The organism is Cupriavidus sp. 8B (genome assembly GCF_054589115.1).
Map to the genome: position 1 here is coordinate 1 of NZ_BAAILO010000036.1, position 56,025 is coordinate 56,025.

Here is a 56,025-nt window from a genome sequence, read left to right on the forward strand (position 1 = left end):
AAAAGAGCGGCAGGGACCCAAACTCACATCGCCTTAGGGCGATGCTCAAACATGGGTCCCTCTTTTCCGCTCTTTTTGCCTGCCGACGAGGCGCCCCATAACGGGAGATGAAAACCTTCACGGCTCGCTTCGCATCGCGCTTTGGTGATTTCCGCCTGGGGGCGGAAATCACGGCTACACCGAGTGATGCTTTTACTCTACCGCCGGTTTGCTCCCCTCTCCCGCTCGCGGGAGAGGGGCCGGGGGAGAGGGCGGGCGCTTGATGTTGCGGCTTCGCCCGCGTACCTGTATCAGCGCTTTGTCTTCCGGGCCGCGCCCTTCGGTGCATTGCCCTTGCCGCCGTCTTCCGGTTCATCGTGCAAGTGCTCGATGATGGCTGCCACGCGGTCGCCGAGGTATTTGTTGGCCGACTGCTCGAGCGCCCGCATCATCTCCGCTTCTACCGCCACCATCGCCAGGGGGCGAATGCGCCAGAGGATATCCACCAGCCGGGGCACGTCCTGCGGCGGTGGCAGCTTGCCTTCGCCGAAGCGGTCCAGCTCGCGCACCACCATCGCCACGATCCGGTCCGATACGGCCTCGAAGTGCCCGCGTGCGTGCTCGATGATGGACAGCACATCTTCCAGCGCAAACCCCGCGCGTGCGATCTCGGCGCCGGCGGCCAGCGTGCGCGGGCTGCGCGCGAGGTAGCCCATGCCGTCCGGCTCCAGCAGGCCGAGCGCGATGGCCTTGGCCAGCGCCGGGCGCGACACCGCGCGGCCGAACAGCTTGGCCAGCGCCAGGTAGGAATAGTGGCGCGGCGCTTCGTCCGTCCACGGACTGCTGATGGCGGACTCCAGCCCGAGGATGGAGCGCAGGTCATGGCCTTCCACGATGGCCTTGAGCAGCTCCTGGATATTGTTCAGCGTATAGCCGCGCGCCAGCAGGTGGTTGATCAGCCGTAGCCGGCCCAGGTGCGCCTGCGTGTAGATGCCCACCCGGCCGCGCCGCTCGGGCGGATCGATCAGGCCGCGGTCCTGGTAGGAGCGCACATTGCGCACCGTGGTGCCCGCCGCGCGCGCAAGCTCGTCGATGGTGTATTCCGGCGGCGTGCCATTGCCATTGCCATTGCCGGAGCCGGAGCCGGCGGCATCGTGGGCGGCGGATGCGGATGAAGACGCGGATGAAGACGCGGAGGTGGGCGCAGGGCTGCGCTTGAAGAGGGCCATGGCAAAAATTCTACCCGAGTCGTGCCGCCGCCGTGTGTCGCATCCCGCGCGCCGGGGCACGTCCAGCTACAGCTACAATATTCGCAGCGCCGCTCCCGAGACGGCGGCATTCACCTTGATCGTCCCCTTTCAACTTCGCAACGCGCCCCGGCGCGAGTCGTTATGCATATCCGCTGGCTTGAGGATTTTGTATGCCTGGCCCAGGCCGGCAGCCTCGCGCGCGCGGCGGAGCTGCGCAACGTCACGCCGCCGGCATTCGGGCGCCGCATGCAGGCGCTGGAAGTCTGGGCGGGCGCACCGCTGATCGATCGCAGCGTGTTCCCGGTGCGCCTCACCGATGAAGGGCGCCAGTTCCTGGAAGCCGCGCAGAGCGCGCTGCGCACGCTGGACGAGACGCGCTTGTCGCTGCGCGCGGCGCATCGGGCCGATGCCAGTACCGTGGTGATTGCCACCGGCAAGACACTCGCGCGTTCGATGGTGCCGGCGTGGCTGGCTGGCCTGCGCCACACGTTGCGCAACGATCCGGTGGCGGCCAACTTTCGCACCCGGCTCTCCACGTTTTCCACGCATGACGCGCTGGCGATGTTCACCGAGGGCGACGCGGACTTCCTGCTCTGCTACAACTCGCCGGAGCAGCCGGTGACGCTCGACAGCGCCCGCTACCAGTACTACCTGGTGGGCGAGGAACGCCTGGTTTGCGTGAGCGCGGCGGCGGACGCCGGCGGGCCGCTGTACAAGCTGCAAGCGCGCGGCCAGCGCGCGCCGGTACCGATGATCGCCTACGCCGAAACGCTCACCCTGGGACGCATGGTCAACGGCGAGATCGCGCGGCGCGGGCTGGCCAGCCGCCTCGACGTGATCGCGGTAAGCGACTTCGCCGAATCCGTGCATGAAATGGTGCGCCAGCGCATGGGCCTGGCGTGGCTGCCCGCCCGGTTGATCGCCGATGACCTGCACGCGGGGCGCCTGGTGCGCGCCGGGCTGGAGGTGGGCGGCGAGACGGACCTCGCGATGCAGATCCTGCTGTATCGCCCGCGCGCGCCGATGCGGCCGCTGGGCGAGGCCTTCTGGCATGCCGCGGTGGCAGGCTAGCCGTCAGCAATCAACGCATCAACGCATCAACGCCACCACCGGCAGGACCACCAGGATCGCCGCCATCGACACATTGATCAGGCGCGCTCACCGGATCCCGCAGGAAGCCGCCCACTCCACCCCCACCCCCCTTGCCAAAACGGCAAGCGCCATTGCCAAAGCCGCACGTTGTTGCAGCCGTACGCTCTCTAACATCGCCGCATACCTGCCTACGGCGCAAATCTAAAAACGGAGAGACCTGCCATGAACAAACTGCTGCGTGCGGCTGCTGCCGCATCCTTCTGCCTGCTTGCCGGCGGCGCCGCCGCCTCGGGCTGGCCGACCAAGCCGATTTCCCTGGTGGTGGGCTACACCGCGGGCGGCAGCGTCGACCTGGTGGCGCGCACCATCGCGCCGGAACTGGGCAGGCGCCTGGGCCAGAGCGTGGTGATCGAGAACCTGGGCGGCGCGGGCGGCACCATCGGCGCGTCCAAGGTGGTCAAGGCCGACGCCGACGGCTACACGCTGCTGATGGGCTCGGGCAGCGAGGTCTCGATCGCGCGCCTGACCAACCCCGCCGTGCGCTACGACGGCGAGCGCGACCTGGCGCCGATCACCTTCGTCGGCACCCAGCCGATGGTGCTGGTGGGCAAGTCCGCGCTGCCGGCCAAGAACGCCGACGAGTTGATCGCGCTGGCCAAGGCGCAGCCGGGCAAGCTGGCCTATGCCTCGTCCGGCGTGGGCACGCCGCTGAACCTGGCCGGCGAGCTCATCAAGCAGCAAGGCAAGGTCAACATCACCCATGTGCCCTATAAGGGTGCGTCCGCCATGTCCACCGACCTGCTCGGCGGCCAGATCGACCTCGCCGTGATGGTGCTGTCGTCGGCGCTGCCGCATATCCAGGCCGGCCGGGTCAAGGCCTACGGCGTGACCGAAGGGCATCGCGCCCAGGTGGCGCCCAACGTGCCCGCGCTGGCGGAAAGCAGCGCGCTCAAGGGCGTGGACATGGGCGTGTGGTTTGGCCTGATGGCACCGGCCAATACGCCGCGCGCCGTGGTCGATCGCCTGAACACCGAGATGCAGGCCGTGCTGGCCATGCCCGACGTGAAGAAGAAGCTGGCCGAGGCCGGCGTGGAAGTGGCGCCGGGCGGCCCGGGCCAGTTCGGCAGCTTTATCAAGCGCGAGACGGTGAAGTACAAGAGCATCGTCCAGACTGCCGGCATTCACGAATAAGGGGAAGGCGGCAGGCGTACCATTTGCTTGTTGTCCGCTTGTTGTTTGCTAGCCGCAAGTGGCGGTGCCGGCATCGGCCGCCCGCCTTTCCTCGCTTCTTCGTTGCTTTCTCGTTGTTAAGTCGAACTCACTGGCAACCTCCCCGACCCAAAAACATGACGACCACTGCCCCCAGCTTCCACGCTTACCCGGTTGAAGTCGAATTTCCCGATATCTCCGCCTACGCCACCGGCAACGCCGGCGTGCCCTACGTCCACACCTTCGACAGTGGCGTGCCCGGCCCGCACGTGATGGTCAACGCGCTGACCCACGGCAACGAGGTGTGCGGCGCCATCACCGTCAAGGCGCTGCTGGACCTCGGCCTGCGCCCGCGCCGCGGCCGCCTGACGCTGGCCTTTGCCAACGTCGACGCGTATCACAGCTTCGATGCGGCCCGCCCGGATGCGTCGCGCTATGTCGACCAGGATTTCAACCGCGTGTGGACGGCAGCCGTGCTGGACGACACCACCCGTGACTCGTCCGAGCTGCGCCGCGCGCGCGCCATGCGCCCGGTCATCGATACCGTGGACCTGCTGCTCGACCTGCACTCCATGCATGAGAAAAGCCTGCCGCTGATCGTTTCCGGCCCGCTCGACAAGGGCATCGCCCTGGCGCGCGCCGTGGGCGCGCCGGCCAACGTGATCGTGGACGAGGGCCATCCGGAAGGCCGCCGCATGCGCGACTACGAAGGCTTTGGCGACCCCGCCAGCGCCAGGAACGCGCTGCTGGTCGAATGCGGCCAGCACTGGGAAACCGCAGCCGTGGGCGTGGCCAAGGACAGCACCGCGCGCTTCCTGCTCAATGCCGGCGTGATCGACGCTGGCGACGTGCCTGCAGGCTGGCTCTTGCCCGTGGCGCCGCAGCGGGTGGTACGCGTGACCGAGCCCGTGGTCGCCAGCAGCATGGATTTCCGCTTCGCCGGCTCTTACACCGGGCTGGAAACCTTCGCCGAAGCCGGCACCGTGATCGGCTGGCGCGACGGCGAGCCGGTGGTCACGCCTTACCCGGATTGCGTGCTGGTGATGCCGTCGTTGCGGCAACTGCGCCCGGGCGTGACCGTGGTGCGGCTGGGTCAGCTGGTGGCTGATCGGGTGATCGGTTGATCGGTTAAGCGATTGATGGATGGGCGCGACGCGCACGGAAGGTGTCCCCTGAAGGTGTCCCCTGAAGGGGCACCACTCGCGCGCGTCTGTGCACTCCACAAGGGAGCTAAGCTGCACTTCTAGCTGTAATGGGGACGCCCTTGTCAAGGCGACCTGCGTCAGGCGGTGGAGGTGTTCAGGCTGGCGTGGCTTGCGAGGTGGGATAAGCCGGCGCGGCGGGCGCGGCCGGTGCGCCGGCCGTGGACGGCTTTGGCCGCATGCCGGGCAGCAATTGCTCGAACAGCTCGTCGATCTTCATCTCGGGCGGGACCAGGTTGCTCAAGTTGAGGCCGCCAGCGCTGCGCAGGGCATCGTAGTTTGCCTTGCCGGCGCGCTCACCATTGATGTAGACGATGATCTCCGCCGTGCTCAGGAAATCGCGCCAGTAGGTCTGGCGCTGCATGTAGACCGTGGCGGTATAGGGGCACGACGCCACCGACGAGCCGGGCGACAGCATCTTGAACTCAAAGCCGCGCTGCTGCACCGAGTCGCGGATGAATTCCGCGTAGGCATTGCCGCTGCCCGCGTTGGCAATCACGCAGAACAGCGTGCCGTCGGCGGGCTGCGTGGCGGCGATATGGTCGCCGCGGTCGACCGGGACGACGGCCTGGTACGTGGCGCAGCCGGTGACCAGCAAGCCTAGGCTGGCGGCTAGCAATGCTTTTTTCATGATGCTCCTGGAAACGCTGCTGCAAGGGTGCCGAACCGTGTTGTCGGCAGGCGCGCCCGCCAACTTTAGGCCATCGCGGCGTGGGCAATCGTTGGAACAGAGCGGGTAAACCGGTCCTGCGCCGGTCCTGCGCCGGTCCTGCGCCGGTTCCGTGCAGCGCGGTGGCCGCCGAGGCAAAAAAACGGCCAGCCGGAGAGGCTGGCCAAGAGGGGGTACTACCCTTGGAGACTACTAGCGTTCGGGTTGGCTGCGCGGGTGAGTCTCAGAGCACAAAAACCTGGCGGCAGCGCAGCGCCATCACCTGCGCCTCGAAGGCGCGGGCGGCGCGCTGCGCGAGCTGGTCGCGGCGGCGCTGGCGGGGTTTGGGGGCCGACGGGCCAGCGGGCTGGTCCTTGCTGGTGCCGTCGCGGCGGCCGCCCGGGCGGCCATGATCCACGGCGAGGGGGCCTAGCCCTGTCACCTGCCACTCGCGGCGCGTAATCGCGAGGATGTTGGCGAGTGCCTGGGCTTGCGGCGCGGTCATACTGCCCGGGAGGAGGACGTTCATCATGATATTCAGCGTGGCCCGGGCTCCTGGGAGCTTGCGGCCTTGTAGCGTCGTTGACGTTTGTTGGTATCGTGATGGAAAGATACACAGCGCCGGAGCGCGCCATTATCGACGGCGCACCGATCTTGCTGTGGGATGTGTCCTACAAGGCGCCGGAGAGGCGATTGGACCACTGGTTTGCTCTGCTCTCCTGCCTGGCTGGAGGGGCCGGCAGGATCTGCGTTGTCGTGCTCCCCTCTCCCCCTGAGGGGAGAGGGAGCAACAGCCGTCGTCATGGCGCGCGGCTTTGGCCCATTCGGCGGCTTTGTCAGGCGCTTCAGGCCTTTGCCGCGCCCCCGCTGGCCATCGTGCCCACCACCATCAGGCAGATCGCGGCAAGGAACACTCCCACCAGCAGGATCTGCAGGCGCCCCACCGGGCGGCCCTTCAGGAAAGCGTTGCTGATGAAGGGCGGTGAGACCAGGCCCACCACGGTAACAATCAGGATGGTCAGGGCGAGTACGGAAAGCAGGGTTTGCATGCTGGATATCGGTGTGGGTAAGTCAGTGCTCGCGCTCAGTTGGCGCCGCCACGCACAAGGCAACCCTCGAGAACTGGCGAGCCTTCCACCTGGCCGGCGCCGGTACATTCCACCGCCACCTTCTGCCCGCGCCGGACCATGGTGCCGCGCGCTTCCACCTCGCAGGTGCGGCCGGCGGGGCCGCAGATCTGGATCGGCAGGAGCTTGGCGCGCACCACCAGGGTCGGGCTATTGGAGCGGATATCCAGGAAGACCGTGTCGCCTCCCTCGCGCCGCACGCCGCTGGCCACGCCCTCCACGATGAAATACTTGCCCAGGTAGCGGTCGTTGGCCGCGCCGCTGTTTTCCTGGTAATCGTCGACGAGGGTGTCCGCCTGGTATTGCGGCAGGATGTCGGTGGAGCGGTTCGGGTCGATGCTGATCGGGTCCAGCGTGCCGTTCTTGGGCACGCCGCGCGCGCCGGCGTTCGGCTCCGGCACCGCCGCGGACGCCGCCGTGACCGGCTCGGCGGCCGGTTCTTCCTGCTGCTCTTCATGGTTGCCGGTGAGCCACAACATGCCAAGGACGGCAAGGGCGACAACGCCGATAAGGATTTGCTGGTTACGGTTCAACATCCGGGGTTTCCTGCGATAGAAATAGGCCATTGCGCTGGCAGGCACCAGCTCTCGCGGTGCGCGCGCCGCACTGCGTGCCGACGCGCTCGGATCGGCTGCCAGCCCGCCTGTGGCAAGGGCTGGCGGTGCCAGTCCAGGCGCTCGGGAGGGACATGCCCAAAAAGTTGCCCACAGCTTTGCCCACAGGGTTGTTCGGTCTTCTCCACAGACTTGTCCACAGCCTGGACGGGGTGTGGTGTGGGGATCCGGGTGGGGTTGCGCATGCACTTCATGGCGAGGGTGTGGCGTAAGGCTGGCTTTGGCGGCGCCGCCAGGATGCCTCGCATCACGCCGCAACCGGCAAGCAGCGATCAGTGAAGGTGCCGCAGCCCGGTTTCGTCGTCTTCGTCTTCGTCTTCGTCCCAGTCCTCGTGCTCGACCGGGGTGTCCGGCGCCATGTCGAACACCATCGAGTGGTGCTGCACGGTGAACCAGTCACGGAACTGCTCCAGCGTCAGCGTTTGTGGCCACAGGCTTTCGTCGAACCACTCCCCCAGCATGAATTCGAACAGGGCGCGCCAGCGCTGCTCCACCCACTGCAGCGCTTCCGGCGTGGTCGCCACATCGTCCGGCACCAGGAACACACTCTGGTCCTCGCGCACATGCTCAAGGGTCAGCGTGGCTACCGGGTCGATATCCACGGCCATGATCCAGTCGAAGAAAGGCTGCTGCGGCACCAATACGACGAGCGAGCGATTGAGGGTAAAGCGGGGATGATCGGTCATGGCAGGGGCTCGTTCGCTGAAACGGCCCATTGTAGCCGTTGGCCGTGCCCGCATGCGATTCATCGGTGGGCCAGCGGCCCGGCACTGCCAGGCTGCCGCCCGCCGTGGACCGGCACGCCTAGATGATGGGCCGTCCCCGCCTGGCAGGGTCGGCCCCGAATGCGTCCCGCGCCGGCAAGGCGGCCGGTGGCGGGGGCGGTGCCGGCGTGGGGACCCGGTTGGGGAACAGCACGTCCTTCAGCCCCAGGAAGCGTTTTTCGATCAGGTGCCAGCTGAGCAGGGCCGCTGCGATGGAGGCGCACAGGCACGCCGCCGAAAAGCCCAGTTGCCACGGGATCTGGCTGCCAAGCAGCAGGCGCGGCTCGCCGAACGCCTTGACCGCCACCACGCGGATGATCGGGTGGAACACGTAAAGCGCGTAACTGTACTTGCCCAGGAACACCAGGTACCGGTTGCTGAACACGGCGTGCCGGTCCGTGGCGCAGGCCGCGTAGATCAGGCCCACCGCCACCACGGCAACCACCGAGAAGCCCACGGTGTAGATCAGCGGGCTGGATTCCAGCCGGGAACCCATGGCCGCGAGTCCGCCCACCAGCACCAGCAGCGCGAACGGCGCCGCCTTCACCAGCCAGGGCTTGAAGTGCAATCCGCGCCGGACCGCCATCGCCAGCAACGCGCCCGCCACCAGGCCATCCAGCCGGGCCGGCGTGAACACCGAAATGGCGTCCGCGCCGAAGCCCTGCATGACCATGCCGACGCGCACCGCCAGCGTACCCGCCAGCAGCACAAAGCACAGCCGGCGCATGGCGGCCAACGACAGCAGCAGTACCAGCAACGGCCACACGGCATAGAACTGCTCCTCGATGGCGAGCGACCACAAATGCCCCGCGCCCGCCCCGAAAAACGTGCCGGTCAGCGCCTGCTTGAGGTTGGACAGATACAGCACGAACCACGGCCAGCTGGCCTGCACCGCCTCCAGCTTGGCCTGCTCGTTGTCGCCGAGCCGGTGCAAGATCAGCGGAAACAGCAGCACGAACAGGACCGCGAGGTAGAAGTAGTACAGCGGAAAGATGCGCAGCACGCGGCGCCCGTAGAACGCGCGCAGGTAGTTAGGCGCGCCCTTGGTGCGCAGCAGGATGCCCGTGATCAGGAATCCCGACAGCGCAAAGAAGATATCCACGCCGATCCATCCCGTCATCGACAGCTGGTAGAACACCCGGTCGAGCGCCAGGTCCGACACCAGGCCCAAGTGGGCAAAGTGATAAAGCATGACGATCAGGACCGCCAGGCCCCGCACACCGTCCAGCGCGGATAAGTGTGTACCGTCTCTGTTCATGTTCACTCCCTGCTTGGGATGGGCACGGCCCGCGCGGGCGTGCCCCCCGGACTGCCGCGGCGCAATGTCACAAGGTACCGCGAGGCCCGGCCTGCGTTGGTGTGGCAGCCAACAGAAACAGAGGCCAGCTCCACTCAACTGCGGCTTACAAGGCTTGTTGCGGCAAGTCCTGGAGCGGTTCGGCCTCGACGCTGCGCGGGTGCGCGCCGCCCTCCTCGCTCCCCGCCTCCAGGGTTGCCGCCTGCGCTCGCTTGCCAAGCCAGCTTCTGAGGCGCAGGAAAGGCGCTTCGACCAGCGCGTAGCTCAGCGCCGCGGCCGCCAGCGCCTCCAGGATGCAAAAGGGGAAGCGCAGCGCCAGCGGCGATGCCGTGCTGGTAAACAACTGCTGCCAGACATACAGGCTGAACGAGATCGTGCCGACGAACACAAAGGCCTTGCTCCTGAGCAGTCGCGATATCCACAGCTCCGGGCGCTCCACCACGGCGAGGATCAGCAGGCCGACTGCCGCCGCCAGCGCCACCGGGCCATAGGTCGCCGTCCAGATGCCGCCGGCCAGGGTGCCGATGACCGGCAGGCCAAGCAGCAGTACCAGGATCAGCGCCGGGAGCACGAACGCACCGGCGAAGCGCGCGTTCATTTGGGCCTTCAGGCGCTCGCGATCCAGCGCGATATAGCATCCCATCAGCACCGGGTCCACGCCCGTGTGCAGCATCAAGCCCAGCTGCCCGCGCAACGAAGGTGTCGCGAAATAGCAGAGCACCCTGAGCAGCGGCATCAGCATGATCGCCAGCACCAGCCAGCGCGGATCCCTGCCGCGCAGCAGCAGCAACAGCACTGGCGGCCACAGCCAGTAGAACTGCTCGTCCAGCGCCAGCGTCCAGAAATGGCCGAGCAGCCACGCGCCGGTGGGATGCGCCATGTTGACGTTGCCCAGCCCGAGCATCTCAGAGTAATTCCAGAGATGCACTGCCGCAAACAGGATCTGCCGCACATCCACGTCGATCTGCCCGGCGATGCCAAACAGGCCCAGCGCGATGAGATAGACATAGAAAGCCGGCCAGATGCGCAGCGCGCGGCGGCCATAGAAGCGCATCAGCTTGATGGAGCCGCAGGCGCGCCACTCAGCCTGCAACAGCTCCGTAATCAGGAAGCCGCTCAGCACGAACGAGATAAACACGCCGACGCCGCCGTTCGCGAAATACCGCAGTGGCGCAAGCAATCCCGTGTACCCCCCCTTGGCCATGTGCTCCGCATGGCTGATGACCACCAGCATGACCGCAACGCAGCGAAGCCCGGTCAGCTCTAGAACGCGACGGCTCATTTTTCTCACCCCTCAAAGTGTCGGGGGGCGCGGTACTCTGCCATGCCTCCCTGCCGCCACGCCACGACGCTCTCCGGCATCGCGGTGGCTCGCGCGCGGCGCGCGTAGCCGGTGGGCATGCGAGATGAAGCTAGCCCGCCCCGCGCCCGCTCACTGTGCGCCGGCATACCAAGTGCGTGCTAACGTGAAAGGATGACAAACGCGCGGCTACCGGTTCGGCAGCAAGGAGGCAGGCGCCATGGGTTTCAAGGTCGGGTTCACGCTAGCGGTGGAGGGCCTGCTCTTTGCGGCCTTGCTGTTTGGCGCCGCAGGCACGCTGGCTTGGCCCGCCGCCTGGGCCTATCTCATCCTGTTTTTTGGTGGCGGCTTCTGGCTTACGGCGCGCCTGGCGCGGCACGATCCGGCGCTGCTCGCCGAGCGCATGAAAATGCCGCTGCAACCCGGCCAGCCGGTCTGGGACAAGATTCTGCTGCCGTTCGTGGCCGCGGCGTGGATCGCCTGGATGGTGCTGATGGGCCTGGATGCGGTGCGCTTTCACTGGTCCGCGATGCCGCTCTGGCTGCAGTGCCTGGGCGCGGTGCTGATGGTGCTGTCATTTTTCGCGATCGACCGCGTGTTTCATGAAAACACCTTCCTCGCGGCCGTGGTCAGGATCCAGGCCGAGCGCGGGCACCGAGTGGTGTCGAGCGGCCCCTACGCCGTGGTCCGCCACCCGCTCTACGCCACCATGCTGGTGTTCCTGCCGGCCAATGCGCTGATGCTCGGCTCCTGGTACGGCGTTGCCGCCTCGCTGGTGCTCATTGGCGCCATCGTGCTGCGCACGGCAATGGAAGACCGCGAGCTGCAGCGCGGCCTTGCGGGCTACGCGGCTTATGCGGCCCGGGTGAGATACCGGCTGGTTCCGTTCGTCTGGTAGGCGCGTCTGGAAGGCAGCCGGTCTTTGCTGGCTATCGCAGGTTATCGCTGGCTATTGCCGGCGATCAGCGCAGCGAAGCCTCAATGGATCTGCATCCCGCGCATGGCGTGGATGCGATCGTGATGCCACTGTATGCCCTCGTACTGGCGCTGCACCACCGCGCGGATCTCGGGCGGCATGTCCTTCATCAGCGCCGACTGGTATTCGCGTTTTGCCGTTTCCTCATCGCGTTCGCAGAGTTGCAACACCGCATCATCGTTGTGCGGCGCGATCACGTGCAGCACCTCCATCCAGCCGCGATGCAGCGTGCCGCCCATGGTGCCGCGATCCCGCGGCTCCGCGCCCAGCGATGTCACCAGTGCCTGCAACTCCATCACGGACGCGCGGCACGATTCCGCCGTGCCCGCCAGGATGGCGCGTATCTCGGGGTTATGCACTTCACGGGCGCCGGTTGAGCAGCTGAGCTCGCCGTCCTTGCCGACCTCGATCAGGTGGTTCAGGGTGCCGACGATTTGTCCTTGCGCGTTGGTCATGACGATCTCCTTGCCGGTCTTGCATGGACAGGAGCCTGTATGAATCCTCATGTGAATCCCCGCGTACATCGGCGCCGCACGCTACACGCCTGGCGTCGATGCCGCTCCGGGATTCAGGCCCCTGCTCCCTGTGCTTGCCTTGATTGCCGCGCGGCACTTATGCGATGGCTCGCACGCTGGCAGCCGCGTGGACCAGCGGCGGGCGAGGGTTTGGGATTTCAGTATAGGAGGGGTGTGCGGACTCGTTGGGGATGCTGGCCGGTTTGTGTGCTACAGGTCACCGGAATCCGATTCTCCACCCAGCGGGTGGGGAATCAACGCGTTTGGAAATCAATGAAAATCATCGGAAATCAACCTCCTATCCGCGCCTGCCGACACCCTGCGCCACCTAACCCACACAAAACCGCAAAATCTGCAAACCGCCTCCCGGTACCTTGCGCTCCATGGAGATCACATGAAACCCGAAACCCGAATCCAGTACGCCCAACGCATGGAACCCGTCCTGCGGTGGCTGGCAAGCCACCCTGACGCCGACCCGGATCTGTACCAACTGGCCGACCTGGCCTGCCTGTCACCGTATCACTTCCATCGCGTCTACCGCGCGATGATGGGAGATGCCGCTGCGCGATACTGACCTACACAGGCCCCTACAACGAGATGAACAAGGCCTATAACTGGATGTTCTCGGAGTGGCTGCCGAACAGCGGGGAGGTGCCGGCGGATTTTCCGATGTTCGAGCAGTACGTGAACGATCCCCGCATCACGCCGCCCGCGCAATTGCAGACGCGGATCTGCATGCCGGTGAAGTAGGTCTGCAAAGGCCTACTTGCCAATACAAAACCGCGTAAAGATCGTCCCCAGCAGATCATCGCTGCTGAACTCGCCGGTGATGCTGTTGAGATGGTCCTGCGCCAGGCGCAGTTCTTCCGCAAACAGGTCCAGCGCCTGCGCTTGCTGCGCCGCGCGCTCTTCGGCAAGGTCCAGGTGCGATTGCGCGCTGCGCAGCGCGGTGAGGTGCCGCTCGCGCGCGAGGAAGGTGCCTTCGTTGCCCGATTGCCAGCCCACCAGCCGCAGCAATTGCCCGCGCAGCAGATCGATGCCGGCACCGGTGCGTGCGGAGATCCATACCTCGGCCGGGTTCGGGCCGATGGCGGCGACCACGTGCGGGCGATCCGCGCTGAAGTGGTGCTCGCCTACCTTGGGCGCCAGGTCGATCTTGTTGACCACGCGCAGGATCGGGGAGCCCGGGGGCAAGTGGCCGGAGAGGCGGTCGTCGATGGCGCCGTCGATCTCCGACAAGCCATGTTCCACGTAGTCGGCCGCGTCCACCAGATGCAGCACCAGGTCGGCGCGGCCCACGGCTTCCCAGGTGCGCGCGATGCCGATGCGCTCGACTTCGTCGGTGGCGTCTTCGCGCAGGCCGGCGGTGTCGATGATATGCAGCGGGATGCCTTCGATCTGGATGGTCTCGCGCACGCGGTCGCGCGTGGTGCCGGGGATCGGCGTGACGATGGCGAGTTCCGCGCCGGCCAGCGCGTTGAGCAGCGACGACTTGCCCACGTTGGGCTGCCCCGCCAGCACCACCGACAAGCCCTCGCGCAGCAGCGCGCCCTGCTTGGCCTGCGCCAGCACGCCGCACAGCGCGTCGCGGATATCGGCAAGCTGGCCGCGCGCGTTGGAGGCTTCGAGGAAGTCGATCTCTTCCTCGGGGAAATCCAGCGTGGCTTCCACCAGCATGCGCAGGTGGATCACCTGCTCCACCAGCGCGCGGATGGCGTCGGAGAACACGCCTTCCATGGAGCGCGCGGCCGAGCGCGCGGCAGCTTCGGTGCTGGCCTCGATCAGGTCGGCCACGGCTTCCGCCTGGGCCAGGTCGAGCTTGTCGTTGAGAAAGGCGCGGCGCGTGAACTCGCCCGGCTCGGCCAGACGCAGGCCAATCTCGCGGCCCGCATCCAGGCAGCGCGCCAGCAGCATCTGCATCACCACCGGGCCGCCATGGCCCTGCAGCTCCAGCACCTCTTCGCCGGTGTAGGAATGCGGCGCGGGGAAGTACAGCGCCAGGCCGTGGTCGATCGCCTTGCCGCGCGCATCGAGGAACGGCAGGTAGGTGGCGTGGCGGGGTTTAAGCGCCTGGCCGCACACGGCCTGTGCAATCGCGCTCACGTCGGGGCCGGACACGCGCACCACGCCGATGCCGCCGCGCCCGGGCGCGGTGGCAATGGCAGCGATGGGAATGGCGGAAGTGGAGCGAGTCTGGAAGGAGTGGGTTGCGGTCATGGCGGTCGTGGCAGTCATGGCGATATTGTCGCAGATCGATCCGGCGCAACCGCCGCACCCGGCACATCCGTCGCATCCGTCGCATCCGTCGCACCCGCCGCACCCGCCGCATCCTTTGCGGGCATGTTCAGGCACTCCATCATCAGCCGGCGTGCCACCACGCCGTCGATCAGGCCGCCCAGGCTGCCTTGGCGCTTTACCAGCTTGCGGTGCAGGCGCTTGGCATAGCGCGCGGGCAGCACCGGCTTCAAGGCCTCGATCACATAGCGCAGCCGCTTGCTGCCAATGCGAAAGCGATGCACGCGGGCCAGGTCTTGCGAGCGCGCGGCACGCGCCAGCGATTTCACGCGCTTGCGCCCGCGGCACACCCGCCGGCTGGCGAACTCCGCCAGGTGATCCTTTGCGGCGGAGCCAGCGCCCTGCACGCCGCCACAGTTCAGGTGCGTGAGATCGCGGTGCAGCACGGGCAGCGGCCAGTGCTGGTATTCGGTGAGCTGCGCCAGCATGGTGGCGCGTGCGTAGTGGCGGCGCGTAATCGCGGTGTCATGCACCGCCAGCAGCACCGGATCCTCCGGCTCCAGGTCCAGCGCCGGGCGCAAGGTCTCGCTGACGAACACGTCCCAGTCGCGCACATCGCTGGCAGCCTGCGCCAGCTTGCGCAGGCAGTCATCCCAGCGCGCGCGGATGGCCTTGGGCAAGGCCGGGGCAAAGGCCCAGCACACGGCGCGCAGATGCCTTACAGCCACGCGCAACGCGTGCACATCATCGGGATGGTCACGCCGGTGCAAGGCATCCAGCTGATCGGCAACCGCCACCAGGCCCGCATCGCCGAGCGCGATGAAGGCATCAATGGCGGGCATGCGGGGGTGCAACTGGATGGGAAGGTTGGCAGCGCGCATGGCATATCGGCGTTGGCGTATGTACCGGCGTACCTACCGGAACAGCCTGATCTACGCAGGCCGGGTTCAGGGCACGATTCAGGGCACGTCTATACAGTGTAGGCCATTGTGCCGGTTGCGCCGCACTCCATTGACAGCCTGCGCGCTTCGGGTTGCAATGGGTGCTGGCAACGCCGGCCGGCCAGCCACCACCCAAGCCGTACCCGACCACCACTAGTGCGAGGAGCAGCGCCATGTCCACCGAACAAGAACGGCTTTTGCTGCGGGACACCATCGAGGCCGGCTTTCGCCAGGCGGCCTTCGTCGCGGACGTGGGCATCCGGCTGGTGGATTGCGGGCCGGGCTGGTGCGAGAGCGAACTGCTGGTCACGCCTCGCCACCTGCAGCACGGCGGCATCGTCCACGCCGGCGTGCAGGCCACCATCGCCGACCAAACCGCGGGCGCGGCCGCCTCCACCATGCTGGATGCCGGGCGCCATGTGGTCACCGCCGAATTCAAGATCAACCTGCTGCGCGCCGCCCGCAGCGATCGCCTTACCTGCCGCGCCGACGTACTGAAATCCGGCCGCGCCATCATCGTGGTGGAGGCCGATGTCTTCGCCAGCGTGCACGGCGAGGCGGTGCTGGTGAGCCGCTTCAACGCCACCATGAGCGTGCTCGACCTGGCCTGAGACGGTGCCTTCGTGCCGGATCCGGACGGCCTGCTCAGGCTCAGAACAACAGCGTCAGCAAATCAAACAACTCCTGATCCGCCGCTGCGGCGGAACGGGCGCGCCGCCTGATCACGGCCAGCAGGCAATCCACGAAGCACTGCGCGGCCGCGCCGCGCATCGCGCTGCGGCGCGCGATGATGCCCAGCTGGCTGGTTTCGAAGCGCTCGGCCACCGGCACCGCCTGCACCCAGCCGCGCAGCGCGTCGGTGAACATCAACGGCCGCGGGCAATAGGTGAGCATGCCCGCGTGCCGCACCATTTCCAGCAGCAACGAGGTCGAATGCGCGCGATGCAGATGGCGCGGCTCGATGTCGGCGCCGTGCTGCCAGAACAGGTTCTGCATCATCGCTGGGTAGGTGGCGGGCGTGTAGTTCACCACCCAGTCCTGGTCCAGCAGCTGGTGCAGCGAGGTCTTGCCGGCGCAAGGATGGTCGCGGCTGGCTACCACGCGGGAGTCGTAGGCCAGCAGGAGCTCGCAGTCGAACTCCTGGCCCGACATGGTCCGCGTGAACGGACCCACGACAAAATCCAGCAGGCCCTCGCGCAGGCGCGGCAACGCCACCGCGGTCAGGCCCTCGAACACCTCAAGCTGCACGCCCGGCATGCGCTCCCGAAAACGCAGCATTGTCTCGGACAGGAACGTCAGCATGACCCAGGGCGTGATACCGATCGACAGCCGCCCGCCCACCTCGCCACGTAGCTCCGCCAGTTCTGCGTTGGCGCGCTCCAGTTGGCCAACCACCAGGCGTGCATGGCCCAGCAGCCGTAGCCCCGTCTCCGTGAAGCCAACGCCGCCCGCGGTGCGCAGCAGCAGCGGCAGCCGCTGCTCCGCTTCCAGTTCGCGCAGCGCCTTGGTCACCGCCGCCTGCGAATGGCCCAGCAGGCGCGCGGCGGCACGGATGCTGCCGGCGTCGGCAACGGCAACCAGAGCCTGGAGTTGATGGAGTTTCATTGTGGGGCTGAGGGGAAGGGGGAAAAACGGAAAAGGGGGACAACCAACGGTTGTCAGGATAACAAGATTGCGGCTTCCCGCGGCGGGTGGGCGCTGCCTATGATCGGTTCCCTGTTCCACGGGGGCGCCGCCGGCATGGCGTCTGCCACCCGGCACCCACAAGGAGACCCGTCATGCTGCAAGCCACCCAACCCGCAGAATCCCCTGTTTTGCCCGGCATCCGCGCCATCGAAGCCGAGATGGTGGCCTTGCGCCACCGCATCCACTCGCATCCCGAACTCGGCTTCGAGGAGTTCGTTACCAGCGACCTGGTGGCTGAATGCCTGCAAGCCTGTGGCTATGCGGTGCATCGCGGGCTGGGCGGCACCGGCGTGGTCGGCACGCTGCACCACGGAGAGGGCCGCGCGCTGGGCCTGCGCGCCGACATGGACGCGCTGCCCATCCAGGAATCCACCGGCCTGCCCTACGCCAGCAAGCTCGACGGCAAGATGCACGCTTGCGGGCACGACGGCCACACCGCCACTTTGCTCGCCGCCGCCAAATACCTGGCCGAGCACAAGCCCTTCAAAGGCACGCTGCACCTGATCTTCCAGCCCGCCGAGGAAGGCATGGGCGGGGCCCGTGAAATGATCAACGACGGGCTGTTCACGCTGTTCCCCTGCGATGCCGTGTTCGCCCTGCACAACATGCCCGACCATCCGGTCGGCAAGTTCGGCTTCCTGCCCGGGCCCTTCATGGCCTCGTCCGATACCGTCACCATCCGCGTGAGCGGGCGCGGCGGCCACGGCGCGGTGCCGCACAAGGCGATCGATCCGGTGGTGGTCTGCGCCTCCATGGTGATGGCGCTGCAAAGCGTGGTGGCCCGCAACGTTAACCCGCTCGACATGGCCATCGTCACCGTCGGCGCCATCCAGGCCGGCAAGGCGCCCAACGTGATTCCCGACAGCGCCGAGATGCGGCTGTCCGTGCGCGCGCTCAAGGCCGAGGTACGCGACCTGCTCCAGGCCCGCATCACCGCGCTGGCGCACGCCCAGGCCGAGAGCTTCGGCGCGTGTGCCGAGGTCCACTACGACCGCCGCTATCCGGTACTCGTCAACCATCCCGCCGAGACGGAGCTGGCCCGCGACGTGGCGCGCGAATGGCTGGGCGACGAAGGACTGATCGACAACATGGTGCCCCTCACCGGCAGCGAGGACTTCGCCTTCCTGCTGGAGCAGCGCCCCGGCTGCTACCTGATCATCGGCAACGGCGATGGCGATGGCGAGGGCGGCTGCATGGTGCACAACCCCGGCTACGACTTCAACGACGCCTGCCTGCCGCTCGGCGCCACCTACTGGGTCAAGCTGGCCGAGCGCTTCCTGGCCTGAGCCCGCGCGCGCACGGCCGGTTTGCTCCCCTCTCCCGCGCGCGGGAGAGGGGAGCGCGACAACGCAGATCGAGCTTTGTCAGCAAGCTGACCGGGTGCATGCCCGGCAATAACGATTCAAGGAGACCGGACCATGTCCACCACCACCACCGCCGCCGCCCCGGCGCAGGCGCCAGCCGCCGCGCCCGCCCTGCCCGCGCCCACCCGGCGCGCCATTGCCGCCATCACCATCGGCAACGGGCTCGAATTCTACGACTTCACCGTCTACAGCTTCTTCGCCGTGATGATCGGGCGGCTGTACTTCCCGGTGCAAGGCGCGCTCGGGCAGTTGATGCTGTCGCTGGCCACCTTTGGCGTGGGCTTCGTGGCGCGGCCGCTGGGTGGCGTGCTGATCGGCCTGTACGCCGACCGCGTCGGCCGCAAGCCGGCCATGACGCTGACGCTGTGGATGATGGGACTGGGCTCCGCGTTGTTCGTGGTGGCGCCCACCTATGCCCAGATCGGCCTCGCCGCGCCGGCGCTGATCGTGCTGGCGCGGCTGGTGCAGGGCTTTGCCATTGGCGGCGAGATGGGCGCATCCACGGCGCTGCTCATGGAGTACGCCGACGACAACTCGCGCGGCTACTTCGGCAGCTTGCAGTTGTTCAGCCAGGGGGTGAGCGTGCTGCTGGGCTCGCTGGTGGGCCTGCTGCTGACCAATGTGCTGCCCCCTGCGGCGCTGGAAAGCTGGGGCTGGCGCCTGCCCTTCCTGCTCGGCATCCTGGTGATTCCGGTCGGCCTGTATATCCGACGGCATCTCGACGAAACCGGCGAGTCCGCCACGGGCACCCACGGCGCCACCAGCGAGCGCGCGGGCCTGTCCGAGGTATTCCTCGGCCATGGCCGCGCGGTGGTGGCTGGCGTGCTGATCACCATTGGCGGCACCTCCGCCAACTACATCGTGCTGCACTACATGGCCAGCTATGCGGTGACGGTGCTCAAGCTACCGCTGTCGGTCGGCATGGGCGCCGGTTGCCTGGCCGCGCTGGTGCAGGTGGCGCTGTGCGCCTATGCCGGCCGCCTGTCGGACCGCATCGGGCGCAAGCCCGCCATCCTGTGGTCGCGCGTGACGATGTTGGTGCTGATCTATCCGGCCTTCCTGCTGATCAATGCGCACCCGTCGCTTGCGGTGCTGCTGGCTGCGGTGGCGTTGCTGGCGCTGACGCTGGTCTTCAACACGGTGCCGTCGGTGGTGCTGCTGACGGAACTCTTTCCCCGCCGGATTCGCGCCACCGGCCTGTCGGTGGTCTATTGCATCGGCGTGCTGGTGTTCGGCGGGTTTGCGCAGTTCCTGGCGACGTGGCTGATCGACCTGACCGGCAACCGCAACGCGCCGGCTTTGTACGTGATCGGCTGCGGGATTGCCTCGCTGGTGGGTTTGGTGATAGTGCGGGAGACGGCGGGCAAGCGGCTGGATTGAGAAGGAGAGGCCGCCGGTTTTCTCCCCTCTCCCACTTGTGGGAGAGGGGCCGGGGGAGAGGGCGGGCGCTCGCTGTGGCTCGATGCCGGAAACAACCATTGGCTTCGCTTTAAGTGGCTCCTAGCCGAACCACCCCTACCCAGGAACCTCTGCTAACAGGGGAGAGGGACCGACTGCCATCGTCATTCCAGACAGTTTTGGCCATTTCAGTCGGCTTCGTTCAAGGCAAAAAAAAGCCCGGTGCATCGCACCGGGCTTTTTTGTCGCCAGCGGGTTTGCCACTCGCCAGCCTCTGTTCACTGCAACTTCAACCTCAGCTCTTCACCACCGCAGCGGTCTTCACCTTGTTCTTGCCAAGCATCCGGTTGATCTGCCATTGCTGCGCGATCGACAAGACGTTGTTGGTGACCCAGTACATCACCAGGCCGGCCGGGAAGAAGAAGAACATGAACGAGAACACCAGCGGCATGATCATCATGACCTTGGCCTGCACGGGGTCCGGCGGGGTCGGGTTCAGCTTGGTCTGCACGAACATCGACACGGCCATCAGCACCGGCAGGATGTAGAACGGATCCGGCACCGACAGGTCATGGATCCAGCCCAGCCAAGGCGCACCGCGCATCTCAACCGACGACAGCAGCACCCAGTACAGCGCAATGAACACCGGGATCTGGATCACGATGGGCAGGCAGCCGCCCAGGGGATTGACCTTCTCGGTGCGGTACAGCGCCATCATCTCCTGGTTCATCTTCTGCGGATCGCCCTTGAGGCGTTCGCGCATCGCGGTCATGCGGGGCTGCAGGTCCTTCATCTTGCCCATGGACTTGTAGCTAGCCGCCGACAGCGGGAAGAACACCAGCTTGATCAGCACCGTCAGCAGGATGATCGACCAGCCCCAGTTGCCCAGGAAGCCGTGCAGCTTTTCCAGCAGCCAGAAGATCGGCTTGGCCAGGATGGTCAGCCAGCCATAGTCCTTCACCAGTTCCAGGCCCGGGGTGATCTTCTCGAGTATGCGCTCTTCCTGCGGGCCGGCGAACAGGCGCGCATCGGTGGTCACCGTGGCGCCCGGGGCGATGGCGCCCAGCGGCTGCTGCACGCCCACGCGGAACAGGTTGTTGTCGATCTTCTCGACGTAGAAGCTGTGCTCCTTGCCCGACTGCGGAATCCACGCCGAGGCAAAGTAATGCTGCACCATCGCCACCCAGCCGCTGGTACCGGCGGAGGGGACCGAGGCCTTGCCCTTGCCGATGTCGTCGAAGGTGATCTTGTGGTACTTGTCGGCGTCGGTGTAGATGGCCGGGCCGGTGAAGGTGCTATAGAACTGCGACTGCTCGACCTTGCTGCCGTCGCGCGTCAGTTCCATGTACAGCGTCGGCGAGACCGGCTTGCCGCTGTCGTTGGTCACGGCAAATTGCGTGTCCACGACATAGCTGCCCTTGTGGAAGGTATAGGTCTTGGCCAGCTTGACCCCGTCCTTCTCCGCCGTCAGCGTGATCGCCACCTTGTCCGAGCCGGCCAAATCGCGCGGGCCCGCCGAAGCGGTAAACACCGTGGTGTGGTTCGGCAGGTCGCCACCGATCAGGCCGGAACGGGCCATATAGGTGCGGGTCTGGTCACGCTCGAACAGCACGACCGGCTTGCCGTCATGCTCTTTGTGGTTCAGCAGTTCCAGGCGCGTCAGGATGCCACCGGCGGTATCGATCTGGGCACGCATCACGTCGGTGCTGACCACGATCTTCTCGCCGCTCGGCTGGGCCGCGGCTACCGGGACGGACGCCGGGGCGCCTGCGTCGGTGCCGGCAGTGGCATTGGCCTTGGGCACGTCGCCTTGCGGGGCCGAAGCGCCGCCAGCGGTTGCCGGAGCCTGCTGCGTCGCGCTCGGGAAGAACATCGACTGGTGACCGTTGGCGCGCTGCCAGTTGTCGTAGAGCAGCACGAGGGCCATCGAGAAGATGACCCAGAGTATGGTGCGTTTGATATCCATGTCTCGCTGTGGTCGGGGGAAATCAGGGGCGGGGTAGCCGGATCGTGACTGGATGGCCAGTCGCGGGGCGAGCCCGGTCTTGCTTTGTTGCCGATGCCGGTGGCACCGGATCATACCCGCCATCCGTGAACGGATGGCATCGGCATAGCCGGCAAGCGGCCAGCCAGCTGCCGCGCCCTGCGCCATGGCACAGGATCGCTTCGCGGGCGTAATCGGAACAGGTAGGCAGGAAGCGGCACTGCGAGCCAAAAAACGGGCTCAGGGCGATCTTGTAGATACGCAGCAGGGCAAGCAGGATTCGCTTCATGGCAGCGGGCTGGGGGCGGTCAACAAGCGGGGGCGCCCGAGGGCGGGACTTCAGCGGGCGCAGCCTCGGCGGACGTTGGCGGCGACACCCCGGAAGGGGCAGCAGGGCGCGGGGCCAGCGGACGCACCGCTACCTCGAACAAGCCAGTCAACTCAGCCAGGCACGCCCGGCGTATCGCGGTGCGGCTGGCAAACTCCGCACGCGGGAACTTGGCCTGCAGGCGCAGTAATACATCGCGGCCCGCGAGTTTGTCCTGCCGCGCGCGGAACAGTTCCCGCACCATGCGCTTGACCAGGTTGCGCTCGGCGGCGCGCGCCGCGAACTTCTTGCCAACCACCACGCCCAGGCGGGCTTGCGGCAGGCCGTTCTCGCCCACATACAGCACGAAATGCTGGCTGCGCCTGCGCGGGCGCAATGCAAAAACGGATGAAAACTCATCCGTTTTTGTGAGCCTCGCGGCTTTAGGGTAGGCAAAGGTAGTCACGCTAGGCAAAGCGAGCGGAAAAGCTGTGCTTGGCTGCTGGCTACCGGCCGTCCAAAAGGCGAGGCGAGTGGCCAAGGCGGCGCAAACTGCAGCACCGCCAAAGCCGGTCGCCAGGCCCTTAGACTGCCAGGCGCTTGCGGCCCTTGGAACGACGCGCGTTGATGACGGCACGGCCGCCGCGGGTCTTCATGCGCACGCGGAAACCATGGGTACGCTTGCGGCGGGTAACGGAAGGTTGGTATGTACGTTTCATGTTGCACTCTCTGGTTGATCTGGGCTCGCCCGGCTTCCGGCGTTAAGCCGGGCGCCGCCGCGTATGGTTCGCATGGGGCTGCCGCGGTTTGCGGTGTTGCCGACTGCTGTGGTGATCTTGCTGCCGGCCGCGTGTATCTCCATCTCGCGAATCGATGGCACCGACGAATCGGTACGCGACGCTCGCGAGGCAGCGAAGCAGTTGAGGGAGGGAATCTTGCCGGAGCGGATCGTAAATCAACCCATCCGTTCCAACCCCATCAGCCTGCCCGGCCCGCTGCCTGTTCCGGCCAATCCAGCTATTTCCGGCACGCTTTGGCTCGGTGAAAAGCCAGCTTAGTGAAAAGCCAAACGCACCAGTCTTGCACGGAACAGGTCAGACCCGGCGATGCGCATACGTGATCCCCTGCGGCATCGCAGAACCCGCCATTTAACTGAGTTTCGCGCGACGTGTCAAGACTGCAGATGGATTAGAGCCTTCTTCTGCACCCCTGCCTGAAAAATACGCAACAGCCCGTTGTATTTCATTGTCCACAATCGCCAGTGGGTAAGTTTTTTTTCTTCAGGGGTGCTGCCCGGGGTCGGTGGGGGTGAGCGAAGTCTCTGTTTCCACTAGCTTTTCCTGCGTTTTGCCTACCCGGAAACCCGCGCCAGAACTAGGGTTGTGCACAACAATTCACTGCTTTTTCACAACTTATCCACAGACTTATCCTTTGTGGATAACTTGGGGCGGGGGGTACAATCCGGGTCCAAACACCACACGGGCTGCGTGGCGCAAGCGCAACCCGGGCAACACCCTGGCATGCCGGACAACGGACGCGCAACGGGCAGCGACGATTTCGTCGCCTCGCTCGTCAGCGACTCCCGCTTGTCGCGTCGATCACCATGGGGGCCCGGGCTGCGGGGTCATTGCGGATCGCTTTGCGATCGTTTTCAGGTTGAACGTACCTCTGGCAAGGATGCCTCACCGATCCTTGCCTGTTGTCCATTCGGCCGGACTGTCCATGCACCGTGGCGAACACCGAACAACAAAACAATGCAAGATTTCTGGCAGGCAGCAGCCGCGCAACTCGAGCGCGAACTGACGCCGCAACAGTTCAAGACCTGGATCAAGCCGTTGGCGCCTGTCGCCTTCGACGAGGAAGCGCATGCGCTGCGTATCGCCGCGCCCAACCGCTTCAAGCTCGATTGGGTAAAAAGCCAGTTCTCCGGCCGCATCACCGCGCTCGCCTGCGAATACTGGGAAGCCAACGTTAGCGTTCACTTTGTCCTGGACCCCGCCGCCTCGGGCCGGGCGGCTGCCGGCTATCCGCAACAACCCGGTCAGGCCGGCCAGCCCGGCATGGCGCCCGCGCACGCCGGCCCCGGCTATCCGTCCGGCCAGCCGCTGTCGCAACACTTTGGCCAGCCCGGCATGCAGCCGGGCCAGGGCGGCCAGGGCTACGGCCCCATGAACCAGTCCGGCCAGCGCGGCGGGCAAGCGCCCTACCCCGGCAATTCTGGTGGCGGCGGCAACTATCCCGGCAATGCCAGCCAAGGCAACATGGGCGGCATGGGTGGCGAGATCGTCGATATCGACGTGCCGCAACTCGACCCGGCCGAAGCCAGCGCCCGCTCCTACCGCGTGCAGCCGTCCCAGCAGCCCATGCAGGGCGGCCACCCGGGTAACCAAGGCGGCAATCAAGGTCACCCAGGCCACCAGGGGCACCCGGGCCAACAAGGTCACCAAGGTCACCAAGGTCACCAAGGCCACCCCGGCAACCAGCTCGGCGGCCAGCAGCAGAACGACTCGGTGCACGAGCGCTCGCGCCTGAACCACATTCTTACCTTCGACAACTTCGTCACCGGTAAGGCCAACCAGCTCGCGCGCGCCGCGGCCATCCAGGTGGCCAACAACCCAGGTAAATCTTACAACCCGCTGTATCTATACGGCGGCGTAGGCCTGGGCAAGACCCACTTGATCCACGCCATCGGCAACTTCATGTTGCTGGAGAACCCGCGCGCCCGCATCCGCTACATCCACGCCGAGCAATACGTCTCCGACGTGGTCAAGGCCTACCAGCGCAAAGCGTTCGACGAGTTCAAGCGTTACTACCACTCGCTCGACCTGCTGCTGATCGACGATATTCAATTCTTCTCCGGCAAGAACCGCACGCAGGAAGAGTTCTTCTACGCCTTCGAAGCCCTGATCGCCAACCGGGCGCAGGTGATCATCACCAGCGATACCTACCCCAAGGAAATCAGCGGCATCGACGATCGCCTGATCTCGCGCTTCGATTCCGGCCTCACGGTGGCCATCGAGCCGCCCGAGCTGGAGATGCGCGTGGCCATTCTGATGAAGAAAGCCGCCGCCGAGAATGTGAGCGTGCCCGAGGAAGTCGCCTTCTTCGTCGCCAAGCATTTGCGATCGAACGTGCGCGAGCTGGAAGGCGCGCTGCGCAAGATCCTCGCCTTCTCCAACTTCCACGGCAAGGACATCACCATCGATGTCACCCGTGAAGCGCTGAAGGACCTGCTGACGGTGCAGAACCGCCAGATCTCTGTCGAGAACATCCAGAAGACCTGCGCGGATTTCTACAACATCAAGGTCGCGGACATGTACAGCAAGAAGCGGCCCGCCAATATCGCGCGGCCCCGCCAGATTGCCATGTACCTGGCCAAGGAACTCACGCAGAAAAGCCTGCCGGAAATCGGCGAGCTGTTCGGCGGGCGCGATCACACCACCGTGCTGCACGCGGTGCGCAAGATCGCCGATGAGCGCAGTAAAGATGCGCAGCTCAACCACGAGCTGCACGTGCTGGAACAGACGCTCAAGGGCTGACCTGGCGCGTGAAATCGCAGTGAAGCAGCATTTGCCAGCCCGGTCACGCGGGGCTGGCATACTGTAGGGTACGCGCCGGGCAGGATCCGGCGCATGAATCAATCGGAAAGCAACACCGGGGCATTGCGGAACATTGCCATGAAAACGGCCTGGGCTAAGGCTTTGCGGTGAGTCGGGACGAGCGGGCGGAGGGGGCGGCCAGCGACAAAAGTCGCCAGCAGCCGAAGAAGTCTGAATTTGTGTCGCTTTGCGCACAAATTCACCCTCCGATCGCGCTTCTCCCGCTTCACCGCAGCGGCTTATCCTTGGTACAATGGCAAATTAACTTGTTGATTCCAAAGTCATTTTGGAAATACACGCAGCGAGTTAGTGCCAGTCAGTGCGCACCCGCGGTCGCTTACTACAAACGACGAAGGATAAATTCAATGCAATTGGTCAAAACCTCGCGAGACAATCTGCTGCGTCCGCTGCAAATCGTGAGCGGCATCGTGGAGCGCCGCCACACACTCCCGATCCTGGCCAACCTGCTGATTCGCAAGTCCGGGTCCAACGTCTCCTTCCTCTCGACCGACATCGAGATCCAGATCACCACGCACGCCGAATGCGGTGTGGGCAACGACACCGTGGCCACCACCGTGGCCGCCCGCAAGCTGCTCGACATCCTGCGCGCCATGCCCGACGGCGAAGTCGCCCTGTCGCTCAACGACAAGCGCATGACCGTGCAGTCCGGCAAGAGCCGCTTCGCGCTGCAGACCCTGGCCGCTGAAGAATTCCCCACGGTAGCCGAAGCCAGCGAGTTCGGCGCCTCCGTCAGCCTGCCGCAAAAGACCTTCAAGCACCTGCTCGCCATGGTTCACTTCGCCATGGCCCAGCAAGACATCCGCTACTACCTCAACGGCATGCTGCTGGTGGTAGACGGCAAGAAGGTCATGGCAGTCGCAACCGACGGCCACCGCCTGGCGTACTGCGGCGTTGAGCTCGATACCGAAGCCACCAGCGGCGAAGGCGCCCCGTCGCGCCAGGAAGTCATCATCCCGCGCAAGACCATCCTCGAGCTGCAACGCCTCTTGGAAGACAACGACGATCCCGTGAAAGTGCAACTGGCTGCCAACCAGGTCAAGTTCACCTTCGCCAACATCGAGCTGATCTCCAAGCTGGTCGAAGGCAAGTTCCCGGACTTCCAGCGCGTGATCCCCAAGGGCTACAAGAACGCCTTCGCCATCGATCGCGTCAAGCTGCAGCAAGCCCTGCAACGCACCGCCATCCTGACCACCGACAAGTTCAAGGGCGTGCGCTGCATCCTGGATACGCATGTGCTCAAGATCAGCTCCACCAACGCCGACCAGGAAGAGGCGCAAGAAGAGCTCGAACTTGATTATTCGGGGGACGCCCTCGATATAGGTTTTAACGTGACCTACCTGCTGGACGTGCTCGCCAACCTCAAGAGCGAGCAAGTCCAGGTCAGCCTCGGCGACTCCAATTCGAGCGCGCTGATCACCGTGCCGGAAGACGACAACTTCAAGTACGTCGTCATGCCGATGCGCATTTGATGAGCCGGTAACAGGGACCACAAGATACGCAAAACCGGAGCATCTAACGGCACACCACGGCTTGCGCAGGCGCCCCAGGGGGCCCGCGCAAGACCCGCCGCACCAGGGGCCGGATCGTTAAGATCCGCCCCTTTTGCCGTTTTTATGTAACCCGCTATGCGGCCCGATCCGGGCGCGCCCATCCGGGCGTGACGAGAGATCGCCGCATTCGCCGTGAGTAAGAGAACATGACCGAAGAGCAACAACCGCAATCGCAACCGCAACAGCAAGACAGCTACGGCGCAGGCTCGATCCAGATCCTGGAAGGCCTGGAGGCGGTGCGCAAGCGTCCGGGCATGTACATCGGCGACACGTCCGACGGCACCGGCCTGCACCACCTCGTATTTGAAGTGCTGGACAACTCCATCGACGAAGCCCTGGCCGGCTGGTGCACGGAAATCACCGTCACCATCCACAGCGACAACTCGATCTCCATCACCGATAACGGCCGCGGCATTCCCCCGCTCGTCAAGTTCGACGACAAGCACGAACCCAAGCGCAGCGCGGCAGAAATCGCCATGACCGAGCTGCACGCCGGCGGCAAGTTCAACCAGAACAGCTACAAGGTCTCCGGCGGCCTGCACGGCGTGGGTGTCTCCTGCGTGAACGCCCTCTCCAAGTGGCTGCGCCTGACTGTGCGCCGCGACGGCCAGGCCCACCTGCTCGAGTTCGCCCAAGGCGCCGTGCAGAACCGCGTAGTGGAAACCGTGCCCGGCCCCGACGGCGTGCCCGTGGAAGTCTCGCCGATGAAGGTCATCGGCCCCACCGACAAGCGCGGCACCGAAGTCCACTTCCTCGCTGATGAAGAAATTTTCACCAACGTCGAGTTCCACTACGAGATCCTCTCCAAGCGCATCCGCGAGCTCTCGTTCCTGAACAACGGCGTGCACATCCGCCTGACCGACCAGCGCACCGGCAAGGAAGAAGACTTCGCCTTCTCCGGCGGCGTCAAAGGCTTCGTCGAGTACATCAACCGCGGCAAGAGCGTCCTGCACCCCAACATCTTCTACGCCAACACCGAAAAAGACGGTATCGCCGTAGAAGTGTCCATGCAGTGGAACGACGGCTACAACGAACAAGTACTCTGCTTCACCAACAACATCCCGCAGCGTGACGGCGGCACCCACCTGACCGGGTTGCGCGCCGCCATGACGCGCGTGATGAACAAGTACATCGAAGAAAACGAGATCGCCAAAAAGGCCAAGGTGGAAACCACCGGCGACGATATGCGTGAAGGCTTGGCCTGCGTGCTGTCCGTGAAGGTACCCGAGCCCAAGTTCAGCTCGCAGACCAAGGACAAGCTCGTCTCGTCCGAAGTGCGCCTGCCCGTGGAAGAACTCGTCGCCAAGGCCCTGGGTGACTTCCTGCTGGAAACCCCGGTCGACGCCAAGATCATCTGCGGCAAGATCGTAGACGCCGCCCGCGCCCGCGAAGCCGCCCGCAAGGCCCGCGAAATGACCCGCCGCAAGGGCGTGCTCGACGGCATGGGCCTGCCCGGCAAGCTGGCAGACTGCCAGGAGAAGGATCCGGCCCAGTCCGAACTCTTCCTGGTGGAGGGTGACTCCGCAGGCGGCTCCGCCAAGCAAGGCCGCGACCGTAAGTTCCAGGCCATCCTGCCCCTCAAGGGCAAGATCCTGAACGTGGAACGCGCCCGCTTCGACAAGATGCTCTCCAGCCAGGAAGTGCTCACGCTGATCACCGCGCTAGGCACCGGCATCGGCAAGGACGACTACAACCTCGACAAGCTGCGCTACCACCGCATCATCATCATGACCGACGCGGACGTGGACGGCTCCCACATTCGCACGCTGCTGCTCACGTTCTTCTACCGCCAGATGCCCGACATCATCGAGCGCGGCCACGTGTATATCGCCCAGCCGCCGCTATACAAGATCAAGCACGGCAAGGAAGAGCGGTATATCAAGGATGACACCGAGCTGAATGCCTACCTGCTGCGTCTGGCGATGGAAAAGGCTGCGCTGGTCAACCCGGACGGCAGCGAAGTCTCCGGTGATGCGCTGACTGAGCTGGCTCGCCAGTACCAACTGGCCGAAGCCGTGATCGGCCGCCTGTCCCGCATCGTGGATAGCGATGCGCTGCGCGCTATTGCTGATGGCATCGAGCTGGACCTGGACAGTGCTGCCGCTGCTGAAGCCTCAGCTACCGCGCTGAAGGCCAAGTTGTCGGAGATGCACTCGAAGACTTTGCTGGGCGCTGCCGTCAATGACGACGGTACGGCGGATGTCTATGCGCAGTTTGATGAGAAGACGGACAAGCATCGTCTGATGATTGCTCGCCGGCATCATGGCAATGTGCGGTTGTCGCATCTGGATGCGGACTTTGTGCATGGCGCTGATTACGCTGCGCTGTCGCTGGCTGCCAAGACCTTCCAGGGGTTGATTGCGGAAGGCACCAAGGTGCGCCGTGGTGAGGGTGAGAAGCTGCGGGATCAGACGGTGAATGACTTCCATGCTGCTATGCAGTGGTTGTTGTCTGAGGCCGAGCGTGGGGTTTCTCGTCAGCGGTATAAGGGGCTGGGGGAGATGAATCCTGAGCAGTTGTTTGAAACCACCCTTGATGTCACTCAACGCCGTTTGCTTAAGGTGCAGATTGAGGATGCTATTGCGGCGGATCAGATTTTTACTACGCTGATGGGGGATGAGGTTGAGCCGCGTCGGAACTTCATTGAGTCGAATGCGTTGGTGGCTCGGAATATTGATGTCTAAAGCCGACGTACAGGAATTGAGGAGAAATGCGTGATACCCTCCAACTGTACGCGCATTGCATGACCACGAAGCCAGCCTTAGGGTTGGCTTTTTTTCGCCTGAGCTTTGTTGAAGCCACTGACGATGCAACCGCGCTCAGGAAGCGTTCTAGCGATTGATCGGATGGTATAGCCATGTCCTTGCCGCGGTACTCGAATACTCAATCAGCTGAAGCGGAGATCCGCCAGCTAAAGTCTGATCTGTACGTGGCTCGGCGAGCGATCATCGGCCTGATGCCCTATGAGGTTGACCAGCTCCTTCATGGCTACTACTCCTGCGAGTCCCGCGAAGCAACCCGGGTATGGATGAACGATGTTGTCGAGACACTGATCGAACGAGTCGACAAGCCCACGTTGTTGGAAGACAGATTGGGCGAGCGCAGGGCCCGGTGCCCACTATGCAATGAAGGTAGCAGCTCCCTGTATGTGGAGGGCTATTCATTGCCAGAGGGATTGCGGCGGCACCTGGTCGGTTGGGGGAATGCCCGTCAATGTGTCGTAGTGGACGCTGCTTTCAGGCTCGCTCGCGATCATTGGAACGAGAAGTTCGCGGCGGCCGAGCAGGAAGCCTGGGACGCCGAACGGGCGACGAAGGCACAGAGGCGCAAGACAGAGACCCTGTACCGCACGTCACCGGACAACGAACCCCGATTGCTCGATGAGGGTTCGCACTCGTGGGCGCCGTCGCGTACGCGGGAGCAGCTCAAATGGGCAGAAGACAGACTCAGGTCGCTTGGTTTTCAGTGTGTGACCGACGGAAACATACTGAGCTGGACGGATGAGCGAGAGGACTGCGTGGTGTACGCAGACCCGCGATTGGCCGGTCGGATTGACTTCGAGGTATGGCGGACGCCGTTGCCGAAGCGTCCCCGGACCAGCTCTCGGTTGCGCCGTCTACCCGGGCGATTTCATTTGCTGGATTCCTGGAAAAAAGATCTGCCTGCCAAGTACGCACAGCGCGTAGCAAGCGGCATGACGGAGTAACTCGATTGCATATGACTCGGATGCTTCCTCGACAGGAATCTTTGACTGTCGAATTCAAGAGTGATGTCGCGAGGCTGAGCTATGTGCGCCAGCACGGTCGGATCAGGCGCTCGGAAGTGATGGGCCTTTGCCGGCTTAGCGAAGGCCAAGCTAAAGAGTTGCTCAAACGGCTGAAAGAGCGGGGAGACCTGCTGCAGCGCGGTGAACGGCGCGGCACATATTACACACTTGGTGAGGTGGCCCCAGATCTGGACCCCGGCCGGTAGGAGCTCAGGGTATGGGCGGTTATGGGTGGGTTATGGATGCCTTTTGGCCACAAAATGTGCCTATTAGATAACGTTGATATGGTCGTAAAGCGGCCCCAAGAGGCGCTTACCAAAAGCCCCCAAGTCGATTTTGGGAGCGGTCAGCACTGGGGGATGATATTGGACTACGTACTGAAATTGCCATCAGAAGCTTAGATAGCAGGCAACAATGCCCGTATTCGGGGCACTTATGGTGAAGGCGCGAAACTCGATTTGATCGATGCTCACGCCGATTCGCTGTCGGTGCACACAGGTGCCCTTGGCGAAGGCTGTAAGGGTTACATGATCCGCTCGATTCACATATTCGTAGACATGACGACTCCTGGTTCGATCGTCGCAGCAATGGGTGGTGCATAGCAGCTTCGGCGAGTTGGCCACTTGCCATGACGTCGCATGGATTGCTAACGACGGCTAGAGAAGAAGGAAAAGAGAAATGTCGTCAAGCTTGAAATTTCTGGTCCGATCTCGCGGCCAGGTGGTTGCAAAAACTCCTCGCCCTGTGTTCGTGCTGACCACGGACAAGTGGAACGATTTCGGAAATGTGGTGCAATTCCACTTGGCGTTTATCGATGCACAAGGCAGCGAAACAAGCGTTGGCCCCGTCAAGATTCTGCAGAGAACCGGCGATGTTAAGGAGCCGATGGAGGTTGCATCGAAGACAATGCTCCCGGCTTCCTTCGATGAACTGGGTGACGAGTTCATTTCTCTCGGCCAGGAGGAGGATTACTACGAGAGACTTCACCAACTGCGCGGTCGGCAAGTCGGCGACGTGCTCATTGCTTTGCGCGACATTGCCTGGCAACCAGCGCTCGCAGCAGATTTTGAACCCACCTCCGCGTTCCGGAACGCGATGATGAGGGAGAATGGTGCGCATCGTTCCCGGCGCTTCGGCCGGGTTTGGGCTGAAGGCGAAAAGGCGACGGAGAAACTGTCGTTCAACTACTCCGGCGTCATCGATGGTGCCGAGGAACCGATCGATGTGAAGATTGCGTTCAACGGCAAAGATCGCGTACCCGGGAGGGTTGTCGGAATCATTGGCCGCAACGCAGTTGGTAAGACTAGGTTCCTGGCCAAACTGGGAGAGGATCTTGCCCAGATATCACGTACATCTGCAGAGCGTTTGGCCGAGCGCGAAGCACGATTTCCCGGTGGGCGGCCGCTGTTCACCCGGATCATCGCCATCTCATACAGCGCGTTCGATCGCTTCAAACGGCCGCCGGCCGATGCATCCAGCAGCTATGTCTATTGTGGCATTCGCAATGACAAGGGCGGACTGTCGCGCAATTCATTGATCGAGGCTTACAGGAAGAATCAGAGCCGCATTCGCGAGAGGGGTTTGCAGGCCGACTGGACTTGGCATATGAAGACAATCCTGGGCGATCTGAGCGAGAACCTCACGGCTAGTCTTAAGGAGGAGATTTCGGGGTCGACTCAAGATGATCGGGCGCTGTCGCTGCTCAGTTCCGGGCAGTCCATTCTCTGCCATTTTGTCACGGCATTGTTGGCATGGATCCAGCCCAATACGCTGGTGCTGTTCGATGAACCGGAAACGCACTTGCACCCCAATGCGGTGGCAAGTCTTTTCCTGGTGCTGGCGGACATCCTAGAGAGTTTCGATTCATATGCCATCGTCGCCACCCATTCTCCGGTCGTCATTCAGGAGATCCCGGCGAAGCGCGTCCTGGTATTCCAGCGCACAGGAGATGTAACGGTCGCCGAACCGCTCACACTGGAGAGCTTCGGCGAAAGTGTCACCGAACTCACGCGCCACGTGTTCGAAACTATCGAGGTAGAAAGTCTTTATCGGCGCACTCTCAAGGAATTGTCTGCAGACGAGTCCCCTGCAGAGGTGATGGCGCGATTTGATCGCGGTTTAAGCCTGAGTGCCCAAGCCTACCTCTTGGCGCAGTACGGGAAGTCCGAAGGCAAAAAGAAATGAAGCGGCTGACGCCTCTTGGTGACGATCCTGCCTATGTTGATCGATACGTTGCTATCCGGAATCGAAAGCATTTGGCTGTACGCAACCAACTGATTGCAGCGCATACCTTCGTTGAGGAACGGTACGACGAATTGAATGAGGCGATTGCGGACGATACGCTGCGCCTGATGGCCGTTGACGGGAGAGCTACCCCCATCAAGGTCGCCTTGCGCGCGTGCTACGAGGGTGCAACGCAGCCCTTGAGGGACCTGAAGAAGGCGATCATTGCGGCACAGCCTAAGCGGCTGCTGAAGTATTGTCCAATGTGTGGGACAACAATCCATTCGACCTTTGATCATTACTTGCCTGCGGTGCGCTTTCCCGAATTTGCGGTACATCCTCTGAACCTGGTTCCTTGCTGCTCGAAGTGCAACTCCACGAAGGACGACGATTGGCTTACACCGGCCGGACGGCGTCAGTATCTTCATGCCTTTTCGGATGAAATACCGGATGAGACCTTCGTGAGGGTCACGCTGCATGAAGAGGACGCAATGTTGGGAGTCGGCGCCAGGTTTTCGCTCGTGCGACCGAATGGAATCGAAGCATCGACTTGGGCGCTGATCAACTCTCACTTTGACAGGCTGCACCTGCTAGAGCGTTATGCCGAACTCAGCAATGATGAAATCGCCGAGGTCCTGTCCGATTGCCGGATTTTTATTGATGCTGGCGGTCTAGACGTTCGGCAGTTTCTAGGCCATCGCGCTAAGGAGCGCTTTGGCATCCACGGGCGTAACCACTGGCGCGCGGTGTTGATGCAGGCGTTGGCAGCGCACGAGAATCTCGACTCGTGGCTTGAGGGCACATGATCATTTCAGATAAGTTCTGCGTAGACGTGACCGCCAGACTTGGCGTCCGCTGATAAGACGTGAACGATCGATTTGTCTGTTGAGCGAGCACAGAAGCATGCCGCACTTTTGCGAGCCAGCTTTCCGGTCGAGATTCGGCCTATGGCACCTGCGTCTTTGTGGGCAAGCCGCACAACTCCCGCGAGGGCGCAGATTCACCAGCATGGCACATGCCCTGGTGAACATGAGAAGTACCCATAGGCCGGGAGAAATGGTGCCGCCCACGTCTCTTGGACCTTCGCAAATTCCAGGGGCTAGTATTTTGAGCGTTGACAAATGCGTTGGTCTCCTGCTGTGATGCCGCTAAGTCCTTGCTGGAGACAGCTGGCCATCACTGCTTAGTCGTGGTGCCACCAGCGCCCAAAGCGAAGCTAATATTTCCGGAGCTAGACCCGGCGCCGATGATTGCAAAATTCGACACCTCTTCAGTTGATTTGGATTCCACTTGTTCGCCTTCTGGGTTCAAATTATCATGCTCGGATATCCATTTCCGGGGAGCAATTTTATATTCCCGTCTTGTGATATTTTTACCGAAAGCCCGTTTTGGGAAAGTAAGGCGGATACCGATTCTCCCGTGCCTTTGACGCCCTTAATAGCAATCTTTGACGTATCTATTACCGAGCCGTATGAGATCACCGAGCCATCGACGCCGATAATAGAGACCCCGTCACTAGCCAGTAGGCGTAGCAGAGTTCGCGTATGTTTTTCATCGAGTATGGAAAAGGGTTTCTCGGTCAGCTCATTTTTTGATAATAGAACGCTGTCTATCGCTGCCAGGTCCTTCGGAACCCAGAGGATTGCGCTTAATCTGCGACGTGCCAGATAGAATATAAAGTAGAGGAAGCATTGAACGAATTTTTCGTCCACACCAAGTGACGATTTGACAATTTCGGAGATTGATTTCAGATTCCTCACTCGCCATTGCCCTTCTTTGAAATTAAATTCCATTCCACCTGAGCCCGCAATTGAGAATTCAGATCGGCTGGTGACGCGGAACAGGGCGTCCCCTCCCTTCACTGTTTTGCCTAGCGAATAGTCGTCTACAAATGATTGAAGCTTTTGCTCGGGATTTGTAAGAAGAAATAGATCCAAAATTCGGAGATGCTTGTCGCAGACAAAGAACGAGGTTTGGCCATCCGCCAAGTACCATAGGCGCTTATCAAAACCGTTGCCAGGGGAGATATACGCATTTTTCTTGAGAGGGTGCCGCTGCCCTTCGCGAGACTTGGGTCCCGATTGTGAGAAGGCATGAAAAGATCTCGTTAGAATCAATCCGGTTGTGAAATTTCTGCCTTCAAAAGTTGTGTTTGATAGTTTGTGAAAAGTTTTGATTAAATAAAGGAATTGACGGTAGTCGTAATATCCTTTGCTGAAATACTTCGCGATCGATAGTTCGACCAAATCCTCTCCAAATTGCTGTGGTCTATCTTCGAATTTGAAGCGATTGCTGCGACTAAGGCTAAGTGCTAGGGCCGCCTCAAATATGTTGGCGAAATTCGATAATCCAATCGCGGAAGACTTTGAGATTTGTAGAGAAAAGACGGCAGTGAGGTGCCTGTTCTCAAGTACTCGGCCAAGAATAATCGCCGAATTCGGGCCTAATTGATAAACGCCTCGTCCGGGATTTAAGGTTAAATCAATTTCGTGCTCCCTTAACATCATTGCCATAGGCGTCGAGCAGTATGAAATCGCCCCCCCAAAGAATTGGCCTGTTGCCGCAATTAAATGAGGTAAGGCGAGGGTCTCGAACGTCCGGGAGTACGGTAAATTTCTGAATTCGCTAATTGGAGGGCGGCTTTCCATTGGTAATGAAATTCTCTAGAATGTAGGGGGTGCTAACGGTGGCCGCGAGTCATTCAAAATAAATAAGGGATCGACGTCAGTGGATAGGGGCTTTTGATCTTCCGTTTCTCGATCTATTGATGGACTCTGTGCTATCTTGAGTGTAAGCCGACTATGTTAAGCTGGGGCAAGATACGGGGTGAATATCTTTGTGATTGATAGCATGTCCGTAATAAAGAGTATCTCTGACAAAAGCATAAGAGTTGGGATGGTATATGGGGTTATAGAAAGCACTGTGCCTTTGAGGTACAAATATAGCCGCGTGATACCTGTGTATCTGTAATCCTCCTTCATCTCTAGCGTCGCGAAAAGAAAGTCGACGCGCGCGTGATTTTCTGCATCGGTGCTGACATTATCGTAGCTTTGGTTGTATTTTGTGAGGTCAACTGTTACCCCTGACTTTGAGCTTTCAGCCAGTTCTCGTCGTAAATTTCGTATCAAGTCCTTGATTTTGTCCCCGCACTCGTTGAGCGCTTCTGCTCGGGTTTCGTATCTGGCGGTCGCGTTGATCACGGAATATACAAGGACTGCTACTGCCAAAAAAATCTGCAGCATATTTAGAACCTTGGATTGAAATGCTAGCTTTATGTCGGAATTTTGCAATAGCGGAACTAAAATGAGGCCGAGGGATAATATGGTTGTCGCAAAAAAGGAAAACTGACTCTGTCGTCTGATGCGAATTGAGGCGTTATATCTACATTTCGAGGTCACTCGCATCCCATTCAGAAGCTTTTGGGTGGGGTCGATTACTTGCTTTTCGACGGGATAAAGGCTGAATAGCCAGGAGAGGAAGCAGATAAATTTTTGTGCCATATTGCGTCAGTAGCTCTGTATTTGGTTCTTGTGGGGCCGGCAGTCGCAACCCACTCCTTTTCTTGTCCAGTAGTATGTCAATAGGAATCGTCCTATGCAACATTCAGGCGGGGGGGTAGCGATTGCTCTGCATGGCTCCCTTCTTGAGTAGGGAGCGATTGCAACAGATGACTCGGAAGAGTCTGCGCACAAAAGGGAAAGGCTCGCGGCCTCCAGATGAGAGTCCGTCTCCGAAATTCCTGGCTCATTTCCGCTCACTAAGCGACATTTTTTCGCATCCTTGCAGATCTTTCTCAACCCCGATTAGGCGCTCCGCAGGCACCTTGGCAAGGAGTCCGACCACGTTGAGTGTCGGCGACCTGACAATGGAGGAAGGCATGCGCGATAACGGTCGCGGCAAGTTTCGCTGGATGGTCGAACGCACTCATGCATGCATGGCTCCACAATTTCCGTCGTCTTCGCATTCGCTTCGAGCGCCGCGCTGACATCCACGAAGCATTCCTAAAACTTGGCTGTTCTCTCGTCTGCTGAAACATCTTCAAGCGTGCTGAGCAGTCTTTTTTAAATGGTCTCTAAGTATTTCCGCACCGTTGCTGCAGCGGCTGCAATCTTTGTGCAGCCTGCTCTGGCTTGCAGCTTCGACATTTCCTTCACAGCGCTTTCGAGCCCGGCGCGGATCGCTTAGCTCGCACCCGCTGCCCGTCCATTAAAAAGCAACCTTCTCTTTCGCGGGTCAGACTCGACAGATAGAGTCGATGAATGAGAAGCTCGGTGGCACCGCATACTCGGATGCTTGACGCTTGTTCGCGAGCCGTACAATCTTGAATCCCGCTCCTCAAGAGAGGAATCTCTTGACTGGCTGCCGGAAAAACCCTGATCGAGAGGTCGATGGCCATGGAAACTATCTGCTTCGGCGAATATAGCTCCCCACCCTCAGAGATCGTATACAGCTGCGATTTCTTGCAATCCCATCCCCTCCAACTCCTGGTCGCTCGGAGTTCCCGATCGAACTCCTTCTGGTTTGGACGCTCTTCGAGATACTTGGCAAGATCAAACGTCATTGGTAGCGGTGGGTTGAAGTCGCGAACTAGTATTATCGGCATCCGAGCCCACGTCTTAAGGTATATTAAAGCCGTGGCGCTTAGCTCGCAACCGAGTCTAGCGATTCGGCTGGAATATCAGCGTCTCAGTGCGCTTGTTCCGGACAGTCCTTTTCAGCCATAAACTTTCGACCAAAAAGCCATGATTCGGAACTTGACCTTAACGAAGGGGGCCGGCTTAGCCGCGATTCAGTACATCGGAAGAGCGGGCATTTCTGCCAGCTGTCTCGATGCCGTTATGCGACTCGTACAATTCGATGAACGAATCGGGCTGGCTCAAATACTTACCGCCGACAATTGCCATTGCCTGCTTCTGACGCTGGATGGAGGAGAGCTTGTAGCGGTCAAGTCGGGATTTAGTTCCGGGTATGGCGGGGAAGGCCCGCGAACGCTCGCAAAGGTACTTTGCATTCTTCGGGCCTATCGAGTCGAGATTGATGAGTGCGCGGTCCCAGCCGCGCTGCTGGATCGCATTGATGCATCGGCATTAACCGTAAAGGATCTGGATCTTATTCAGTCAAGCGATGCGGTTCGACCGATGCGTTGGTATGACTATATATACGACGTCGGATATCGCGGGGTTGAAAATGGCGATGTGTGGAAGCTGTTTCGGCCTATTATGCCATGGGCAATAATTGATTCACGTATAAGCGATTTGGCGGTGGAATTTTTTGATGACCCGGATCGGAGTATTTTGAATGCCTTCCGCCGCCTAGAAGACATAATAAGAAAAAGGCTAAATACCGATGCGAGTAGTACACGGTTGTTTTCCATGGCGTTTAACGGAGACGACTCCCAGTTGATTTGGCCTGATATTGACTCTGGCGAGCAAAAGGGCCGCGGCCAAATCTTCACTGGTGCCTATTTGGCTTACCGTAATCCCAGAGCACATAAAGAAGTGTCCCAGAATCGAGGTGCCGCGCTGACCGAGTTTCTCTTGTTGAACCAGCTCTATTTGCTCGAGAACACGGCGATCCCGCGGCCGTCAGCGACAACCCCTTGAGGGGCCCGTTCCGGTGCTCGACAGGTACATGCCACGCATCGAGGGTATCCGTCACCTCACATTGAAGGTACGCTCTCATTCGTTGAGTTGGTACCTGTCACATCCGCTTGCGGCTGTCACTATCCGCGCAGGATATCCAGGCCAACATTCGTTGAGTAAACAGCATCTAAGGAGTGAGGTGGCATGAGCCGGTACTGCGGAGACGACGATTCAAAGGCCATCCTAAAGGCCGCCGCCCATTGGCGCGACTCCGCGCTGCTCGGTGGTGGCTCGGTTCTTACCAGCAATAAGCTCTGGACATCGCCTTTGCTTGATGTTCTCGACGAGTACTTCGTTCGGCGACCGGATGTCGGCGATGGCAAGTTCCTGCAGAAGCTAGAGCAGCAACTTGCGCCGACAGACGCCGCTGCCAAGCAGCTCGTGGCAGAGATGATGTGGGTTATGTATCTCTGTCCAAGTAGCCTGACTCCCGCACATAAACGGAAGACCGTGCAAACCGTATGGGCATGGTCGGGTGAAGAGGCCCCAACGAATTCCCGCTGGCTAGATGATGACGCCCTCGCGGGGGCCGGAAGTGCCGGCCCTGGATTCAACCAGAATCAATGGCGTGAACTCGTTTTCCTCATCAACTTCATGCGTCGCTTCCGTGAGCTAGATACCGGTGAGCAGCGGCAACTGATGGAAGACGGTTGGAAGTTCGACGAATGGCTCAAGGAGGTGCCCGATTGGGAAGCGAGGCAGCTCCGCCACATGCTGCTGTTCCTTCTCTTCCCAGACGACTTCGAGCGCATCTTCGGCCAGAACGATCGCAAGACCATTGTTCGACACTACTCAAAGCGGGATCGCCGGGAAGTGAATCGAATGGATGCGGTGCAGCTGGATCGTGAGCTTCAATCGATACGCAAGCGTCTGGAGATGGAGCGGGGAACCACACAACTGGACTACTACGTGCCGCCACTCAAGGGCGAGTGGCGGAGCGAGACCTTTGCCGCAGCCACGGAGAGCGTGACGGCAGCGCAAGTCCGCCAGGCCATCGAGGAAATCCAGCAAGACGGCGTGCCTCCGGATGCTGAATCAACGGGCTACGATCTCGTGGATGACGGTAATCGGTACCCACCGAAATTGGTGCTATCGCTTGCCGTAAAACATGCAACCGGGGAGCCTTTGGACCGTGCCAGTTTCTCCGGCGGTGAGGAGTCGTCAGCCTTCCGCCTCTTGCGTCGGCTTGGCTTTGAAATTAAGCCCAAGGACGAGGACGAGGCCGAGAGCGGCATTGCAGAACTGATTCAGCGCTTCCTAGAGCAAGCCGAGTCCGGTAAGGAGCTAAGCGCGCAAGGTTACCTCCGTGAATACCAAGGGCTGAAAGTACGTGTGAGTTTTGGAAAAGGAAACTTCGCGCGGATCCCATGGATTGCCTTCCTTGGAGAGGGGCAATCCGTGTCCGAGGGTGTTTACCCCGTGCTACTCCTGTTCCGGGAAAAGCGGCAACTTCTGCTTTGCTATGGCGTGAGTGAAGAGGGTTCGGCTCGGCTGAGCTGGGGCGACCTAAACGGAGCTCAAACAGTAAAAGAGTGGTTCAAGGATCGCTATGGGCATGCCCCAGACCGATACGGCGCCTCCTTCGTTCGAGCTGAATATGACATCTCTCAACCACTACCAATTCCCGAACTGCAGCAGGAGCTGGATGATCTGATCGATGTCTATGCTGGGGTACTGTCAGCCGGGAGAGCCGAGATGCCGATCGAGACGATTGAGCCCGTGGAGCCGGACACGCCTCTGCCAGTTAAGGCCGATCTACGGGAGGCGGTGCTCGCATTCGGCGAAGCGTTACAAGCCTCCGGCGTCAAATTCGGCGATCAGCATGACACGCTTGTCTCCGCCTTCATCTCAAGCATCGTCACAAAGCCGCTAGTCATCCTGACTGGACTATCTGGTTCTGGCAAGACGCAGATTGCCATCCGATTCGGTGAGTGGCTTGGCAACGATCGCCTCCACGTTGCTGCGGTGCGTCCTGATTGGACAGGCGCTGAGACCTTGTTTGGCTATGAAGATGCACTAAAGCGGGAGCTCGATGGACGCCCAGCCTGGGCGGTTCCTGCGCCTCTCGAATTCATCTTGAAGGCAGCCGCGGACCCGCAGCATCCCTACGTGCTGCTGTTAGACGAAATGAATCTTGCGCACGTAGAGCGGTACTTCGCAGACGTGCTGTCCGGTATGGAGTCTGGCAAACCTTGCCTACCCAATCTTCAACGAGGTACGGATGGATGCTGGCGCGTGCGTGCCGGCGAGGACGCGCGAGTGCCAATCCCGTGCAATCTGTGGATAGTTGGCACGGTCAACGTTGATGAGACCACCTACATGTTCTCGCCGAAGGTACTGGATCGCGCCAACACCTTTGAGTTTCGTGTGCAGGCGAGCGACCTATCCATTGAGGCGCGGAAGCCTACACCATGCGCCCCTGGCGATCCCGAGCTAGTAAGGGGCTTGTTGACCATCGCGCGCGACGATGATTGGCATCTGGCTCACCAAAGCGGTTCGACCAATGAGCTCACACCTCACCTGAAGCAGCTTCACGAACTACTAAGTCGCTATAACCTCGAGTTCGGTCATCGAGTGTTCTATGAAGCGATTCGGTTTGCATCGCTGGCAGAGGAAGCCGGTATCGCGGGCCTGACGGCAGTCCTGGATCGGATCGTTATGCAGAAGGTTTTGCCAAGACTGCACGGATCGCGACGGCGGCTCGAACTCCCACTGCTGGCTCTCGCCCAGTACTGTCGCGATTTCCCCGCGTCGATCACGAGCGACGACAAGCTGCAAACTGCAGGTGTTGAAGAGATACCTGTGCAAGGTGCAGAGTTACCAACTTCATACGCAAAGATTATTCGCATGCTCCGCAGCCTACGTGCAAACCAATTCGCTAGCTTCACAGAGTAAGTCGTGCGTACTGTTACTGAAGCATCGACTTCATTGCTTGCGCCGTCTGGCGCTGCCGTTGCAGTACTGCATGTAGCTGTGTTGCCTCGCAGAGGTAGCTCATCGCCCCCGACGCTCTGGTCAGCAGCCGGTTTCCAAGACGGCGATGAGGCTGTCGGCTCCATGGAGCTGCTGGAGGGAATGGAGTACCGATACACATGGGAGAAGCTGGCGCCCGGGATAGGTAGCATCACCGCAGACCCTGAGGAGATCTTTCAGCCGGACACTCTCGAAGGGCTGTCAGGTCGCCTCCGACCTGGATTATCGACCGGTACTGTTCGCGTGGTGCTCCGCGACGGTCCTGTCGTGCTGGGGCAGCAGGAGATCGAGGTACGATCCCGAAAGCTCACTTACCTCTCTGAGTACCGTTGGATGCTTCGCGACATCGCTGAGCGTATGACGGAGCTAGTGATGGACCGCTTTGCGGTCAGCGACGCTCGCTTCGAGCAGGATGATACGCGCGACGCGGTAACTCTCTATCAGCGCTTCACGTTCTTGCGAGCACTGTTTGAGAGCGAGAGCTTTCAAGGGGCTATCCGAGAGGTTCTTCGTCGGCCTCACACGGCTTGGGAAGTGACCAGCGATATTGTTCGGCCCGGCATTGGAATGCGCGGGGACTCGTACGTCCTACGTCAGCTCGCCAAGGGCGGGCAGCGATCCGCATGGCTGGACGGCGCCATTCCCTCTGTGCCTTCACGGCTTGAGCGCCGGCTAACCGAGGCGACACACGACACAACGCCCAATCGCTTCGTGAAGTTTGCCCTTGAGCATTGGTCTCAGATTCTTGGCGACATCGATCGAGGTCTCGCGAAGGGGCAGCCGACGCCGGCAACCACTCGCGGCCGCCGCGAGATTGCCGCTGTTATGACACAGCTGGAAGAGGTCTTGCACCATGATCTGTTTGCTGAGGTAGGCAAGATGGTGCGATTTCCAGCTGATGATCAGGTCCTGCAAAAGCGCGAGGGTTATAGGGACATCTTTAAGGCCTATGTCGAGCTTGAGTTTGCGTCCCGCCTATCCTGGCATGATTCGTCCGAGGACTATGGCGCGGGGTTACGAGATGTCGCCACGCTTTACGAATATTGGGCATTCATTCAGTTAGCGCAGGTCGTCGCCGATTTGGTCGGACAGACATTTGACATGACGCCATTGGTGCAGTCGCGTAAAGATGGTCTTACCGTGGGGATTCAGTCGGGTGTTGAAACCGTTCTCAAGGGAGAGGTAGAGCGCTTTGGGCGACGCATGGTGGTGGAGCTCTGCTTTAATCGAACCTATCGCGCCGGCTCAGGACGTGTAGCCTCGTGGACAAGGCCAATGCGCCCTGACTACTCCCTGGTGATTAGCCCGGCAGAAGGTGAGCCAGCCACTTTCGAGCCGATCGCTCTTCATTTCGACGCTAAGTATCGGGTCGAGTTTCTCAAAGAGATCTTTGGCGCCGGGGACGACGTGGAAGAGGATGCGAGCCTGCAACAGGGGCCCGTCAGTCTAGTGCGCGGGGGGGCTTTGCGCGCGGACCTCCTCAAGATGCACGCTTATCGCGATGCTATCCGACGGACCGCAGGGGCCTATGTGCTCTATCCGGGCGGCGAGGGCGAGGAGAATAGCAGTCAGTATCTCGAATACCATGAGCTCCTGCCAGGGCTCGGTGCTTTTGTGCTTCGGCCAGCTGATATTGGAATTGCCAGTGGTGCACCGGCATTGCGACGGTTTATTAGTGAAGTGCTCGATCACGTGGCAACCCGTCTGACCATGCATGAGCGGGGGCGATACTGGCTCGAGGAGGCTTATGGTGAGCCGCTATCCAGCCAATCTACCGCCTTGCTCGCCACGCCGCCACCCGAGACCAGTGTGCTTTTAGGATTTGTGAAGAGCCGCGAGCATTGGCGCTGGATCCAACAACGTAAGGCCTACAATGTTCGGGCGGAAGGCAGAAGTGGTGGAGTCCAGGCTGGTGCAGATCTACTCCACAGCCAACTTCTGCTTCTCTATTGTCCCTCCACGCAGCAGATTGGACTCGCTCGGATCGTGTCTGGTGCAGAAGAAATATCGTTGGCCGGCATGATTGCAATGGGCTACCCGGAGCCGCGTGGAGAGTATTGGTGTGTACACCTCCGCTGGCTAGGCGAGCCTCAGTGGCTTGGTGACTTCTCTCCATCCAGGATTGAGCAATACGCTACAAGCCAAGGGCTGTTGTATGGGGCGCCTACTAGAACTTCTTGGGGTGTCATCGAGTCGGCCTGCCGTGGTGGGTGATTGATGAAAACGCCCATCTGCCATGGCGTGATTTAGCCTCCCTCTTTGGGGGGCTCCAGCGAGATACGCCGAGTTCGGCATCGGCAAGGACGACTACAACCTGGAAAAGCTGCGCTACCACCGCATCATCATCAGGACCGACGCGGACGTGGACGGCTCCCACATTCGCACGCTACTGCTCACGCTCTTCTGTAGCCAGATGCCCGATATCATCGAGCGCGGCCACCTGTATATCGCCCGGCCGCCGCTATACAAGATCAAGCACGGGTCTTATGGCGAGCACATTTTGTCATTTTGTCGACGAATTGTGTCTCGCCGCTCCCGGTGCGCTCTCTCCAGCGGGCAACGCTGCTCTCACTAAGGTGGGGTATGACAAGATCTAATACACGCGTACACTGCAGCCGGCCGTCAGCCGAGAGCTGGCTTATTTGGTTATGAGTGCTGTATAAGTTACAAAAAATGACGCAGACTCCTCCTTTCCCTGCCGCCGTGGATGCGGTTCCGCACCAAAGTGGTGCGCTTTCGGCCCAGTCGACGCTGCCTCTGGCCGCGAATAACGTAACGGGCCATCCGCTGATGCAACCATTGCGCTATGCGAAAGAGATCCAAGAGATTGCGATTTGTCCGCCGATGGCCGTGCAGCCGTTGAGTACAGTTGGATATCGCTTTGTCTTCCAAGATTTAAGCAATAAGAGAAATTTTCTACCCGTCGCGCTCCTGCAACCAGACCGCATACTTAACGATAAGCAGCCAATCACTCAATGCTGCTCCGGGTATGCATTGTCGATGTTTACGTCCGAAGAAAATCTAGCCGGCAAGGTGCGCGCGGCAAAAAAGTCGGCCCCCATGCTGCTCAAGCGCCTCGGCGATCATTTCGTGGAGCTGGCGATAACCGCGGCCGACGGGTTGTGCGGGGAGCCCAGCAATACTGGCCATTTCGATTTCTTCGAGCGGGTGACTTTTAACGCTACAGCAGCAGTCAGGAATCATAGGAGGATCGACTTGTGATGAAGCTGACTGCCTCTCGGGCGAATATTTCTATAATTGATCACCATAGCTATATCTGCGATCTTCTTTATCTTGAGGGGCCAATTCTTTCGCTGTTTCGCGATGCGAAGCAGAATTGGTTGTATTTGTGGTGCGATACGGATGGCGAAACCTCCGAACGCTGGCTAGTGTTTTCGGTCACTCGAGCTGCGCTAATCGGTTACTTCGAAAAACGAGAGGCGCTGATTGACGTACTTCGGTGCTCTTCGAATATCTTGATTCTGGATAAGACTGCGAAAGAGAATTTTGACGAAAATGGAGATAGTCAGGGATTTAGCGTCTACCGCACCTTGAAGACGGTTGATGATCTGCATCCGCTCACAGCGTATTTGCCAGAGCCTGATTCCTTCTTCGATGAGAGCCTCGCACCTGATATTTCTCTAGCGCGGGAACTAAATCCGACACCATTTGATGTGCCGATTGATGGTCGTTGGTTTGTATCCGATCTAGACAAATTCTCTAAGGTCTATTCGCAGCTTTATGCTTTTTTTTACTGCACTAAACCTCGCTTTGTGACGAATATCGGTGAGCGTATTAAGCGATATTTGTCCGCTCCTTGGCGTGGGGGTTATAGTAGGGTCAATTTATTTGAGGCGCTTCAAGGGTCGGTGCCGTCGCTGCACGATTTGGAGATCAAGCATATTAAGTATGCGTCTCCTGGGGAAATCCGAATAGAGGCGCTTCGTTCTGTTGGGGACAGTATTGCTGGAGTTATTAAAAACTACTTGTCCTCGCAGGCGACTATCTTGCTAGCGGAAAAAAAGATAAATACTCTTCTTGGCTCAAATCAGCTTAAAAAGAGTAATCTCTCCTCGCTTCCAAATGAAAAACTTCCACTAAAAGTGGAAGATATTAATTTCTTGGAGGAGCAGCGCCGACTCATTGCTCAGCTGCTTAAGATTGAGGAGGAGTTGGACCGTCTTAGCTCATATTCACCGAATATTGTGGTTTCCACGAAAGTTCTGATTGCCTTGGTCGCGCGAGTGCGGCGAGCCTCCGAATTTGAAGATTCAGGTTTGTTGGATCTATCAAGGCCAGATCGCCCGGTGGCAAACTCGGTACCTCTCACGCACTAGTGCGGTCAATTGGAATCAAGGGGGCATGAAGAGTTCTGCCGCGCAGCGGTCTGGCAACAACGGCATATTTGATGAAGTTTGGGATCCGACCCAGGGTGCACCTGAACCGCAGTCTAGGAGCTATACCGGGTCGGATTAACTGATGCTGTGACGGTCCTACTGCGTGTTTCCCAGCGAATTGAGGGCGATAGGACCGACAATCGCCCAAATACGTCGGCACGCTCAGTTCTGACTTCTCCCCATCTACGTGTCGTACCACGTAGAGATCGCTACAACGAGGGGTCGGGCCTGGCGATGGTTTCACTCGCGGGGCTACGCGAGTGGGAATGCGCATGCCCGTGCTATCCAGCTTTCACGGTAACGAGATTGGTTGGAGGGGGACGGATAGTTCAGGGACTAGCCCAACGGCCGGGCCTGGCAGTGGGCAGGCGGCATAGGCCGGCCAGAAGCGGCCAGCGGGCGGAATCCCCTGCACGGATTTGTCGGTCACCTGCAACGGCACCAGAAACGACTTCTTCGGCTTAATCGGGTTGCCAAAACGATCGGGTCCAACTGCGCGGCGGCGAACGGCCGATGGAAGATGTGCTCCATCCTATTTCGTTTGATATTGTGAAGTGATCCCGTGACGGCCATTTTCTGGCCGCATGCAGCACACGTTGCATGAACACCAAACCGCTATCCGAGCCAGCATCAGTGAATACGCGCGCCTTCGCCGGCATAGCGCCGCGTCACGAAATCCCACACCTGGCCGACCTTTGCGTTCCACAGCGTATCCGGATAGGGTTCCTGCGGCAATTCGTTTAGCCGGAGCCGGATTTCCGACCACACCGCGCCGCGCGTTTCCTGACCGCGCAACCAATCCACCCCGTCCACTAGCTCGTGGAGCTTGGCTAACAGCGCCTTCGCCACGCGTTTTACCTGAGTCTCCTCGGCCTTGGTCAGCTTTGGCTTCGGGGTGGTAAGCAGGTCGAAAATCGCCAGCTCCTCCTCAGTCAGCCCTTCGCGGGTGGCTCGCTGCTCTTCCTCGGAGAGACCGGCGACGAACTCCTTCAGCGCCTCGAAGAATTTTTCCGCGTCGATAGAGCCGGCGTTGTATTCGGCGACCAGCTTTTCCAGCTTCCCGACTAGATCGACGCGAGTGGGGTTGGTCTCGGCCATTTTCCTTGAATCGGAGATCGAAGCCCGACGAAGGTCCTTAGTGGACCCCTATCCCTCCTCCGCTCTAACCTTCTCCAAATCCCGCGCAATTCGATCCCGGATCGGCGAAGTATGCCCATGCTCCTCATCCGTCTTCCCAGTGACGAGCCAGTACCCATACTGCGGCCAAACCTTCCCGATGGCCTCGATCATTTCCTGAACGACACGCTGATCCTGGTGGTAGGTGTTCTTCCAACTGGCGGCCTTGATGCCAGTCAGGTCTTCCATGTGCTTGAACCTACGATGGCTATCCGTCACAAAATCTATCAACTCGACGACGCGATGACGTATATCTATTGGCATAAATTATTCTCGTCGTCTAAATTCATGTTTGTGATCGGTTCCTTAGGCGAGGCCCGTAGGCCGCGCCTAGCTTGGGCTCTTCCGTACAAGTCCTTGGCACCGAGAGCAGTTGCCGAGGACCTGTTTGTTTCTCTAGTACCCGGCTACCGCGAGCGGGACTCGCGTAGCCAAACTGAAAACTCGACAAAAAACTTGTCGAGGTGAGGGCCTTTTGCGTTCTCAAATAGCAATCGAGCCCGCCGGCGCGAGCGTTCGCGGGCGGGTGTCAGAGGCACAGCCATTCGCATTATGGCCTATGCGGCAACGCTATTTGCCTTGCGCGCGCCGGTTGCCGTCTGACGACGTACTGCATTTCCGGACGCTTTCGATGACTTAAGGCAACCAGGAGCCACCCATGACCGCACGCCAACGCCGCCCACGCACCGCCGCCGAAGCAAGGGAAGCCACCATGGAAGACAAGCCGATCGCCGAGCCCGCATTGCTTGAAATCGAACCCACCCCGGACGCCGAACGGAGCCACGAAGCCATCCAGCAAAGCTGCGACGAACTGCTGCGCATCAGCGCAGGCCTGGAGTCTCTCCTGATTCTGCTGGAACTGCAGGCCGGTGACCACGCAGGCAATAGTGGCTTGCATGCCTTGCTTGCTCCGCTAAAACAGCAACTGGACCAGGCAGTGAACCGCGTGCAGGCGCAGTACTGAAGCTCGCGAGAGTTCGCCCGCTATCCACACCGGCGTCGCGGCCCCTGGGCCATGGCCGGTGGGAGTCCGCCTGTGCAATTGAAGCGCAACGCCGCGCAAAGGAGACGATGCAATGTCACGCAAGACCACCCTTGACCTGAATGCCGACATGGGCGCTGGCTTCAGCGCGTTGACCATTGGCGCTGGCGTCGACGCGCAGATCATGCCCTTGATTAGCTTGGCCGACGTCGCCACCAGCTTTCACGCGGGGAATCCCAACATCCTTGATGCTCAGAGCTTCGCAACCGCCATCAACTCCGCAACCGTAACCTCAAGCGCAGTCGCAATCCTCAAGAGATGCATCACCCCCAGGTTCTGCCCTCCCCGCTCAACCGAACTCATGTATGAGCGGTCGATGCCAGCCCGATGGGCAAGCTCTTCCTGGGACAGGTCTTGCCTGAGTCGGACTTCGCGGATCGCGTTGCCCAGTTGAACAAGAGGGATGGCACCACCGTGCCTTGGGGAAGCTATTGGCATCTCGCCATGCTCGGTCTATGATGACGATAAGACCACGGACGATATTACCCAAGTGAGCCACGCTTTCACGTGAACAAGGCCTCTGAACACGCTCGTCAGATTTCGCGATATCGCTACCCGTGCGCATCGCTCCGGATGCCTCCGACACGCTGCCACTGATGGAGTCGCTGATGCTACAGCACGCACCTGAGACGGACCCCGCAGCCGCCATCCACCAAAGCTGCCACGAACTGTTGCGCGTCAGCGCAGGCCTTGAGTCTCTCCTGGTCCTGCTAGAGCTGCAGGCCGGCGAGCACGCCGGCAATTGCGGCCTGCATGCCTTGCTGGCTCTGCTGAAGCAGCAGTTGGACCACGTAGTGGACCGGGTGCAAGCGCAGTACTGAGGTTCATCTGTTCTCCACACCTGCGTCGCGGCCCGCGAGGCCTGGGCCGGTGGGGATACACACACCGATCGAGGCAAAACTCGCTGTTGCCCCATGCTGGAGACGATGGTTGTTGAATCTGCCCATCGAAATTCTGGCGCCGGCATCCTTGCCGGCGCCGAACCGGAGCACACTCTCACCATGAGCGGCATGTTTGTCCTCTGGCAAACGGCACGCCACGCCGGCGATCTCGCCCGGACGGCCGCGCCGTACCACGCCCTAGGCGCCACCCTGGCGCAGCGGCCGTTTCGCCTTCCGGCTCCCCAGCAGGCTGCCGCGCTGCAACTGCAGGGGCTGGTGGCGGCCTACCTGCAATACCAGGAGGGCCAGCTGGCCCACTACCAGGCAGCCGTACAGTGCGTGGCCGCCTGTACCGCCTACTGGCAGGGTAGAGGCGCGCTGCCGTGCCATTGGCGCCGGATCCGCAACCAGGTGCTGCGCTTTGAATTCAGCCTGGCACCTCCACTGTTTCTGTCGAGCCGCGTCCACGCGGTCAGGCAGGAGTTATATCCCTATATCTCACACTGTAGTCTGGGAGCATCGCTATGACGATCGGCCTAGCCGTTTTGGCCGTGGGCGTGCCCATCGCGGCCTTCTTCATCTGGGTTGCCCGGAACAGTCTTCGCGCACAGGAGGCGGAACGGGCGGAGCGCCGTGGGTGCAGCTGCCACTGCGGGCGCCGGCAGACCGGCGCCGGCCGTGGCCGCAACAAGGAACTCGCTTCGCAACTCCGCTCGGACATCCTGAAAATCTGACCTCATGGCCTTCTCCAAACCGGCAACCGCCGACGGCTACAAGGCAGAACACACCCTTGCGTGCGAACGGGCACTGATCACCCTGTCTCGGTAAGTTGCTGAATCCCGAGCAACGCCAACGTGCGGCGACACGCCGCAGCAGCGGTCGATGTACCCCTTCAGGACTTGAATCGGCCATCTATTTGCGTTCAGCCAGAAGCTTGCGGATGGCGGCTTCCGTTTCGGCGTAGCGCCCTTCCCCAAAGTGCTGGTAGACGATGCGGCCCTCGGCATCGATCAAGTAGGTGGCAGGCCAATACTGGTTGTGAAACGCCGACCACGTGGCGTAGCTGTTGTCCTGCGCGACCGGATAGCGGATATCGAAGCGCTTGAGCGCCGCCTGTACGTTGGCGGTGGACTTCTCGAGCGGGTATTCGGGAGTGTGCACGCCCACGACGACAAGCCCCTGGTCCTTGTACTTCTCATGCCACTGCTTCACATAGGGCAACGTGTGGATGCAGTTGATGCAGGAGTACGTCCAGAAATCGACCAGCACCACCTTGCCGCGCAGCGCCTTCATCGAAAGCGGCGGCGAGTTCAGCCATTGGTCGATGCCAGCGAACTCGGGCGCTGCGCTGCCATCCGCAACGGGCGCGCTGAAGGCGGGCGCGCCCGTTCCGACGACATAGATGGCGGCAATGCCAGCGGCAACCAGGGCGGACAGTAGAAGTTTGCGCATGATTTCAAATGCTTCAAATGCAAATGCAAATGCGTAAGGAGTGGGAAGCCGTGCCAACGGCGCTGGCACGCTTGCGATCCGCCCGACGGCATCGGGCGGATCGCGGCACGGGTCAGACCAGATGCAGTTCGACGTGGATGTTGCCGCGGGTGGCTTTCGAATACGGGCAGAGCTGATGCGCCGCTTCAACCACCGCCTGCGCCACTTCCCGGTCGAGACCCGGCAGGCTGACGTTCAGGCGGGCCTGCAGGAAAAAGGCGCCGTCGGTGGTGCCGAGGTCCACCTCGGTATCCACTGCAAGGTCCGCTGGCAGCTTGATCTTCATCTGGTTGGCGGCGCGGCCCATTGCCCCGATAAAGCAAGCCGACCACCCTGCGGCAAACAGCTGCTCGGGGTTGGTGCCGGCGCCGCTGCTGCCCGGTGAGGCCAGCTTCAGATCCAGCCGGCCATCGTTGCTATGGGCTTGGCCTTCGCGGCCGCCGGTGACGTGGACCTTGCCGGTGTACAGGACGTTCTCGATGCGGGTCATGATGTTTTCCTTGAGATGGGTTTGCGCTGAGAATTGCGCGGCCGGAGATCGCTTCGCTTGTGCTCGGCATCGGGCCACGGAACGTATTAAAGGCGGTCGATGTATCAGGCACGTAGCACGTCGCGGCCTGTTCTGTCTGGCTACGTATCCCGATTGCCGCGTGATACAGACGCATACAAAGATCCCACGGCAAGTGGCGCAGACGCGGCGCAGGACAGCGCTGTGGGATGCGGTTTTGTATCGCTCTGTATCCGGCTGCCTGCCGGATACGCAACGTTTCAAATCAGAGGGTTCGGGAAACAGGCGCTATACGTCGGTCGCCAATACTTCCCATCGGCATCATTCCCAATGGAGAGAACCATGTCCGAACCGATCAATCAAAAACGGCGCCGCCTGTTTGGCACGGCCGCGCTCACGCTGGCCGCAGCGCCACTTGGCCTGTATGACCTGGCGCACGCGGAATCCGGCAAGACGGCAGCGCGCCTGCCGACCGCAAAGCCGGGTACGCATACCCAATTCACGACGATCAAGCAGGTGACTGCCGGCGAACTCAATATCGGCTATGCCGAGGCAGGTCCTGCCGATGGGCCCCCCGTCATCCTCCTGCATGGCTGGCCGTATGACATTCACAGCTTTGTCGACGTCGCGCCGGCGCTGGCGGCGGCGGGGTACCGCGTGATCGTGCCGTATGCACGTGGCTATGGCAGTACACGCTTCGTTTCCGACGCGACGGTTCGCAATGGCGAGCAGGCGGCGCTTGCGCTCGACACCCTCGCCCTGATGGACGCGCTGGGCATCGGCAAGGCGATCCTCGCCGGCTACGATTGGGGCGCGCGCACGGCATGCATCGTGGCGGCGCTCTGGCCGGAGCGCTGCAAGGCGCTGGTTTCCGTCAGCGGCTATCTGATCGGCAGTGTCGAGGGCAACCGAAAGCCGCTTGCGCCGCAGGCCGAACTCCAATGGTGGTATCAGTTCTATTTCGCCACCGAGCGCGGGCGGGTCGGCTATGAGCAGCACCGGCACGCGTTCACGAAGCTGATCTGGCAACTCGCCTCGCCGAGATGGCACTTCGACGACCGCACGTTCGACCGCAGCGCCGTGGCGTTCGACAACCCGGACCACGTGAGCATCGTGATCCACAACTACCGCTGGCGGCTCGGCCTTGCCGAGGGCGAATCCCGATACGCCGATCTGGAACAGCGGCTTGCTGCGTTTCCGAGCATCGGTGTGCCAACCATCACGATGGAAGGTGACGCCAATGGCGCGCCGCACCTGGAACCGAGTGCCTATGCCAGCAAATTTTCAGGCAAGTATCAGCATCGGCTCATCACAGGCGGCATTGGCCACAACTTGCCGCAGGAAGCGCCGCAGGACTTTGTCAGAGCCGTGATTGACGCAGACCACCTCTGAGCGCAGGTTGCCTGGTCAGGCTTGTTGCCGGAGCGTGGCCAGGCTGCTTCGAGGTGGACAGCGACGCATTGAAACCGTGGCCCCGCCGAGCAACCGGGGAGGCCTCTACCCCTCCCCCTTTGGTCAGCCTAGCCTGACGATCGCTGCCAGCCCGCCCCCTTCGCGGTTGCGCAGCTTGAGCGATCCGCCGATGGCCACTGCAAGCTGATGTGCAATCGCCAGTCCCAGGCCGGAGCCGCCGGTCTCGCGGCTGCGCGAGCTTTCGAGCCGGACGAACGGCTGCAGCACGGCTTCGAGCTTGTCTTGCGGGATGCCCGTGCCGCGATCGAGCACCTCGATGATCACGGTGTCGTGCTCGCGGTCCACGCGCAGTTCCGCCGCGCCGCCGAACTTGATCGCGTTGTCGATCAAGTTGGTCAGGATCCGGCGCAGCGCATGGGGGCGCGTCACGATGGCGCCGCCGATGTTCTGCTGGATGGTCACTGCCTTGCCGATGTCCTGATAGTCGTAGGCCAGGCTCTCGATGAACGATCCGAGGTCGATTCTCGATGGCTTCTCGCCATCGCCGTGCGTGGATCGCGCGTACGCCAGCCCTTCCTGCACGAGCCTTTCGATCTCGGCCAGGTCCTGCACCATCTTGCGCTTCTCTTCGGAGTCCTCTGCCAGCTCGGCGCGCAGTTTCATGCGCGTGATCGGCGTCTGCAGATCGTGCGAGATGGCCGCCAGGATCTGCACGCGCTCCTCGATGAACTGGGCGATGCGCTCGCGCATGGCATTGAATGCCCGCGCGGCGCGGGTCAGCTCGGCGGGGCCTGTTTCGGCCAGCGGCGGCGTCTTTATGTTGGGATTGAGCGTATCAGCGGCATCGGCCAGTGCCACCAGCGGCCGGATCGACACGCGTACGGCGAACCAGCAGCACCCGACCAGCAACAACAGTTGGATCACCAGCACATAGGGCAGCCACTGGGCGATCGGGATCATGCGCGGATGCACGTCGATGGTCAGGGGGCTGCCGTCGCTCAGCGTCAGGTGCGCCTGCAACTGCTTGCCGTCGCCCGGGATCGACTCCACCGTGACGGGAAAGCGGCCCTCGCTGGCTTGGGTGATCCGCGCGGCAATATCCTTGCCGCGTTGCGTCATCTCGGGCACGCCCGGCGAGCCCGGCCCCAATATGTATTGATAGTTGCCGCGATTCACGCGCGGCAGCCATTGCGCACGCTCGGCGGCGGGAACGCGGTCGAGGATGGCAATCGAGGTGGCCACGTCGGTTTCCAGCGTGCCCAGCATGACTTCGTGCGCTGTCATGTATCTCTCGGAGAACAGCACGCCAAACGACAAACCATGCGCGATCACCAGCCCGGCAAGCAAGATCAGGAACAGGCGCGAACCCAGCGAGCGCGGCCAGGGCCAGAGGCGCGTGCTCATTGTGCTCGTTGTGCTCGTTGCGTTCAATGTGCTCATTGGCGGGCCTCCTTGATCTCCACCGGCATCGCAAGCACGTAGCCCTCGCTGCGCACGGTCTTGATGTAGCTGGGTTCGCGTGCGTCGTCTCCCAGGCGCTGGCGCAGGCGGCTGACCAGCAGGTCGATGGAGCGCTCGAACATGTCCGCCTCGCGGCCCTGCGTGAGGTTGAGGAGTTGATCGCGGTTGAGCACGCGCTGCGGATGGTCGACGAACACGCGCAGCAGCCGGTACTCCGCGCCGCTGAGCGTGACGATGGTGCCGTCGCTGTCGATCAGGTGGCGCGCGGTGGTATCCAATTGCCAGTGACCGAACGCGAGCATCTGCCCTGCTTCGGTGATCTGCAGATTGGGCGGCAGCATCCTGGTGCGGCGGAGCACGGCCTTGATGCGCGCCAGCAGCTCGCGCGCGGCAAAGGGCTTGGCGACGTAATCATCCGCGCCCATTTCGAGGCCGATGATGCGATCCGTTTCATCGTCGCGCGCGGTCAGCATCAGCACGGGCGTGGCCTTGTGCTTTCCGGCACGCAATTCGCGGCACAGCACCAGGCCGTCATCGCCCGGCAGCATCAGATCGAGCACGATCAGGTCGACGGTATTGGCCTCCAGGAACGAGCGCATGTGGCGGCCATCCGGCGCCACCGTCACGCGCAAGCCGTTCTTGGTGAGATAGGTCGAAACGAGTTCACGGATTTCCCGGTCGTCATCGACGATCAGGATATGGTCGACGTGCGATTCCATCGGGTTCACCTCGGCAGGATTGGGAATGTTCGGCCAGTCAGTTTCGTCGCCATTGTATGGGGGCCTTCGGCCCCGCGTGTATCGCAATGTATCCGGGCGCCGCGCTGCCACAAAGAGGTACAAACTCGCTTGTTTGCGACGCTTGTTTGCGACGCATGTTTGCGACACACCCAGGCGACGTCCGCGGTGCCTGATCAAGGGCAACCCAGCCACGCCAACAGACCCGATCATACCTCTGCTGCTACTTGCTTGCCTGGGTGGCGCACCGACCATCCTGAGCCCGTGCATCCTGCCCGTCCTGCCCGTCGTGCCATTTGTGCTCAGCGGCGACGCGCCCACTGGGCCAGTCCGGCGCAGGCGACCAGCAACCCACCCGTGACAAAGAACACCGAATGCAGGCCGAGGCTCACGCCGATCTGACCGCCGATCACCGGCCCGATCACCTGGCCGCTGAACTGCGCCGATTGCAGATACCCCAGCATCTGCCCCGTCGCGTGTTCGTCAACCGATTGTCTCGTGAGCTTGCCGATCGCAGGCAGCAGGCCAGCGAGCGTCATGCCCATCAGCATGCGCAGCGCGGCCAGTTGCCACCAGTGCGTGACAAACGCTTGCGGCAGCATCGCAAGCCCCGTCAGAACCAGGCAGCCGATGATCACGTTCCAGCTACCGATGCGGTCGGCCAATGCGCCGAGCCGCGCCGCCGTCAGCACGCTGCCGAGCGCCGAACACGCCATCACCACGCCCGCGATGCGGGTCAGGTGATCCGCGCCCACGCCCAGGCTGCCGATATAGACCGTGATGATTGGCTCGATCGACATGTTGGCGAGCAACACCATCATTGCCGTCACCAGCAGCGCGGCCACGACAGCGTAGTTCGTGCGGCGCACCGCGCCCGCAGCCGGATTGGCCGTGCGGCCCCTAGCGTCGCTGGCCGGATGAAAGTCCTCCTTGACGACAAAGATCGTCAGCAGCGCGGTGACCGCGATCATCGCCCCGCCCGCGAAGAACGTGCCCCGGATGCCGATCCATTCCGGCAGCAGCCCGCCGACCAGCGGCCCGACGAGGTTGCCGGCGAGCGCGCCGGTCGACAGGATGCCCAGCGCCCAACCCGCGCGCTCGCGCGGCGCCTGGGTGCCGACCATCACCGTAGACGCCGACGCAAAGCCGCCCACGAGGCCGGCGATCAGCCGCAGCGCGACAAGCTCGTAGACATTGTGGGCGACGCCGATCAGCGACATCACCACGGCCATCCCGACCGCCGCCCGAATGAGCAT

At 61.6% G+C, this 56,025-nt stretch carries 51 protein-coding genes and 4 pseudogenes (1 of these 55 only partly in view); 30 read left to right on the forward strand and 25 right to left on the reverse strand.

The annotated features are described in order from the left end of the window. Positions 1 to 290: 290 nt before the first annotated feature. Positions 291 to 1,208: a MerR family transcriptional regulator gene (locus tag ACYP5B_RS03195; protein ID WP_459568513.1), complete on the reverse strand. Its 918-nt coding sequence runs from the start codon at positions 1,206 to 1,208 to the stop codon at positions 291 to 293. Positions 1,209 to 1,370: 162 nt separating this feature from the next. Here ACYP5B_RS03195 and ACYP5B_RS03200 point away from each other — a divergent pair, with 162 nt between their 5' ends. The 3 genes from ACYP5B_RS03200 (at position 1,371) to ACYP5B_RS03210 (ending at position 4,654) form a co-directional block, all read left to right on the forward strand. Next, a complete protein-coding gene (locus ACYP5B_RS03200) occupies positions 1,371 to 2,300 on the forward strand; it encodes a LysR family transcriptional regulator (RefSeq protein ID WP_459568514.1) in 930 nt (309 codons plus the stop codon). A gap of 243 nt (positions 2,301 to 2,543) precedes the next feature. Continuing rightward, complete coding sequence (locus tag ACYP5B_RS03205; RefSeq protein WP_318234603.1) at positions 2,544 to 3,512, forward strand: Bug family tripartite tricarboxylate transporter substrate binding protein; 969 nt, start codon at positions 2,544 to 2,546, stop codon at positions 3,510 to 3,512. A gap of 155 nt (positions 3,513 to 3,667) precedes the next feature. After that, positions 3,668 to 4,654: a M14 family metallopeptidase gene (locus ACYP5B_RS03210; RefSeq protein ID WP_459568515.1), complete on the forward strand. Its 987-nt coding sequence runs from the start codon at positions 3,668 to 3,670 to the stop codon at positions 4,652 to 4,654. Between the two features lie 175 nt (positions 4,655 to 4,829). Here ACYP5B_RS03210 and ACYP5B_RS03215 read toward each other — a convergent pair whose 3' ends face one another. The 7 genes from ACYP5B_RS03215 to ACYP5B_RS03245 all read right to left on the reverse strand — a co-directional run bounded on the left by ACYP5B_RS03215 (position 4,830) and on the right by ACYP5B_RS03245 (position 10,465). Beyond that, positions 4,830 to 5,363: an Sbal_3080 family lipoprotein gene (locus ACYP5B_RS03215; protein ID WP_459568516.1), complete on the reverse strand. Its 534-nt coding sequence runs from the start codon at positions 5,361 to 5,363 to the stop codon at positions 4,830 to 4,832. A 262-nt stretch (positions 5,364 to 5,625) separates the two neighbouring features. Continuing rightward, positions 5,626 to 5,913, reverse strand: coding sequence for a hypothetical protein (locus ACYP5B_RS03220; protein ID WP_459568517.1), 288 nt, complete (start codon positions 5,911 to 5,913; stop codon positions 5,626 to 5,628). A gap of 313 nt (positions 5,914 to 6,226) precedes the next feature. Next, entirely contained in the window at positions 6,227 to 6,430 is a 204-nt protein-coding gene (locus ACYP5B_RS03225; RefSeq protein ID WP_174424410.1) for a hypothetical protein, read from the reverse strand. Positions 6,431 to 6,465: 35 nt separating this feature from the next. Continuing rightward, positions 6,466 to 7,044: an OB-fold protein gene (locus ACYP5B_RS03230; RefSeq protein WP_459568518.1), complete on the reverse strand. Its 579-nt coding sequence runs from the start codon at positions 7,042 to 7,044 to the stop codon at positions 6,466 to 6,468. A gap of 350 nt (positions 7,045 to 7,394) precedes the next feature. Beyond that, a complete protein-coding gene (locus ACYP5B_RS03235) occupies positions 7,395 to 7,808 on the reverse strand; it encodes a hypothetical protein (RefSeq protein WP_459568519.1) in 414 nt (137 codons plus the stop codon). A gap of 118 nt (positions 7,809 to 7,926) precedes the next feature. Next, positions 7,927 to 9,144: an acyltransferase family protein gene (locus ACYP5B_RS03240; RefSeq protein ID WP_459568520.1), complete on the reverse strand. Its 1,218-nt coding sequence runs from the start codon at positions 9,142 to 9,144 to the stop codon at positions 7,927 to 7,929. A 145-nt stretch (positions 9,145 to 9,289) separates the two neighbouring features. Further along, the gene (locus ACYP5B_RS03245; protein WP_459568521.1) at positions 9,290 to 10,465 is read right to left on the reverse strand and encodes an acyltransferase family protein; all 1,176 of its coding nucleotides are present in this window, start codon (positions 10,463 to 10,465) and stop codon (positions 9,290 to 9,292) included. Between the two features lie 238 nt (positions 10,466 to 10,703). On the opposite strand from ACYP5B_RS03245, the gene ACYP5B_RS03250 reads away from it, so the two are divergent. After that, complete coding sequence (locus ACYP5B_RS03250; protein ID WP_400099308.1) at positions 10,704 to 11,381, forward strand: methyltransferase family protein; 678 nt, start codon at positions 10,704 to 10,706, stop codon at positions 11,379 to 11,381. An 80-nt stretch (positions 11,382 to 11,461) separates the two neighbouring features. Here the strand turns inward: ACYP5B_RS03250 and ACYP5B_RS03255 are convergent, their stop codons facing one another. Next, entirely contained in the window at positions 11,462 to 11,914 is a 453-nt protein-coding gene (locus tag ACYP5B_RS03255; protein ID WP_267604899.1) for a PA2169 family four-helix-bundle protein, read from the reverse strand. 454 nt (positions 11,915 to 12,368) lie between these two features. Here ACYP5B_RS03255 and ACYP5B_RS03260 point away from each other — a divergent pair. Next, positions 12,369 to 12,724 (forward strand): annotated as a pseudogene (locus ACYP5B_RS03260) (AraC family transcriptional regulator). A gap of 12 nt (positions 12,725 to 12,736) precedes the next feature. Here ACYP5B_RS03260 and mnmE read toward each other — a convergent pair. Together mnmE and ACYP5B_RS03270 are read right to left on the reverse strand one after the other, a co-directional pair. After that, on the reverse strand, positions 12,737 to 14,191 hold the full coding sequence (mnmE, locus tag ACYP5B_RS03265; RefSeq protein ID WP_459568595.1) for a tRNA uridine-5-carboxymethylaminomethyl(34) synthesis GTPase MnmE: 1,455 nt from the start codon (positions 14,189 to 14,191) through the stop codon (positions 12,737 to 12,739). A 14-nt stretch (positions 14,192 to 14,205) separates the two neighbouring features. After that, positions 14,206 to 15,090 (reverse strand): CHAD domain-containing protein, encoded by an 885-nt coding sequence (locus tag ACYP5B_RS03270; protein WP_459568522.1) that lies wholly within the window; start codon positions 15,088 to 15,090, stop codon positions 14,206 to 14,208. Between the two features lie 233 nt (positions 15,091 to 15,323). On the opposite strand from ACYP5B_RS03270, the gene ACYP5B_RS03275 reads away from it, so the two are divergent. Further along, positions 15,324 to 15,761 (forward strand): PaaI family thioesterase, encoded by a 438-nt coding sequence (locus tag ACYP5B_RS03275; RefSeq protein WP_267604902.1) that lies wholly within the window; start codon positions 15,324 to 15,326, stop codon positions 15,759 to 15,761. Between the two features lie 40 nt (positions 15,762 to 15,801). Here the strand turns inward: ACYP5B_RS03275 and ACYP5B_RS03280 are convergent, their stop codons facing one another. Next, a complete protein-coding gene (locus ACYP5B_RS03280) occupies positions 15,802 to 16,755 on the reverse strand; it encodes a LysR family transcriptional regulator (RefSeq protein ID WP_459568523.1) in 954 nt (317 codons plus the stop codon). A 239-nt stretch (positions 16,756 to 16,994) separates the two neighbouring features. On the opposite strand from ACYP5B_RS03280, the gene ACYP5B_RS03285 reads away from it, so the two are divergent. After that, positions 16,995 to 18,122 (forward strand): M20 aminoacylase family protein, encoded by a 1,128-nt coding sequence (locus ACYP5B_RS03285; protein WP_459568596.1) that lies wholly within the window; start codon positions 16,995 to 16,997, stop codon positions 18,120 to 18,122. Between the two features lie 132 nt (positions 18,123 to 18,254). After that, entirely contained in the window at positions 18,255 to 19,580 is a 1,326-nt protein-coding gene (locus ACYP5B_RS03290) for an MFS transporter (RefSeq protein ID WP_459568524.1), read from the forward strand. A 313-nt stretch (positions 19,581 to 19,893) separates the two neighbouring features. On the opposite strand, the gene yidC is transcribed toward ACYP5B_RS03290, so the two are convergent. From yidC to rpmH, 4 genes are all read right to left on the reverse strand, one after another. Further along, positions 19,894 to 21,564: a membrane protein insertase YidC gene (yidC, locus tag ACYP5B_RS03295; RefSeq protein ID WP_459568525.1), complete on the reverse strand. Its 1,671-nt coding sequence runs from the start codon at positions 21,562 to 21,564 to the stop codon at positions 19,894 to 19,896. A gap of 22 nt (positions 21,565 to 21,586) precedes the next feature. Continuing rightward, positions 21,587 to 21,871, reverse strand: coding sequence for a membrane protein insertion efficiency factor YidD (gene yidD / locus ACYP5B_RS03300; RefSeq protein WP_082054956.1), 285 nt, complete (start codon positions 21,869 to 21,871; stop codon positions 21,587 to 21,589). Between the two features lie 19 nt (positions 21,872 to 21,890). Further along, entirely contained in the window at positions 21,891 to 22,355 is a 465-nt protein-coding gene (rnpA, locus tag ACYP5B_RS03305) for a ribonuclease P protein component (RefSeq protein ID WP_459568526.1), read from the reverse strand. 118 nt (positions 22,356 to 22,473) lie between these two features. Continuing rightward, a complete protein-coding gene (gene rpmH, locus ACYP5B_RS03310) occupies positions 22,474 to 22,608 on the reverse strand; it encodes a 50S ribosomal protein L34 (RefSeq protein WP_006161855.1) in 135 nt (44 codons plus the stop codon). Between the two features lie 63 nt (positions 22,609 to 22,671). On the opposite strand from rpmH, the gene ACYP5B_RS03315 reads away from it, so the two are divergent. The 8 genes from ACYP5B_RS03315 (at position 22,672) to ACYP5B_RS03350 (ending at position 33,854) form a co-directional block, all read left to right on the forward strand. Continuing rightward, positions 22,672 to 22,947 (forward strand): hypothetical protein, encoded by a 276-nt coding sequence (locus tag ACYP5B_RS03315; RefSeq protein WP_459568527.1) that lies wholly within the window; start codon positions 22,672 to 22,674, stop codon positions 22,945 to 22,947. Positions 22,948 to 23,643: 696 nt separating this feature from the next. Next, complete coding sequence (gene dnaA / locus ACYP5B_RS03320) at positions 23,644 to 25,428, forward strand: chromosomal replication initiator protein DnaA (RefSeq protein WP_459568528.1); 1,785 nt, start codon at positions 23,644 to 23,646, stop codon at positions 25,426 to 25,428. A gap of 425 nt (positions 25,429 to 25,853) precedes the next feature. Then, positions 25,854 to 26,978, forward strand: a complete 1,125-nt coding sequence (gene dnaN, locus ACYP5B_RS03325) for a DNA polymerase III subunit beta (RefSeq protein WP_318234584.1) — start codon at positions 25,854 to 25,856, stop codon at positions 26,976 to 26,978. 227 nt (positions 26,979 to 27,205) lie between these two features. Further along, complete coding sequence (gene gyrB, locus ACYP5B_RS03330; RefSeq protein ID WP_318234583.1) at positions 27,206 to 29,743, forward strand: DNA topoisomerase (ATP-hydrolyzing) subunit B; 2,538 nt, start codon at positions 27,206 to 27,208, stop codon at positions 29,741 to 29,743. A gap of 173 nt (positions 29,744 to 29,916) precedes the next feature. After that, complete coding sequence (locus ACYP5B_RS03335) at positions 29,917 to 30,765, forward strand: hypothetical protein (RefSeq protein ID WP_459568529.1); 849 nt, start codon at positions 29,917 to 29,919, stop codon at positions 30,763 to 30,765. A gap of 41 nt (positions 30,766 to 30,806) precedes the next feature. Then, positions 30,807 to 31,031 (forward strand): hypothetical protein, encoded by a 225-nt coding sequence (locus ACYP5B_RS03340; protein ID WP_459568530.1) that lies wholly within the window; start codon positions 30,807 to 30,809, stop codon positions 31,029 to 31,031. 472 nt (positions 31,032 to 31,503) lie between these two features. Further along, entirely contained in the window at positions 31,504 to 33,009 is a 1,506-nt protein-coding gene (locus tag ACYP5B_RS03345; protein ID WP_459568531.1) for an AAA family ATPase, read from the forward strand. Then, on the forward strand, positions 33,006 to 33,854 hold the full coding sequence (locus tag ACYP5B_RS03350) for a hypothetical protein (protein ID WP_459568532.1): 849 nt from the start codon (positions 33,006 to 33,008) through the stop codon (positions 33,852 to 33,854). The genes ACYP5B_RS03345 and ACYP5B_RS03350 overlap by 4 nt, the downstream gene beginning before the upstream one ends. A 501-nt stretch (positions 33,855 to 34,355) precedes the next feature. Here ACYP5B_RS03350 and ACYP5B_RS03355 read toward each other — a convergent pair. Both ACYP5B_RS03355 and ACYP5B_RS03360 read right to left on the reverse strand, forming a co-directional pair. Continuing rightward, positions 34,356 to 35,696, reverse strand: coding sequence for a hypothetical protein (locus tag ACYP5B_RS03355; RefSeq protein WP_459568533.1), 1,341 nt, complete (start codon positions 35,694 to 35,696; stop codon positions 34,356 to 34,358). Positions 35,697 to 35,852: 156 nt separating this feature from the next. Continuing rightward, the gene (locus tag ACYP5B_RS03360) at positions 35,853 to 36,548 is read right to left on the reverse strand and encodes an SLATT domain-containing protein (RefSeq protein WP_459568534.1); all 696 of its coding nucleotides are present in this window, start codon (positions 36,546 to 36,548) and stop codon (positions 35,853 to 35,855) included. 386 nt (positions 36,549 to 36,934) lie between these two features. On the opposite strand from ACYP5B_RS03360, the pseudogene ACYP5B_RS03365 reads away from it, so the two are divergent. The 7 genes and pseudogenes from ACYP5B_RS03365 to ACYP5B_RS03395 form a co-directional block, all read left to right on the forward strand. Continuing rightward, positions 36,935 to 37,079 (forward strand): annotated as a pseudogene (locus ACYP5B_RS03365) (IS5/IS1182 family transposase); the annotation flags it as partial. 723 nt (positions 37,080 to 37,802) lie between these two features. Then, on the forward strand, positions 37,803 to 38,651 hold the full coding sequence (locus ACYP5B_RS03370; protein ID WP_459568535.1) for a TIGR02391 family protein: 849 nt from the start codon (positions 37,803 to 37,805) through the stop codon (positions 38,649 to 38,651). Positions 38,652 to 38,834: 183 nt separating this feature from the next. After that, complete coding sequence (locus ACYP5B_RS03375; protein ID WP_459568536.1) at positions 38,835 to 41,585, forward strand: McrB family protein; 2,751 nt, start codon at positions 38,835 to 38,837, stop codon at positions 41,583 to 41,585. A gap of 162 nt (positions 41,586 to 41,747) precedes the next feature. After that, entirely contained in the window at positions 41,748 to 43,877 is a 2,130-nt protein-coding gene (locus ACYP5B_RS03380) for a DUF2357 domain-containing protein (protein ID WP_459568537.1), read from the forward strand. A 76-nt stretch (positions 43,878 to 43,953) separates the two neighbouring features. Then, positions 43,954 to 44,163: pseudogene (locus ACYP5B_RS03385) on the forward strand (toprim domain-containing protein); the annotation flags it as partial. A 173-nt stretch (positions 44,164 to 44,336) separates the two neighbouring features. Further along, positions 44,337 to 44,885: a hypothetical protein gene (locus tag ACYP5B_RS03390; protein WP_459568538.1), complete on the forward strand. Its 549-nt coding sequence runs from the start codon at positions 44,337 to 44,339 to the stop codon at positions 44,883 to 44,885. Continuing rightward, positions 44,885 to 46,000, forward strand: a complete 1,116-nt coding sequence (locus ACYP5B_RS03395; protein ID WP_459568539.1) for a hypothetical protein — start codon at positions 44,885 to 44,887, stop codon at positions 45,998 to 46,000. The genes ACYP5B_RS03390 and ACYP5B_RS03395 overlap by 1 nt, the downstream gene beginning before the upstream one ends. 690 nt (positions 46,001 to 46,690) lie before the next feature. Here the strand turns inward: ACYP5B_RS03395 and ACYP5B_RS03400 are convergent. Further along, on the reverse strand, positions 46,691 to 47,176 hold the full coding sequence (locus ACYP5B_RS03400) for a type I restriction enzyme endonuclease domain-containing protein (protein ID WP_459568597.1): 486 nt from the start codon (positions 47,174 to 47,176) through the stop codon (positions 46,691 to 46,693). Positions 47,177 to 47,275: 99 nt separating this feature from the next. On the opposite strand from ACYP5B_RS03400, the gene ACYP5B_RS03405 reads away from it, so the two are divergent. The 3 genes and pseudogenes from ACYP5B_RS03405 to ACYP5B_RS03415 all read left to right on the forward strand — a co-directional run. Continuing rightward, positions 47,276 to 47,704: a hypothetical protein gene (locus ACYP5B_RS03405; RefSeq protein WP_459568540.1), complete on the forward strand. Its 429-nt coding sequence runs from the start codon at positions 47,276 to 47,278 to the stop codon at positions 47,702 to 47,704. Positions 47,705 to 47,894: 190 nt separating this feature from the next. Beyond that, positions 47,895 to 48,200, forward strand: coding sequence for a DUF1484 family protein (locus ACYP5B_RS03410; protein WP_459568541.1), 306 nt, complete (start codon positions 47,895 to 47,897; stop codon positions 48,198 to 48,200). A 112-nt stretch (positions 48,201 to 48,312) separates the two neighbouring features. After that, positions 48,313 to 48,465 (forward strand): annotated as a pseudogene (locus tag ACYP5B_RS03415) (LamB/YcsF family protein); the annotation flags it as partial. 5 nt (positions 48,466 to 48,470) lie between these two features. Here ACYP5B_RS03415 and ACYP5B_RS03420 read toward each other — a convergent pair. Beyond that, a complete protein-coding gene (locus ACYP5B_RS03420) occupies positions 48,471 to 48,716 on the reverse strand; it encodes a helix-turn-helix domain-containing protein (RefSeq protein ID WP_459568598.1) in 246 nt (81 codons plus the stop codon). A 170-nt stretch (positions 48,717 to 48,886) separates the two neighbouring features. Between ACYP5B_RS03420 and ACYP5B_RS03425 the strand changes: the two genes are divergently transcribed. The 3 genes from ACYP5B_RS03425 to ACYP5B_RS03435 all read left to right on the forward strand — a co-directional run bounded on the left by ACYP5B_RS03425 (position 48,887) and on the right by ACYP5B_RS03435 (position 49,893). Beyond that, positions 48,887 to 49,099, forward strand: coding sequence for a DUF1484 family protein (locus ACYP5B_RS03425; protein WP_459568542.1), 213 nt, complete (start codon positions 48,887 to 48,889; stop codon positions 49,097 to 49,099). 105 nt (positions 49,100 to 49,204) lie between these two features. Beyond that, positions 49,205 to 49,687, forward strand: coding sequence for a hypothetical protein (locus ACYP5B_RS03430; protein ID WP_459568543.1), 483 nt, complete (start codon positions 49,205 to 49,207; stop codon positions 49,685 to 49,687). Beyond that, complete coding sequence (locus tag ACYP5B_RS03435; RefSeq protein WP_459568544.1) at positions 49,684 to 49,893, forward strand: hypothetical protein; 210 nt, start codon at positions 49,684 to 49,686, stop codon at positions 49,891 to 49,893. Before ACYP5B_RS03430 ends, ACYP5B_RS03435 begins: the two co-directional genes overlap by 4 nt. A 178-nt stretch (positions 49,894 to 50,071) precedes the next feature. Here ACYP5B_RS03435 and ACYP5B_RS03440 read toward each other — a convergent pair whose 3' ends face one another. Continuing rightward, positions 50,072 to 50,611, reverse strand: coding sequence for a thioredoxin family protein (locus ACYP5B_RS03440; protein ID WP_459568545.1), 540 nt, complete (start codon positions 50,609 to 50,611; stop codon positions 50,072 to 50,074). 112 nt (positions 50,612 to 50,723) lie between these two features. Next, positions 50,724 to 51,140, reverse strand: a complete 417-nt coding sequence (locus ACYP5B_RS03445) for an organic hydroperoxide resistance protein (protein ID WP_459568546.1) — start codon at positions 51,138 to 51,140, stop codon at positions 50,724 to 50,726. A 360-nt stretch (positions 51,141 to 51,500) separates the two neighbouring features. Between ACYP5B_RS03445 and ACYP5B_RS03450 the strand changes: the two genes are divergently transcribed. After that, complete coding sequence (locus ACYP5B_RS03450) at positions 51,501 to 52,550, forward strand: alpha/beta hydrolase (RefSeq protein WP_459568599.1); 1,050 nt, start codon at positions 51,501 to 51,503, stop codon at positions 52,548 to 52,550. A gap of 123 nt (positions 52,551 to 52,673) precedes the next feature. Here the strand turns inward: ACYP5B_RS03450 and ACYP5B_RS03455 are convergent, their stop codons facing one another. The 3 genes from ACYP5B_RS03455 to ACYP5B_RS03465 form a co-directional block, all read right to left on the reverse strand. Continuing rightward, positions 52,674 to 53,975, reverse strand: coding sequence for a sensor histidine kinase (locus ACYP5B_RS03455; RefSeq protein WP_318231320.1), 1,302 nt, complete (start codon positions 53,973 to 53,975; stop codon positions 52,674 to 52,676). Positions 53,976 to 54,007: 32 nt separating this feature from the next. After that, the gene (locus tag ACYP5B_RS03460) at positions 54,008 to 54,751 is read right to left on the reverse strand and encodes a response regulator (protein ID WP_318231319.1); all 744 of its coding nucleotides are present in this window, start codon (positions 54,749 to 54,751) and stop codon (positions 54,008 to 54,010) included. A 320-nt stretch (positions 54,752 to 55,071) separates the two neighbouring features. Beyond that, positions 55,072 to 56,025, reverse strand: the 3' portion of a protein-coding gene (locus ACYP5B_RS03465; protein ID WP_459568547.1) for an MFS transporter. Its footprint extends 330 nt past the window's final position; 954 of the gene's 1,284 nt are visible here — the last part of the coding sequence; the start codon falls outside the window, past its right edge — the gene reads right to left on this strand; its stop codon occupies positions 55,072 to 55,074.

Bases quoted from the DNA above. Each gene is read 5' to 3' on its own strand.
- ACYP5B_RS03195 (WP_459568513.1), bottom strand. From the start codon at position 1,208: ATGGCCCTCTTCAAGCGCAGCCCTGCGCCCACCTCCGCGTCTTCATCC.
- ACYP5B_RS03200 (WP_459568514.1), top strand. From the start codon at position 1,371: ATGCATATCCGCTGGCTTGAGGATTTTGTATGCCTGGCCCAGGCCGGC.
- ACYP5B_RS03205 (WP_318234603.1), top strand. From the start codon at position 2,544: ATGAACAAACTGCTGCGTGCGGCTGCTGCCGCATCCTTCTGCCTGCTT.
- ACYP5B_RS03210 (WP_459568515.1), top strand. From the start codon at position 3,668: ATGACGACCACTGCCCCCAGCTTCCACGCTTACCCGGTTGAAGTCGAA.
- ACYP5B_RS03215 (WP_459568516.1), bottom strand. From the start codon at position 5,363: ATGAAAAAAGCATTGCTAGCCGCCAGCCTAGGCTTGCTGGTCACCGGC.
- ACYP5B_RS03220 (WP_459568517.1), bottom strand. From the start codon at position 5,913: ATGATGAACGTCCTCCTCCCGGGCAGTATGACCGCGCCGCAAGCCCAG.
- ACYP5B_RS03225 (WP_174424410.1), bottom strand. From the start codon at position 6,430: ATGCAAACCCTGCTTTCCGTACTCGCCCTGACCATCCTGATTGTTACC.
- ACYP5B_RS03230 (WP_459568518.1), bottom strand. From the start codon at position 7,044: ATGTTGAACCGTAACCAGCAAATCCTTATCGGCGTTGTCGCCCTTGCC.
- ACYP5B_RS03235 (WP_459568519.1), bottom strand. From the start codon at position 7,808: ATGACCGATCATCCCCGCTTTACCCTCAATCGCTCGCTCGTCGTATTG.
- ACYP5B_RS03240 (WP_459568520.1), bottom strand. From the start codon at position 9,144: ATGAACAGAGACGGTACACACTTATCCGCGCTGGACGGTGTGCGGGGC.
- ACYP5B_RS03245 (WP_459568521.1), bottom strand. From the start codon at position 10,465: ATGAGCCGTCGCGTTCTAGAGCTGACCGGGCTTCGCTGCGTTGCGGTC.
- ACYP5B_RS03250 (WP_400099308.1), top strand. From the start codon at position 10,704: ATGGGTTTCAAGGTCGGGTTCACGCTAGCGGTGGAGGGCCTGCTCTTT.
- ACYP5B_RS03255 (WP_267604899.1), bottom strand. From the start codon at position 11,914: ATGACCAACGCGCAAGGACAAATCGTCGGCACCCTGAACCACCTGATC.
- mnmE (WP_459568595.1), bottom strand. From the start codon at position 14,191: ATGACCGCAACCCACTCCTTCCAGACTCGCTCCACTTCCGCCATTCCC.
- ACYP5B_RS03270 (WP_459568522.1), bottom strand. From the start codon at position 15,090: ATGCGCGCTGCCAACCTTCCCATCCAGTTGCACCCCCGCATGCCCGCC.
- ACYP5B_RS03275 (WP_267604902.1), top strand. From the start codon at position 15,324: ATGTCCACCGAACAAGAACGGCTTTTGCTGCGGGACACCATCGAGGCC.
- ACYP5B_RS03280 (WP_459568523.1), bottom strand. From the start codon at position 16,755: ATGAAACTCCATCAACTCCAGGCTCTGGTTGCCGTTGCCGACGCCGGC.
- ACYP5B_RS03285 (WP_459568596.1), top strand. From the start codon at position 16,995: ATGGTGGCCTTGCGCCACCGCATCCACTCGCATCCCGAACTCGGCTTC.
- ACYP5B_RS03290 (WP_459568524.1), top strand. From the start codon at position 18,255: ATGTCCACCACCACCACCGCCGCCGCCCCGGCGCAGGCGCCAGCCGCC.
- yidC (WP_459568525.1), bottom strand. From the start codon at position 21,564: ATGGATATCAAACGCACCATACTCTGGGTCATCTTCTCGATGGCCCTC.
- yidD (WP_082054956.1), bottom strand. From the start codon at position 21,871: ATGAAGCGAATCCTGCTTGCCCTGCTGCGTATCTACAAGATCGCCCTG.
- rpmH (WP_006161855.1), bottom strand. From the start codon at position 22,608: ATGAAACGTACATACCAACCTTCCGTTACCCGCCGCAAGCGTACCCAT.
- ACYP5B_RS03315 (WP_459568527.1), top strand. From the start codon at position 22,672: ATGGTTCGCATGGGGCTGCCGCGGTTTGCGGTGTTGCCGACTGCTGTG.
- dnaA (WP_459568528.1), top strand. From the start codon at position 23,644: ATGCAAGATTTCTGGCAGGCAGCAGCCGCGCAACTCGAGCGCGAACTG.
- dnaN (WP_318234584.1), top strand. From the start codon at position 25,854: ATGCAATTGGTCAAAACCTCGCGAGACAATCTGCTGCGTCCGCTGCAA.
- gyrB (WP_318234583.1), top strand. From the start codon at position 27,206: ATGACCGAAGAGCAACAACCGCAATCGCAACCGCAACAGCAAGACAGC.
- ACYP5B_RS03335 (WP_459568529.1), top strand. From the start codon at position 29,917: ATGTCCTTGCCGCGGTACTCGAATACTCAATCAGCTGAAGCGGAGATC.
- ACYP5B_RS03345 (WP_459568531.1), top strand. From the start codon at position 31,504: ATGTCGTCAAGCTTGAAATTTCTGGTCCGATCTCGCGGCCAGGTGGTT.
- ACYP5B_RS03350 (WP_459568532.1), top strand. From the start codon at position 33,006: ATGAAGCGGCTGACGCCTCTTGGTGACGATCCTGCCTATGTTGATCGA.
- ACYP5B_RS03355 (WP_459568533.1), bottom strand. From the start codon at position 35,696: ATGGAAAGCCGCCCTCCAATTAGCGAATTCAGAAATTTACCGTACTCC.
- ACYP5B_RS03360 (WP_459568534.1), bottom strand. From the start codon at position 36,548: ATGGCACAAAAATTTATCTGCTTCCTCTCCTGGCTATTCAGCCTTTAT.
- ACYP5B_RS03375 (WP_459568536.1), top strand. From the start codon at position 38,835: ATGAGCCGGTACTGCGGAGACGACGATTCAAAGGCCATCCTAAAGGCC.
- ACYP5B_RS03380 (WP_459568537.1), top strand. From the start codon at position 41,748: ATGGAGCTGCTGGAGGGAATGGAGTACCGATACACATGGGAGAAGCTG.
- ACYP5B_RS03390 (WP_459568538.1), top strand. From the start codon at position 44,337: ATGACGCAGACTCCTCCTTTCCCTGCCGCCGTGGATGCGGTTCCGCAC.
- ACYP5B_RS03395 (WP_459568539.1), top strand. From the start codon at position 44,885: ATGAAGCTGACTGCCTCTCGGGCGAATATTTCTATAATTGATCACCAT.
- ACYP5B_RS03405 (WP_459568540.1), top strand. From the start codon at position 47,276: ATGCTCCTCATCCGTCTTCCCAGTGACGAGCCAGTACCCATACTGCGG.
- ACYP5B_RS03410 (WP_459568541.1), top strand. From the start codon at position 47,895: ATGACCGCACGCCAACGCCGCCCACGCACCGCCGCCGAAGCAAGGGAA.
- ACYP5B_RS03420 (WP_459568598.1), bottom strand. From the start codon at position 48,716: ATGCCAATAGCTTCCCCAAGGCACGGTGGTGCCATCCCTCTTGTTCAA.
- ACYP5B_RS03425 (WP_459568542.1), top strand. From the start codon at position 48,887: ATGCTACAGCACGCACCTGAGACGGACCCCGCAGCCGCCATCCACCAA.
- ACYP5B_RS03430 (WP_459568543.1), top strand. From the start codon at position 49,205: ATGGTTGTTGAATCTGCCCATCGAAATTCTGGCGCCGGCATCCTTGCC.
- ACYP5B_RS03435 (WP_459568544.1), top strand. From the start codon at position 49,684: ATGACGATCGGCCTAGCCGTTTTGGCCGTGGGCGTGCCCATCGCGGCC.
- ACYP5B_RS03440 (WP_459568545.1), bottom strand. From the start codon at position 50,611: ATGCGCAAACTTCTACTGTCCGCCCTGGTTGCCGCTGGCATTGCCGCC.
- ACYP5B_RS03445 (WP_459568546.1), bottom strand. From the start codon at position 51,140: ATGACCCGCATCGAGAACGTCCTGTACACCGGCAAGGTCCACGTCACC.
- ACYP5B_RS03450 (WP_459568599.1), top strand. From the start codon at position 51,501: ATGTCCGAACCGATCAATCAAAAACGGCGCCGCCTGTTTGGCACGGCC.
- ACYP5B_RS03455 (WP_318231320.1), bottom strand. From the start codon at position 53,975: ATGAGCACGCGCCTCTGGCCCTGGCCGCGCTCGCTGGGTTCGCGCCTG.
- ACYP5B_RS03460 (WP_318231319.1), bottom strand. From the start codon at position 54,751: ATGGAATCGCACGTCGACCATATCCTGATCGTCGATGACGACCGGGAA.